The 53,990-nt window shown below is 62.7% G+C and carries 62 protein-coding genes (1 of these 62 running past the window's edge); 27 read left to right on the top strand and 35 right to left on the bottom strand.

Annotation, left to right across the window (positions count from 1 at the left end; translation table 11 throughout):
* The 7 genes from AUL31_RS16825 to AUL31_RS16795 all read left to right on the top strand — a co-directional run.
* On the top strand, positions 1-278 hold the 3' portion of the coding sequence (locus tag AUL31_RS16825) for a DUF736 domain-containing protein (RefSeq protein WP_012092633.1). 58 nt of this gene lie to the left of the window's left edge; only the last 278 of its 336 coding nucleotides appear in the window; its start codon lies beyond the left edge, outside the window; its stop codon occupies positions 276-278.
* Positions 279-280: 2 nt separating this feature from the next.
* Positions 281-1,045 (top strand): lytic transglycosylase domain-containing protein, encoded by a 765-nt coding sequence (locus tag AUL31_RS16820; RefSeq protein WP_012092634.1) that lies wholly within the window; start codon positions 281-283, stop codon positions 1,043-1,045.
* Between the two features lie 243 nt (positions 1,046-1,288).
* Complete coding sequence (locus tag AUL31_RS16815; RefSeq protein ID WP_037092212.1) at positions 1,289-3,028, top strand: relaxase/mobilization nuclease domain-containing protein; 1,740 nt, start codon at positions 1,289-1,291, stop codon at positions 3,026-3,028.
* A 24-nt stretch (positions 3,029-3,052) separates the two neighbouring features.
* Positions 3,053-5,038: a conjugal transfer protein TraG gene (locus AUL31_RS16810; RefSeq protein WP_012092636.1), complete on the top strand. Its 1,986-nt coding sequence runs from the start codon at positions 3,053-3,055 to the stop codon at positions 5,036-5,038.
* A 4-nt stretch (positions 5,039-5,042) separates the two neighbouring features.
* Positions 5,043-5,492, top strand: a complete 450-nt coding sequence (locus AUL31_RS16805) for a ribbon-helix-helix domain-containing protein (RefSeq protein ID WP_012092637.1) — start codon at positions 5,043-5,045, stop codon at positions 5,490-5,492.
* Positions 5,493-5,632: 140 nt separating this feature from the next.
* A complete protein-coding gene (locus AUL31_RS16800; protein ID WP_036749074.1) occupies positions 5,633-5,917 on the top strand; it encodes an EF-hand domain-containing protein in 285 nt (94 codons plus the stop codon).
* Positions 5,918-6,008: 91 nt separating this feature from the next.
* Entirely contained in the window at positions 6,009-6,485 is a 477-nt protein-coding gene (locus tag AUL31_RS16795) for a hypothetical protein (protein ID WP_147307258.1), read from the top strand.
* A 152-nt stretch (positions 6,486-6,637) separates the two neighbouring features.
* On the opposite strand, the gene AUL31_RS16790 is transcribed toward AUL31_RS16795, so the two are convergent.
* The 6 genes from AUL31_RS16790 to AUL31_RS16765 are packed head-to-tail and all read right to left on the bottom strand — an operon-like array spanning position 6,638 to position 11,024.
* The gene (locus AUL31_RS16790; RefSeq protein ID WP_049768451.1) at positions 6,638-7,834 is read right to left on the bottom strand and encodes an MFS transporter; all 1,197 of its coding nucleotides are present in this window, start codon (positions 7,832-7,834) and stop codon (positions 6,638-6,640) included.
* Between the two features lie 26 nt (positions 7,835-7,860).
* Positions 7,861-8,577, bottom strand: coding sequence for an arsenical resistance protein ArsH (arsH, locus tag AUL31_RS16785; protein ID WP_012092640.1), 717 nt, complete (start codon positions 8,575-8,577; stop codon positions 7,861-7,863).
* Positions 8,574-9,662: an ACR3 family arsenite efflux transporter gene (gene arsB / locus AUL31_RS16780; protein ID WP_012092641.1), complete on the bottom strand. Its 1,089-nt coding sequence runs from the start codon at positions 9,660-9,662 to the stop codon at positions 8,574-8,576. Before arsB ends, arsH begins: the two co-directional genes overlap by 4 nt.
* A gap of 27 nt (positions 9,663-9,689) precedes the next feature.
* Positions 9,690-10,115: an arsenate reductase (glutaredoxin) gene (gene arsC / locus AUL31_RS16775; protein ID WP_012092642.1), complete on the bottom strand. Its 426-nt coding sequence runs from the start codon at positions 10,113-10,115 to the stop codon at positions 9,690-9,692.
* A gap of 8 nt (positions 10,116-10,123) precedes the next feature.
* Complete coding sequence (locus AUL31_RS16770) at positions 10,124-10,660, bottom strand: arsenate reductase ArsC (RefSeq protein WP_034658503.1); 537 nt, start codon at positions 10,658-10,660, stop codon at positions 10,124-10,126.
* Positions 10,661-10,664: 4 nt separating this feature from the next.
* Entirely contained in the window at positions 10,665-11,024 is a 360-nt protein-coding gene (locus AUL31_RS16765) for an ArsR/SmtB family transcription factor (protein ID WP_012092644.1), read from the bottom strand.
* A 46-nt stretch (positions 11,025-11,070) separates the two neighbouring features.
* Between AUL31_RS16765 and AUL31_RS16760 the strand changes: the two genes are divergently transcribed.
* The gene (locus tag AUL31_RS16760) at positions 11,071-11,568 is read left to right on the top strand and encodes a DUF6428 family protein (RefSeq protein WP_012092645.1); all 498 of its coding nucleotides are present in this window, start codon (positions 11,071-11,073) and stop codon (positions 11,566-11,568) included.
* Between the two features lie 105 nt (positions 11,569-11,673).
* On the opposite strand, the gene lspA is transcribed toward AUL31_RS16760, so the two are convergent.
* The 6 genes from lspA to AUL31_RS16730 form a co-directional block, all read right to left on the bottom strand.
* Positions 11,674-12,138, bottom strand: coding sequence for a signal peptidase II (lspA, locus tag AUL31_RS16755; RefSeq protein WP_012092646.1), 465 nt, complete (start codon positions 12,136-12,138; stop codon positions 11,674-11,676).
* 25 nt (positions 12,139-12,163) lie between these two features.
* A complete protein-coding gene (locus AUL31_RS16750) occupies positions 12,164-12,907 on the bottom strand; it encodes a cytochrome c biogenesis CcdA family protein (protein ID WP_012092647.1) in 744 nt (247 codons plus the stop codon).
* Complete coding sequence (locus AUL31_RS16745) at positions 12,907-13,527, bottom strand: SCO family protein (protein WP_012092648.1); 621 nt, start codon at positions 13,525-13,527, stop codon at positions 12,907-12,909. Before AUL31_RS16745 ends, AUL31_RS16750 begins: the two co-directional genes overlap by 1 nt.
* Positions 13,524-14,027, bottom strand: a complete 504-nt coding sequence (locus tag AUL31_RS16740; RefSeq protein ID WP_028034400.1) for a copper chaperone PCu(A)C — start codon at positions 14,025-14,027, stop codon at positions 13,524-13,526. The genes AUL31_RS16745 and AUL31_RS16740 overlap by 4 nt, the downstream gene beginning before the upstream one ends.
* Positions 14,020-14,637 carry a cation transporter gene (locus AUL31_RS16735; protein WP_012092650.1) on the bottom strand — a complete coding sequence of 206 codons (618 nt, stop codon included), beginning with the start codon at positions 14,635-14,637 and terminating at the stop codon, positions 14,020-14,022. Before AUL31_RS16735 ends, AUL31_RS16740 begins: the two co-directional genes overlap by 8 nt.
* A 66-nt stretch (positions 14,638-14,703) precedes the next feature.
* The gene (locus AUL31_RS16730; RefSeq protein ID WP_028034401.1) at positions 14,704-16,836 is read right to left on the bottom strand and encodes a heavy metal translocating P-type ATPase; all 2,133 of its coding nucleotides are present in this window, start codon (positions 16,834-16,836) and stop codon (positions 14,704-14,706) included.
* A gap of 66 nt (positions 16,837-16,902) precedes the next feature.
* On the opposite strand from AUL31_RS16730, the gene AUL31_RS16725 reads away from it, so the two are divergent.
* Positions 16,903-17,319: a MerR family transcriptional regulator gene (locus AUL31_RS16725; RefSeq protein ID WP_012092652.1), complete on the top strand. Its 417-nt coding sequence runs from the start codon at positions 16,903-16,905 to the stop codon at positions 17,317-17,319.
* 7 nt (positions 17,320-17,326) lie between these two features.
* On the opposite strand, the gene AUL31_RS16720 is transcribed toward AUL31_RS16725, so the two are convergent.
* On the bottom strand, positions 17,327-18,262 hold the full coding sequence (locus tag AUL31_RS16720; RefSeq protein WP_012092653.1) for a bile acid:sodium symporter family protein: 936 nt from the start codon (positions 18,260-18,262) through the stop codon (positions 17,327-17,329).
* 8 nt (positions 18,263-18,270) lie between these two features.
* Positions 18,271-18,636 carry an ArsR/SmtB family transcription factor gene (locus tag AUL31_RS16715; RefSeq protein WP_012092654.1) on the bottom strand — a complete coding sequence of 122 codons (366 nt, stop codon included), beginning with the start codon at positions 18,634-18,636 and terminating at the stop codon, positions 18,271-18,273.
* Between the two features lie 428 nt (positions 18,637-19,064).
* On the opposite strand from AUL31_RS16715, the gene trbB reads away from it, so the two are divergent.
* Genes trbB through AUL31_RS16660 form a run of 11 tightly spaced genes read left to right on the top strand, consistent with a single transcriptional unit; the run spans position 19,065 to position 28,711 of the window.
* Positions 19,065-20,063 carry a P-type conjugative transfer ATPase TrbB gene (gene trbB, locus AUL31_RS16710; protein ID WP_012092655.1) on the top strand — a complete coding sequence of 333 codons (999 nt, stop codon included), beginning with the start codon at positions 19,065-19,067 and terminating at the stop codon, positions 20,061-20,063.
* Positions 20,060-20,389: a TrbC/VirB2 family type IV secretion system protein gene (locus AUL31_RS16705; protein ID WP_012092656.1), complete on the top strand. Its 330-nt coding sequence runs from the start codon at positions 20,060-20,062 to the stop codon at positions 20,387-20,389. Before trbB ends, AUL31_RS16705 begins: the two co-directional genes overlap by 4 nt.
* Positions 20,389-20,670 (top strand): VirB3 family type IV secretion system protein, encoded by a 282-nt coding sequence (locus AUL31_RS16700; protein ID WP_012092657.1) that lies wholly within the window; start codon positions 20,389-20,391, stop codon positions 20,668-20,670. The genes AUL31_RS16705 and AUL31_RS16700 overlap by 1 nt, the downstream gene beginning before the upstream one ends.
* A gap of 8 nt (positions 20,671-20,678) precedes the next feature.
* Positions 20,679-23,189, top strand: a complete 2,511-nt coding sequence (gene trbE, locus AUL31_RS16695; protein WP_012092658.1) for a conjugal transfer protein TrbE — start codon at positions 20,679-20,681, stop codon at positions 23,187-23,189.
* Positions 23,186-23,968 carry a P-type conjugative transfer protein TrbJ gene (gene trbJ / locus AUL31_RS16690; protein ID WP_012092659.1) on the top strand — a complete coding sequence of 261 codons (783 nt, stop codon included), beginning with the start codon at positions 23,186-23,188 and terminating at the stop codon, positions 23,966-23,968. The genes trbE and trbJ overlap by 4 nt, the downstream gene beginning before the upstream one ends.
* A 16-nt stretch (positions 23,969-23,984) precedes the next feature.
* Positions 23,985-24,272 carry a putative entry exclusion protein TrbK-alt gene (gene trbK-alt, locus AUL31_RS16685; protein WP_012092660.1) on the top strand — a complete coding sequence of 96 codons (288 nt, stop codon included), beginning with the start codon at positions 23,985-23,987 and terminating at the stop codon, positions 24,270-24,272.
* A gap of 3 nt (positions 24,273-24,275) precedes the next feature.
* Positions 24,276-25,634, top strand: a complete 1,359-nt coding sequence (gene trbL / locus AUL31_RS16680) for a P-type conjugative transfer protein TrbL (RefSeq protein WP_012092661.1) — start codon at positions 24,276-24,278, stop codon at positions 25,632-25,634.
* Entirely contained in the window at positions 25,631-26,320 is a 690-nt protein-coding gene (gene trbF, locus AUL31_RS16675) for a conjugal transfer protein TrbF (protein ID WP_012092662.1), read from the top strand. The genes trbL and trbF overlap by 4 nt, the downstream gene beginning before the upstream one ends.
* Positions 26,317-27,345 (top strand): P-type conjugative transfer protein TrbG, encoded by a 1,029-nt coding sequence (gene trbG, locus AUL31_RS16670; RefSeq protein ID WP_039194776.1) that lies wholly within the window; start codon positions 26,317-26,319, stop codon positions 27,343-27,345. Before trbF ends, trbG begins: the two co-directional genes overlap by 4 nt.
* On the top strand, positions 27,342-28,469 hold the full coding sequence (locus tag AUL31_RS16665; RefSeq protein ID WP_012092664.1) for a TraB/TrbI/VirB10 family type IV secretion system protein: 1,128 nt from the start codon (positions 27,342-27,344) through the stop codon (positions 28,467-28,469). The genes trbG and AUL31_RS16665 overlap by 4 nt, the downstream gene beginning before the upstream one ends.
* Before the next feature lie 2 nt (positions 28,470-28,471).
* On the top strand, positions 28,472-28,711 hold the full coding sequence (locus tag AUL31_RS16660) for a DUF2274 domain-containing protein (RefSeq protein WP_012092665.1): 240 nt from the start codon (positions 28,472-28,474) through the stop codon (positions 28,709-28,711).
* Here the strand turns inward: AUL31_RS16660 and AUL31_RS20085 are convergent.
* The 5 genes from AUL31_RS20085 to AUL31_RS16640 form a co-directional block, all read right to left on the bottom strand.
* On the bottom strand, positions 28,665-29,612 hold the full coding sequence (locus AUL31_RS20085) for a LysR family transcriptional regulator (protein ID WP_012092666.1): 948 nt from the start codon (positions 29,610-29,612) through the stop codon (positions 28,665-28,667). The two genes, AUL31_RS16660 and AUL31_RS20085, sit on opposite strands and share 47 nt — an antisense overlap.
* Positions 29,612-29,788, bottom strand: a complete 177-nt coding sequence (locus AUL31_RS20400; RefSeq protein WP_012092667.1) for a hypothetical protein — start codon at positions 29,786-29,788, stop codon at positions 29,612-29,614. Before AUL31_RS20400 ends, AUL31_RS20085 begins: the two co-directional genes overlap by 1 nt.
* Positions 29,789-30,001: 213 nt before the next feature.
* Positions 30,002-30,316, bottom strand: a complete 315-nt coding sequence (locus tag AUL31_RS16650; protein WP_012092668.1) for an ArsR/SmtB family transcription factor — start codon at positions 30,314-30,316, stop codon at positions 30,002-30,004.
* A complete protein-coding gene (locus AUL31_RS16645; RefSeq protein ID WP_034658511.1) occupies positions 30,313-31,359 on the bottom strand; it encodes a cation diffusion facilitator family transporter in 1,047 nt (348 codons plus the stop codon). The genes AUL31_RS16650 and AUL31_RS16645 overlap by 4 nt, the downstream gene beginning before the upstream one ends.
* A gap of 156 nt (positions 31,360-31,515) precedes the next feature.
* Positions 31,516-33,021, bottom strand: coding sequence for an MFS transporter (locus tag AUL31_RS16640; protein ID WP_012092670.1), 1,506 nt, complete (start codon positions 33,019-33,021; stop codon positions 31,516-31,518).
* Positions 33,022-33,490: 469 nt separating this feature from the next.
* Here AUL31_RS16640 and AUL31_RS16635 point away from each other — a divergent pair, with 469 nt between their 5' ends.
* A complete protein-coding gene (locus AUL31_RS16635) occupies positions 33,491-33,706 on the top strand; it encodes a heavy-metal-associated domain-containing protein (RefSeq protein ID WP_012092671.1) in 216 nt (71 codons plus the stop codon).
* An 81-nt stretch (positions 33,707-33,787) separates the two neighbouring features.
* Here the strand turns inward: AUL31_RS16635 and AUL31_RS20080 are convergent, their stop codons facing one another.
* The 8 genes from AUL31_RS20080 to AUL31_RS20075 all read right to left on the bottom strand — a co-directional run bounded on the left by AUL31_RS20080 (position 33,788) and on the right by AUL31_RS20075 (position 42,996).
* Complete coding sequence (locus tag AUL31_RS20080; RefSeq protein ID WP_231771508.1) at positions 33,788-34,276, bottom strand: YqaA family protein; 489 nt, start codon at positions 34,274-34,276, stop codon at positions 33,788-33,790.
* Positions 34,277-34,359: 83 nt separating this feature from the next.
* Positions 34,360-35,718, bottom strand: coding sequence for a CopM family metallochaperone (copM, locus tag AUL31_RS16630; protein ID WP_231771507.1), 1,359 nt, complete (start codon positions 35,716-35,718; stop codon positions 34,360-34,362).
* Between the two features lie 313 nt (positions 35,719-36,031).
* A complete protein-coding gene (locus AUL31_RS20395) occupies positions 36,032-36,442 on the bottom strand; it encodes a hypothetical protein (RefSeq protein ID WP_028034404.1) in 411 nt (136 codons plus the stop codon).
* A 178-nt stretch (positions 36,443-36,620) separates the two neighbouring features.
* Positions 36,621-37,109 (bottom strand): DUF411 domain-containing protein, encoded by a 489-nt coding sequence (locus AUL31_RS16625; RefSeq protein ID WP_012092675.1) that lies wholly within the window; start codon positions 37,107-37,109, stop codon positions 36,621-36,623.
* 300 nt (positions 37,110-37,409) lie between these two features.
* Positions 37,410-39,797 carry a heavy metal translocating P-type ATPase gene (locus tag AUL31_RS16620; RefSeq protein WP_012092676.1) on the bottom strand — a complete coding sequence of 796 codons (2,388 nt, stop codon included), beginning with the start codon at positions 39,795-39,797 and terminating at the stop codon, positions 37,410-37,412.
* Between the two features lie 105 nt (positions 39,798-39,902).
* Positions 39,903-40,874 (bottom strand): cation diffusion facilitator family transporter, encoded by a 972-nt coding sequence (locus tag AUL31_RS16615; protein WP_012092677.1) that lies wholly within the window; start codon positions 40,872-40,874, stop codon positions 39,903-39,905.
* A gap of 63 nt (positions 40,875-40,937) precedes the next feature.
* A complete protein-coding gene (locus tag AUL31_RS16610) occupies positions 40,938-42,446 on the bottom strand; it encodes a multicopper oxidase family protein (RefSeq protein ID WP_012092678.1) in 1,509 nt (502 codons plus the stop codon).
* A 73-nt stretch (positions 42,447-42,519) separates the two neighbouring features.
* On the bottom strand, positions 42,520-42,996 hold the full coding sequence (locus AUL31_RS20075; RefSeq protein ID WP_197057541.1) for a hypothetical protein: 477 nt from the start codon (positions 42,994-42,996) through the stop codon (positions 42,520-42,522).
* Between AUL31_RS20075 and AUL31_RS16605 the strand changes: the two genes are divergently transcribed.
* On the top strand, positions 42,995-43,456 hold the full coding sequence (locus AUL31_RS16605; protein ID WP_028034407.1) for a c-type cytochrome: 462 nt from the start codon (positions 42,995-42,997) through the stop codon (positions 43,454-43,456). The two genes, AUL31_RS20075 and AUL31_RS16605, sit on opposite strands and share 2 nt — an antisense overlap.
* 106 nt (positions 43,457-43,562) lie before the next feature.
* Here AUL31_RS16605 and AUL31_RS16600 read toward each other — a convergent pair whose 3' ends face one another.
* Genes AUL31_RS16600 through AUL31_RS16580 form a run of 5 tightly spaced genes read right to left on the bottom strand, consistent with a single transcriptional unit; the run spans position 43,563 to position 48,209 of the window.
* Positions 43,563-43,769, bottom strand: coding sequence for a hypothetical protein (locus AUL31_RS16600; RefSeq protein ID WP_028034408.1), 207 nt, complete (start codon positions 43,767-43,769; stop codon positions 43,563-43,565).
* A 2-nt stretch (positions 43,770-43,771) separates the two neighbouring features.
* Positions 43,772-44,287, bottom strand: a complete 516-nt coding sequence (gene cueR, locus AUL31_RS16595; RefSeq protein ID WP_012092680.1) for a Cu(I)-responsive transcriptional regulator — start codon at positions 44,285-44,287, stop codon at positions 43,772-43,774.
* Positions 44,288-44,307: 20 nt separating this feature from the next.
* A complete protein-coding gene (locus AUL31_RS16590) occupies positions 44,308-45,279 on the bottom strand; it encodes a 2Fe-2S iron-sulfur cluster-binding protein (RefSeq protein ID WP_409359981.1) in 972 nt (323 codons plus the stop codon).
* A gap of 55 nt (positions 45,280-45,334) precedes the next feature.
* Positions 45,335-45,598 carry a glutaredoxin family protein gene (locus tag AUL31_RS16585; RefSeq protein ID WP_012092682.1) on the bottom strand — a complete coding sequence of 88 codons (264 nt, stop codon included), beginning with the start codon at positions 45,596-45,598 and terminating at the stop codon, positions 45,335-45,337.
* 52 nt (positions 45,599-45,650) lie between these two features.
* On the bottom strand, positions 45,651-48,209 hold the full coding sequence (locus AUL31_RS16580) for a heavy metal translocating P-type ATPase (protein WP_028034409.1): 2,559 nt from the start codon (positions 48,207-48,209) through the stop codon (positions 45,651-45,653).
* 159 nt (positions 48,210-48,368) lie between these two features.
* Here AUL31_RS16580 and AUL31_RS16575 point away from each other — a divergent pair, with 159 nt between their 5' ends.
* The gene (locus AUL31_RS16575; RefSeq protein ID WP_012092684.1) at positions 48,369-48,563 is read left to right on the top strand and encodes a heavy-metal-associated domain-containing protein; all 195 of its coding nucleotides are present in this window, start codon (positions 48,369-48,371) and stop codon (positions 48,561-48,563) included.
* Positions 48,564-48,577: 14 nt separating this feature from the next.
* The gene (gene copM / locus AUL31_RS16570) at positions 48,578-48,982 is read left to right on the top strand and encodes a CopM family metallochaperone (RefSeq protein ID WP_012092685.1); all 405 of its coding nucleotides are present in this window, start codon (positions 48,578-48,580) and stop codon (positions 48,980-48,982) included.
* Between the two features lie 104 nt (positions 48,983-49,086).
* Here the strand turns inward: copM (AUL31_RS16570) and AUL31_RS16565 are convergent, their stop codons facing one another.
* Positions 49,087-49,263, bottom strand: a complete 177-nt coding sequence (locus AUL31_RS16565) for a hypothetical protein (protein WP_156122387.1) — start codon at positions 49,261-49,263, stop codon at positions 49,087-49,089.
* A 178-nt stretch (positions 49,264-49,441) separates the two neighbouring features.
* On the opposite strand from AUL31_RS16565, the gene AUL31_RS16560 reads away from it, so the two are divergent.
* The 3 genes from AUL31_RS16560 to AUL31_RS16550 are packed head-to-tail and all read left to right on the top strand — an operon-like array spanning position 49,442 to position 51,029.
* Positions 49,442-49,717: a metal-sensitive transcriptional regulator gene (locus AUL31_RS16560; protein ID WP_028034411.1), complete on the top strand. Its 276-nt coding sequence runs from the start codon at positions 49,442-49,444 to the stop codon at positions 49,715-49,717.
* Between the two features lie 18 nt (positions 49,718-49,735).
* Positions 49,736-50,503: a glutaredoxin family protein gene (locus AUL31_RS16555; RefSeq protein WP_012092687.1), complete on the top strand. Its 768-nt coding sequence runs from the start codon at positions 49,736-49,738 to the stop codon at positions 50,501-50,503.
* A gap of 22 nt (positions 50,504-50,525) precedes the next feature.
* Entirely contained in the window at positions 50,526-51,029 is a 504-nt protein-coding gene (locus tag AUL31_RS16550; RefSeq protein ID WP_012092688.1) for a DUF305 domain-containing protein, read from the top strand.
* 131 nt (positions 51,030-51,160) lie between these two features.
* On the opposite strand, the gene AUL31_RS16545 is transcribed toward AUL31_RS16550, so the two are convergent.
* Together AUL31_RS16545 and dsbD are read right to left on the bottom strand one after the other, a co-directional pair.
* A complete protein-coding gene (locus tag AUL31_RS16545) occupies positions 51,161-51,961 on the bottom strand; it encodes a TlpA disulfide reductase family protein (protein ID WP_012092689.1) in 801 nt (266 codons plus the stop codon).
* A 1-nt stretch (position 51,962) separates the two neighbouring features.
* The gene (gene dsbD, locus AUL31_RS16540; protein ID WP_012092690.1) at positions 51,963-53,813 is read right to left on the bottom strand and encodes a protein-disulfide reductase DsbD; all 1,851 of its coding nucleotides are present in this window, start codon (positions 53,811-53,813) and stop codon (positions 51,963-51,965) included.
* Positions 53,814-53,990 lie beyond the last annotated feature (177 nt).

The following is a 53,990-nucleotide window of genomic DNA, read 5'->3' as shown; positions in this document are numbered from 1 at the left end:
CGCTCTCGCTGGACGTCGAGCTGACCTTCACGCCGTCGGAAAATGCGGACGCCGACAAGGCGCCTGCCTATCGCATCCATCTCGGCGATGAGTATGGGCCGGAAGTCGGCGCAGGCTGGAAACATTCCGGCGAGCGCGCGGGACCGTTCGTCTCCGTGCTTCTCGACGATCCAGTTTTCCAGCAGCCGATCCGCGCCCGCCTGTTCCAGTCGGACGAAGACGGCCGCGACTGGGGCTTGCACTGGACCCGCCAAAAGAAGCGCGACGAGCAGGAGTGATCATGGTCACGTCCTGCATCCGTCCCGCCTCGGGGAGATGTGGCGCCCGCCGCCGCATCCTCCTCCTTCTTCTTTCCGGCCTGTTCGTCACAGCCATTGCCCCGCTGCCCGGCCTGGCGCAGATCGCCGTGATGGGTCGTGCCGTCGCCGTGCATCCGCACGGCGCCCATATCGAAGAGGCTTCGCAGCGGTTCGGCATCCCGGCGGCATGGATCATCGCCGTGATGCAGGTCGAAAGCGCGGGCAATATGCACGCCATATCGTCTGCCGGCGCGATGGGGCTGATGCAGGTCATGCCCTCGACTTGGGCGGAGCTGCGCATCCGCCATGCTCTCGGCCGCGACCCCTTCGAGCCGCGCGACAACATCCTCGCGGGCACCGCCTACCTACGCGAGATGTGGGATCGCTACGGCAATGTTGCCGCGATGCTCGCGGCCTACAATGCCGGTCCCGGTCGCTACGATGAATACCGCGCGACGGCTCGTCCGCTGCCTGCCGAGACGCGCGCCTATGTCGCTGCTTTGACGCCGATCCTGCTCGGCGAGCGGCCTTCCGGCAGCGGCTCGACGGTCGCTCCGCCGCCCGACTGGCGCGAGGCGGCGCTCTTCGTCGCGCGTGAAATCGGCGCTTCCGCTGCCGATCCCGCGTCCCCCGACCGCACGCCGGACGATGCCCCTTCGCTCGTCCCGGCGGCACCGGACGCACTCACCGCCTTGCAGTCGGAGGGGCTGTTCGTCGCCCGCGATGCCGGTGGGGACCGGCCATGAGCAGCGGCACCGCAATTCGCATCCCATCGGGCGCTGGCGTGTCATGGAGGGCGCAGAGGGTGGCGGCAGGCACCACGACCGAAAGATGGCGAGATAAAAGGCCGCACGGTGCGGCTGTGGCGGGCGGTTGTTTTTGTTCAGGTTTCCGGCGCGTCCCGCACCGTGCGGCGCTGGCGCGCACCGTGCGCTGCGCGCTCCTCTTCCTGATTTTCCTTGATGATTTGCACCGTGCGGGGGCGCCCCATGTCCGATGACAACGAGTTCCGCATCCGTCCGGGCCGTATCCGCTCGACCCGCGCGCAACAGGCGAGGCCCTTTGTCGCCCAGGCGCTCGCCGCCGCCCAGAAAGCCGGCGGACGCGTCTCGCGCTCCGGCAAGATCACCTCGGGCAACCGCTCACGCTTCGGGCGCGGTCAGCGCGCCAGCATCCAGGCCAACCGGCTTCTCACCGGACGCTCGCGCATCGCCGTCATCAAGACCCGCGTGGTTCGCCAAACGGCACGCTCGGCTCCGCTCGGCGCACACCTTAATTATCTGCGCCGCGATGGCGTGACCCGCGACGGGGAAAAGGCGCGGATGTTCGGCCCGGAAAGGGACGACATGGATGTCGGCGCTTTCGCGGAAAAGTGCCAGGACGACAGGCATCATTTCCGCTTCATCGTCTCGCCCGAAGACGCGGTGGACATGGCCAATCTGAAGGATCACGCCCGCGAGCTGATGGGGCAGATGGAGAAGGATCTCGGCACGCGCCTCGATTGGGTCGCCGTCGATCACTGGAACACCGACAATCCCCATATCCATATCATCCTGCGCGGCCGCACCGACGATGGCCAGGACCTGGTGATTTCCCGCGACTACATCAAGGAGGGCATGCGCGCCCGTGCGCAGGATCTGGTCACGCAGGAACTCGGGCCCCGCACCGATCTGGAGATCCACCGCAATCTGGAGCGGCAGGTCGAGGCGGAACGCTGGACGCAGCTCGACCGGCAGCTTGTGCGCGACGCCGGCAAGTCCGGCATCATCGACCTTGCCCCGCTTCCCGACCGCCAGCCGGACGAGTTTCATACTCTGAAGGTGGGGCGGCTGCGAACCCTTGAAATCCGCGGGCTTGCCGAAGAGATCGGCCTCTCGCAATGGTTCATCAAGCCCGAAGCCGAAGCGGTCCTGCGTGAACTGGGCGAGCGCGGCGACATCATCAAGCGCATGCACCGTGCCCTGACCGAACGCGGCATCGAACGCGGCTCGGCCAGCTATGTCCTCGCCGGCGAAAGCCTTGACGTTCCCGTCATCGGCCGCCTGGTCGAGCGCGGCCTCGACGACGAGTTGAAGGGCACCGCTTATGCCGTGGTCGACGGCACCGACGGGCGGACCCATCACATCAAGCTGCCGCATCTCGACGCCGCCGGCGACAGTCCGCCCGGTTCCATCGTCGAGTTGCGATCCTGGGAGGACCCGCAGGGGCAGCGCCGCGTCGCGCTCGCCGTCCGCGCCGATCTCGATCTTGGTGCGCAAGTCGGCGCCTCGGGCGCGACCTGGCTCGACCGGCAGGCCATCGCCCGCGATCCGATCGCGCTGTCGGACAGCGGTTTCGGCGCTGAGGTCCGTCAGGCTCTGGACGAACGCGCTGAACATCTGATCGGCGAGGGCTTTGCCGAGCGGCAGGGCGGTCGCGTCGTCTTCGCGCGCCGGCTGCTCAGCACCTTGCGCCAACGCGAACTCGACAACCTCGGCGAGAAGCTCGCAACCGAGACCGGCATGTCCTTCGAGCGCGCAGCCAGCGGCGAATATGTCGCCGGCTCCTATCGCCAGCGTTTCGCGCTCGCCTCCGGCCGCTTCGCCATGATCGACGACGGCCTCGGCTTCCAGCTCGTGCCCTGGTCGCCCTCTCTCGAAAAACAGATCGGCCGTCACGTCTCCGGCGTAGCCCGCGATGATGGCGGCGTAGATTGGGACTTCGGGCGCAAGCGCTCCCTCGGCCTTTAGCCTCAACCAGAAAGGACCATCGCAATGTCCGCGACCAAGATCCTCTGGGGACAGATCACCATCGTCTTCCTCATCATCCTCGCCACCACCTGGGGCGCGACCCAGTATGTCGCCTCGAGCCTCGGTTATCAGGCGCAACTCGGGCCGCCCTGGTTCGTGATGTTCGGCGTGCCGATCTATTATCCGCCCGCGATCTTCTGGTGGTGGTATTTCTACGAAGCCTATGCGCCGCCGATCTTCGCCAAGGGCGGGATCATCGCGGCATCGGGCGGCTTCATCGCCATTGCCGTCGCCATCGGCATGTCGGTCTGGCGGGCGCGCGAGGCGAAAAACGTCGCCACCTATGGCTCGGCGCGATGGGCCGGGAAAGGAGAGATCAAGGCGGCGGGCCTGCTCGATCCCGATGGTGTTGTTCTCGGCCGTTACGAGAAGGACTATCTACGCCATGACGGGCCGGAGCATGTCCTGTGCTTTGCCCCGACACGTTCGGGCAAAGGCGTCGGCCTCGTCGTCCCGTCGCTGCTGACCTGGCCGGGGTCGGCCATCGTCCACGACATCAAGGGTGAGAACTGGCAGCTCACCTCCGGCTTCCGCTCGCAGCACGGCCGCGTGCTGCTCTTCGACCCGACCAACCCGAAATCCTCGGCCTACAATCCGCTGCTGGAAGTGCGCCGCGGCGAGTGGGAGGTGCGCGACGTCCAGAACATCGCCGACATCCTCGTCGATCCGGAAGGCAGTCTCGACAAGCGCAACCATTGGGAAAAGACCAGCCATTCGCTGCTGGTGGGCGCCATCCTGCATGTGCTTTACGCCGAACCCGACAAGACCCTGGCAGGTGTGGCCAAATTCCTGTCCGATCCGAAGCGCCCGGTGGATTCCACGTTGCGCGCCATGATGAAGACCGCGCATCTGGGCGAAGCGGGGCCGCACCCGGTCGTTGCCAGCGCCGCGCGCGAGCTGCGCAACAAGTCCGAGAACGAGCGCAGCGGCGTGTTGTCGACGGCGATGTCGTTTCTCGGCCTGTATCGCGATCCGGTCGTGGCCGAAGTCACACGCCGCTCCGACTGGCGCATCAGCGATATTGTGGGAGGCGATCAGCCGGTCACGCTTTACCTCGTCGTGCCGCCCTCCGACATCAACCGCACCAAGCCGCTGATGCGATTGCTGCTCAATCAGATCGGCCGTCGCCTGACCGAAGACCTGCAGGCGAACGCCGGGCGGCATCGGCTCCTTCTGATGCTGGACGAGTTTCCGGCGCTGGGCAGGCTCGATTTCTTCGAGACCGCGCTGGCTTTCATGGCCGGCTACGGTCTGAAATCATTCCTGATCGCGCAGTCGCTGAACCAGATCGAGAAAGCCTACGGGCCGAACAACTCGATCCTCGACAACTGCCATGTCCGCGTCAGCTTCGCCACCAACGACGAGCGCACGGCGAAACGGGTGTCGGATGCGCTCGGCACCGCCACCGAGATGAAGGCGATGAAGAACTATGCCGGCCATCGCCTGTCGCCCTGGCTCGGGCACCTTATGGTCTCGCGCTCGGAAACCGCGCGCCAGTTGCTGACGCCGGGCGAGATCATGCAGCTTCCCCCACATGAGGAGATCGTCATGGTGGCGGGCATCCCCCCGATCCGGGCGACGAAGGCGCGCTATTACGAGGACGCCCGGTTTCGCGAGCGCGTTCTGTCACCGCCTGAATTGAAAGGTCCCGAAGAAACGCGGCCCGACGACTGGACCAAGCTTCCGATCCCGGCGCGACCGGAAGGCGCCACGGATCACGGCGACCAGAGAACCAATGACGAAGATCCGACCGAATCCGAACGCCGATTGCAGCCTGAACTCAGCCGCGTAAAGCCCGTGGAGAAGAAAAAGCCCCTCGAGAACGAATTCGAGATCGCGCCGCCCGATGAAGTTGAGGAAGAGGCCATGCAAAATCGGCGCATGATCCGCCAGGTGCAGGGCATTGCCCGGCAGGTTGCCATGGACCCGAACGACGGCATGGAGCTGTAGCGCCATGGCCAATCTCCGGAAGAAGAAAAAACTCACCGTCTATCTGGACCCCGATGTCGAAAAAGCCCTGACCGAGTTTGCCGCGCGGCGGGACCGGTCGCAGTCGATGATCGGCGAGGCGGCCATCGCCTCATTCCTGTCTCCCGACGATGCCGAACGCCGAGAGGCGATAATCGCCAAGCGCCTCGATCGACTCGATCGCCGCATGGACCGGCTTGAACGAGACGTCGGCATCGCCGTCGAAAGCCTGGCGGTCTTCATCCGCTTCTGGGTCAACACCACACCGGCCTTGCCTGAGCCGGCGGCAAAGGCCGCGAAGGCCAAATCAGCGGAGCGATACGAGGCGTTCATCACCGCGCTCGGTCGCCGCCTCGCACAGGGACCGAAGCTGCGGCAGGAGGTGTCGGAGGATGTGACGGATCAGAGAGTTGAATTTGGCCGCCTTAGTCGTTGACACGAGTTCCCGCTCCCGGTTGGCTGAGCAGTAACAAGGATCCGCCGGAAGCGGCCTTCGCGACTGTCGCGGTCTTTGGGATTTTCGCGAATTATCCTAAGGTGATGGCTGTATATTCACTCGACTTTGGAGGAACAGCCTTGAGACTTGCCATTGCCAGCCTGTTCGCCATCGGTCTCGCCGTCCCTGCCTTCGCCCAGACGGAACCGCCCGCAGATTTTGACGAAGCCGCATGGCAGGCCGAATGGGACGCGGGCGACACGGATGGCGACGGCAAGCTGAGCCGGGAAGAGGCGAAAGCCGGGAATCCGAACATGACCGATGAAGTCTTCGACCAGATCGACACCGATGGCGACGGTTTCATCAGCCCCGCGGAAGACAAGGCCGCGCTCTTCGAAGCACGCGGCAAAACCACAAATGAATAGGGTATGGGCGGGGGCTTTTGGCGCAACGGTGTTTGTCGCGGCAGCATCCGTGGCAGGCGCGGAGGCGCCCACGTCCGCCAGACCGGCCGGGTTGCCTGAGAACTATGTTCCTGAAATCCCCTCGCATGAGATGGAGCCGGACACCGGCCCGCTTTCGGCCGCCCTACAGGAGCGTTTCCGCGACCGTATCGCCGGTATCTTCATCGAGCGCGAGCCCGATTTCCATGTCGTCGTCAGGCTAACGGGAGACCGGGATGCGGGCACGCTTCAGTACCAATTGGGCGAAGATCGGGTGCGTGTCGAAGTCCTGACAGGCGCATCCCATACCGTCGATCAACTGGTCGCCGCGTTGGATGACCGCCAGATGATTACGCGCGTTCTTCCCGATGGCTACGGCGGATATGTCGATGAGCGCACCGGATATGTGGTTCTTACGGTTCTCCCCGGAACAGAGCTTGCCGGTGGCAGCGAAGCATCCCTTTCGGCTGCTTTGGGCGTGCCGATCCGCATCATCGAAGGGGAACCCGCTACAATCGGTCCAGCACCACAGCAGCGGGAAGAGCGGTAATCCATTGCGGCCCGGATTCCGGGCCGCGACGTGTCGCAAAAATCAGTCGCACAATTTTGACTTTCGCACGCGACATTTGCGACAGAAATTCCCCTGAAAATTCAACGTTGGCCTGACCTGCTACAAAAATCAGGGATCTTCGTGACGGCTTCTCAAAACTTATCGTTGCTTCCCGCTTCTCCTTTGATCGGCCCCCATAACAGCGCGACGAGGGCGAGATTGGCGATGGCGAGAGCTGCCAGCGCCACAAGAGTTTGATCGGTGCCCCCGACCGAAAGCAGGATCGCACCCACGGTTGGGCCGGCAGCTTGGGCGACGAGACTGGGCCGGGCAAGCCGCCCCATGATCGGCGCATAGCGGGAAGGTCCGAACAGGGCGAGCGGGAGCGCACCCTTGGCGATCGAGAAGATGCCATTGCCGGCCCCGTAGAGGATGAGCGACAGGCCGATGATGAGAAAACCTGCCGCGAGCATCGTCACCCCTGCCGCGCTCAGGACGGAGGCGGCCGCGAGTGTCCAGAAGGGATGATGCCTCCCCCCGCTCGCCATTTCGCCAATTCGGCCGGCGACTTGGGCCGGGCCTATCAGCGCGCCGAGGGCTACAGCTTCGCCCAGCGACAGCCCGCGTTGCTGCAACAGGGTCAGCAGATGCACCGATATGATGGTGACGCCCAATCCGGCCAGCACCACGATCGCCATCATGATCAGATAGGCCCGGCGCTCATGGTCGCGCAGCTTGATCGCAGGAGCTTGGTCTTTGCCACCGATCGGCCTGGGCTTGCCGTTGCTCGGAAGGACCAGCAGCACGAGCGGCAGGCAGATCGCGAGATGAATGCCGGCATAGGCCATGCAGGCCCCGCGCCATCCCAGATGCTCCAGAAACAAGGCCGAGAGCGGCCAGCAGACCGTGCTTGCGAAGCCGCCCCACAAGGTCAGTGTAGTGATGGCGGATCGCGCGGAACGGCCATAATAGCCCCCGAGCGTGGCAAATGCCGCATCATAAAGGCCGGCCCCCATGCCGATACCGAGCACGATCCATCCGGCGACGAATACCCATAGGGACGGCGCAGCCGCAAGGATGACGAGGCCGGCAGCGAACAGCAGGCAAGCCAGAGCAAGGATGGGACGCCCGCCGTGCTGGCCAATGGCGTCACCCACGCGCGGGGAAACGACGCCGGCCGCGAGCAGGCCAATGGAGAGAGCGCCGACGATCCATGAAAGCGGCCAACCCGTATCGGCCGCGATCGGGGCGGCGAGAACGGCGAGCAGGTAATAGGAGCTGCCCCATGCAAATATCTGTACGATGCCGAGCGCGGAGATGACGGGCCACCTTCTCGCGTCGGGAGACAGGCCCGTTTGAGCCGGCAGGTTTGTCGTCACCGGACGCGCTTGAGCGCCATACGCTCTTCCAGCTTTTGGGCGGTTTCCTTGCGCTCGCTGTAGCGGTCGGTGAGGTAAGGAGCGACGTCGCGGGTCAGAAGCGTGAACTTCACCAGTTCCTCCATCACATCGACCACCCGGTCGTAATAGGATGAAGGCTTCATTCGACCCGCTTCGTCGAACTCCTGATATGCCTTGGCGACCGAGGACTGGTTGGGGATGGTGATCATCCGCATCCAGCGGCCGAGGACGCGAAGTTGGTTGACGGCGTTGAAACTCTGCGAGCCGCCAGAGACTTGCATCACGGCCAATGTGCGGCCCTGGGTGGGGCGAACTGCGCCAACCGCGAGCGGTATCCAGTCGATTTGCGCCTTGAGGACTCCGCTCATGGCACCGTGACGTTCGGGGCTGGTCCAGACCTGCCCTTCGGACCATTCCGAAAGTTTCCGAAGCTCCTGCACCTTCGGATGATCAACGGGCGCACCATCAGGCAGCGGCAGGCCGTGCGGATCGAACACACGGGTTTCCGCGCCGAAGTGGTTGAGGAGCCGTTCGGCTTCGAGCGTGAGCAGCTTGCTATAGGAGCGTTCACGCAACGAGCCGTAGAGCAGGAGAATGCGCGGCGGATGAGCAGAGGGCGTCGTTCGTAGGCGTTCAGCCGATGGGCTGTCGAGCACCGCGCGGACCACATTAGGAAGGTCGGAAACCGTCATGGCTTGGCCTCGGCCGGAACGGCAACGGGCGTCCCTTTCTCGGGAAACCACTTCGCGCCGAGCCTGAGCGCGACATGAACGAGCAGGATCAGTGCGGGCACTTCCACGAGCGGGCCGATGACGGCGGCGAAGGCCACCGGCGATGCGAGACCGAATGCCGCGATGGCGACCGCGATGGCCAACTCGAAATTATTGCCGGCAGCGGTGAAGGCGATGGCCGTGGTGCGCGGATAATCCGCCTCGATCAGCCGGCCCATCGCGAAGCTGATGAGGAACTGGATGACGAAATAAAGCGCCAGGGGAATGGCTATGCGCAGGACATCGAGAGGCAGCGACACCACGTCCGCGCCCTTGAGGCTGAACATGGCGACAATGGTGAACAGCAGCGCGGCTAGCGTTATGGGGCTGATGCGCGGCAGAAATTCGTGCTCATACCAGCCCGCGCCTTTGCGAGCGATGAGGATGCGGCGCGTCAGGAACCCGGCGAGGAAGGGAATGCCGAGATAGATCAGCACCGCTTCGGTAATGGTCCAGAAGCTCACGTCTATGACGCTGCCCTCAAGGCCGAAGAGGGGTGGCAAGACGGAAAGGAAAAACCACGCATAGGTGGAGAAGAACAGAATCTGGAATATCGAGTTGAAGGCAACCAGACCGGCGACATATTGATTGTCGCCGCGCGCGAGTTGGTTCCAGACCAGCACCATAGCGATGCAGCGGGCGAGTCCGATCAGGATCAGTCCTGTCATGTATTCCGGGTGGTCGCGCAGGAAGATCACGGCCAGCGCGAACATCAGCGTCGGGCCGATGATCCAGTTTTGTACCAGCGAAAGGATCAGCACTCGCTTGTCGGAAAAGACCCGGTGCAGTTCTTCGTAGCGCACCTTGGCGAGCGGCGGATACATCATCAGGATCAGGCCGATGGCGATCGGTATGTTGGTGGTGCCGACCGACATGGCGTTGAGAGCTTCCGGCAAGCCGGTGAATATCGTGCCCAGCACGACGCCGAGTGCCATCGCGGCGAAAATCCACACCGTCAGATAGCGGTCGAGGAAACCAAGGCGGGAAGCTGGCTTGAGGGAAGCCATCAGTATTCTCCAATCGCAGGCTGAAAGTCAGGCGGAAGCAACGCGCCGTCCATGTTCGTCAATGATCCGCTCGCCATCCTCTTTGACGAACTCGCCCCGTTGTGGGGGCAGCAGATCAAGAACGGCTTCGGACGGTCGGCAGAGCTTGACCCCTTGGGGGGTGACGACGAGGGGGCGATTGATGAGGATCGGGTGCGCCATCATGGCGTCGAGCAATGCGTCATCGCTCAATTCTGGATCGCCAAGGCCGAGGTCGGCATAGGGCGTTCCTTTCTCCCGCAAGATCGAGCGGGCCGTCAGGCTGGCGCGCTCGATGAGTTGCGCGAGCAGCGCCCGTGAGGGCGGGGTTTTCAGATATTCGATGATATGCGGCTCGACGCCGGAATTGCGGATCAGGCCGAGCGTATTGCGCGAGGTGCCGCAATCGGGATTGTGGTAGACAATGACATCCATGGATTGCCTCACGCCGCGCCAGAGCGGGGCGAGGCTGCCCCTTCGGATTGACCGATTTCGTTGAGCTTCATATTGAGCGACGATTTATCGAGGCTGGCGACGGGCAAGGCCACGAAGACCGAAATCCGGGTTTTCATGTAGCGAAACGCCGTGACAAAAGCCGCCATGCGCTGAATCTCGGTGCCCTCGACGGTGGCGGGGTCTTCGATACCCCAATGCGCGGTCATCGGCTGGCCCGGCCAGACCGGACAGGCTTCGCCGGCCGCGTTGTCGCAGACGGTGAACACGAAATCCATCACCGGCGCGTCGGGGCCGGAGAATTCTTCCCATCCTTTCGATCGGAAGCCTTCAGCCGGGTAGTCGTAGCTTTCGAGTACCTTCAGGGCGAGCGGGTTCACTTCGCCTTTGGGCTGGCTTCCAGCCGAATAGGCCCGGAAGCGACCCGCACCATCCTTGTTCAAGATGCTTTCGGCAAGGATCGAGCGGGCGGAATTTCCGGTGCAAAGAAACAGCACGTTGAAGATTCTATCGGAGTGATTGGCCATAGGCTCAGGCATGGGTGACGCCTTTCGTCGGTTTGCAGCAGGACAGCGCGGCGACTGCCGGGTTGCACACGTCCGGGTGGCCTTGGCAGCAATCGCGCATGAGAAATTCGAGCAGGCCGGACAGCGCCGGATAGGAGGCGCTGTAGATGATCGAGCGCCCGTCGCGCCGCGACTCGATGAGGTCGGCTTGTTCAAGGTGGCTCAGGTGGAAGGACATGCGCGACGACGATGCGCCGTCCATCGCTTCCCCGATCGCGCCGGCCGGCATCCCTTCCGGGCCGGCCGTCACCAGCAGGCGCACGATGCGCAGCCGGGTTTCCTGCGAGAGCGCCGCGAAGGCAGAGAGGGCTTGCTTTTCGTTCATGTATGCCTCAACATCTCAAGAGTAGTTGAATCATGGATACACGGACATGAACGCTTACGCCAGCCCCTTAATCACAGAATTTCCTGATGTTGCCTCGCTCGGGGCGATCCTCGATATTTTGGAGGGCCATGCCGACAAGGTTCTTGTGCTCGCCTATGGCGACGGGCAGCAGGTGCAGGCCGGCTATCACATCACGGAGGTCAAGGCCGGTTCCTTCGTCACGCTCGATTGCGGCGGCAATCCCGATGCGTGGCGGGAGACGGTCTTGCAGGTCGAGGATATTCCCCCGACCGAAGGCAGCATGCCGATGACCGTCGCCAAGTTCCGGTCAATCTTGGGAAAGGTCGGCAGCAGGGTCCAGCTTGACACGGACGCGCGGTTGACATGGGAGGTGAGCCGGCCCGGTGAGCCGATGCAGGTCTATGACGGGGCCGGAATCGAGATCGAGAAAGACCGGACGATTGTGCGTCTCAGCCCGCGCCCCGCAATCTGCAAGCCGAGGCATCGCGCGCAGCAGACGAGAGCGTCTGCCTGCTGCGGCTAAGCCCGCCCGAGCCATTGCCATGTCGCACTACTTCTAAAGCCCGCTACGTTGCAGGTTCCGGGAATTTTGCGGCGATAGTTTCGGATAGCTGGCGAGGACTTCTGTTCATGCAGCCTTTGTTTTGCCTCGTGCCAGAACGCTCTCCACCAGCAAAAGCCCGACCCCACAGACAATCGCCACGTCGGCAAGGTTGAAGGCGGGCCAATGATAGCTGCCAATGTAAAAATCCAGGAAATCCGCCACCGCACCCTGCCGCAGCCGGTCGAGCAGATTGCCGAGCGCCCCCCCAACCACGAGCCCGAGGGCGGATGCCGTCAGGCGGCTGTCGCTTCGATGGATCCAGACAAGGAGGCCAGCGACTATAGCGAGCGTGAACGCCATCAGGAGCCAAGCCGGCGCCTGGCCGAACAATCCGAAGCTCACGCCGGTATTGAAGCCGAGCACGAGATTAAAGAAGCCGGTGACGGGGATGACCTGAGGCGGGTTCATAACATGGTTCAGGACCCACCACTTCGTCGCCTGATCAAGGAAAAATCCGCCAAGGGCGATGGGAAGGCCGAGCCTGAGCATGTCCAAATGTCCTTTAAACTCCGGCTTAGCCGATCCGGCCGAGGGCCGGGAAAGTCTGGAGCAGCCATATCGCAAAGCTGGTTAGATGGCCGGTGATCATGGCGATGCCCATCACCACCATCACCCCACCAGCGACGATTTTGAGCACCCGGCCAGTACGGCGCATCGACATCATCCGCGCCATGAACCCGCGCATGAACAAAGCGGCCAAGATGAAAGGGAGGCCAAGGCCGAGCGAGTAGACGGCGAGCAGCGTCGTTCCGCTTGCGACCGTGGCGTTGGCGGCGGACAGGGTCAGAATCGCGCCCAGCACTGGTCCGATGCAGGGAGTCCAGCCGAACGCGAAAGCGAGACCGAGGAGATAAGCCGCGCCGGCGCTTCCGCTGCCCGGATTGGCATGGAACCGCGCTTCACGATTGAGCCAGGGCATTGGTACGAGGCCTGTCGTGAACAGACCGAAGAGGACGACGATTACGCCTCCGATCAGGTTCGCTTCGAAAAGATACATGCGCAGGAGCCGGCTCAACACGGTTGCGCTGGCCCCAAGGAGGACGAACACGGTCGTAAAGCCGAGCACGAAGCAGAGGCTGAGGCCGAGAGTTCGGCTTGCCGCCTTGAATTCGGCATCGGCCGCAGTGCCATCCGGGCTAATCGTGCGGCCTGCGACGTAGGAGATATAGCCCGGCACCAGCGGAAGGACGCAGGGCGACAGGAAGGATACGACACCTGCGGCGAAAGCCGTCGCTATTCCGATACTGGAGAACTCCATCAGCCAATCTCGCCCGCCAGGCGGCGGAGCTTCTGCAATCGAATCTCACGCGGCTCGTGCATGTCGAGCGTGCCGACGAATTGGCTCTCGGCATCCATCAGGTAAACGCCGGCGGTATGATCCATTGTGTATTCGCCCCCTTCCAGAGGCACTTTTCGCGCATAGGCCGCAAAGGCCTTCACCACAGCGTCCGTTTCCTGTCGATTTCCCCGCAGTGCGAGGATGCGGTTATCAAAGGCTGTCATGTACTGAGCCAGCAATTCTTGTGTGTCCCGTTCGGGATCGACGGTGAAGAACAGGACGTTGAACTGGTCGGCCACCGGCCCGAGCTCGTTCATGAGATCGCTCAGTTCATAGAGCGTCGTCGGGCACACATCGGGACAATGGGTGAAGCCGAAGAAGGCGAGATAAGGCTTTCCGGCCAGCGCAGCATTGTCGATCGTTTCGCCTCGATGGGATGTGAGCTGGAACGGGCCGCCGATGGCTGCCGTGCCTGTCGAGGACGCGACCGCCACGGTTTGCTGTTGCCAAGGCTTGGATACGGACAGGCCGATGAAAAGCCCGCCGACAGCGGCGACGGCAACCCATGCAACAAGGCGGAAAAGTTTGACGCCGCTCATTGGACAGCCTCTCCGTGTCCGTCATGTTCGTTCGCAGATTCCGGACGAGCGCCCATGTTCTGCACAACGAACTCAACGTCGATCGCACCGGCCTGCTCGAACACAAGAGTCGCGGCAAACCGCTCCCCATCCTTCAAAGGGCGCGATGGCTTCAAGAACATGATGTGCATACCGCCAGGTTGAAGCTCGACGGTCTCGCCAGCTCCAATTTCGATGCCATTTTGCACAGGCCTCATGCTGGCAACCCCATCGCTCACGGTCGACTCATGGATTTCCACCCGGTCTGACAGAGGTGATGAGATTGAAACCAGGCGATCGGCCATATCGCCATCGTTTGTCAGCGTCAGATAGCCGCCGGCTACCGGCGTGACCGGCGGAGTCGCGCGTGACCACGGGTGATTGATGGTGATCGAACCAGCTTGGAAGTCGTGACCCACAGCAGGAGAGATCGACACTGCAAGGGCAAGGAAGGCGGCGGATAGGGCTCGCAAACTAGTCATGTTCCTTTTCTCCTTTTCCAGCTTCGCCGGCCTTCTCAAGGATTTCGAAGCCGCTTCTGACAACGACTACAACCACACCCAAGCCAATGATCAGATCCGGATAAGGCGAATTGAAAAGAATTACTGCAAGACCAGAAACAGCGATCGCCGAGTTCACGAGCATATCGTTTGTCGTGAATATCCATGAGGCTTGCAGATGCACGCCACTTTCCCGATGTGATTTCAGGAACCACATGCAGATCATATTCGTAAGCGCGCTCGCGATTGCCACGGCGATCATGACCGGCCCGATCGGATCGGAGCCAGTGAAGAAGCGTCGGCCAACCTCAAACAGAAGCAAACCGGCGAATACTATCAGGAGCATACCCGACAGCCGCGCAACGCGAACCTTCGCCGCCAAACCGCGACCTACGACGAAAAGGCTGATGGCGTAGACACCGGCATCGCCAAGATTATCGAGTGCAGAGCCCATCAATCCTGTTGACTGAGCCCACCAACCTAATCCTCCCACAATGGCTGCCTGGGCAGTATTAATCGCAAGTACCCATGCGAGCGCCCATTGTTCGCTCTTCTCGGATGAATTGGCACTGCCCTGGGACTGATTACTCATAAATTATACCTCGGCTTTCTTGGCGAGAAGTGGAAGCCGCGACCTGCATGTGCGCACTGTTCAAGCTCATTTGTCGCGGGTGCCGCGCCAGGTCAGCAGGCGCAGCGCATTGGCCGTAACGAGGACAGTAGCGCCCGTATCGGCGAGGATGGCCATCCAGAGCGTGGTAATGCCGAATAGAGTCGTCACGAGGAAGACAGCCTTCAGACCAAGCGCTATTGCGATGTTCTGCCAGATATTGCCGAGCGTCGCCTGCGACAATCCGATGAGATCAGCGATACCCGTCACCCGGTTTCTGAGCAGCGCGGCATCAGCGGTTTCCAGCGCGACGTCGGTGCCCGCACCCATGGCAACGCCAACGGAGGCAGCAGCGAGCGCCGGAGCGTCGTTGATACCGTCTCCCACCATGGCAATCGGTCCATCAGCCCTGAGGCGGCCGATCTCGGCGAGCTTGGCGTCGGGCAGAAGTTCGGCGCTCGCCTCAAGGCCGAGATGAGCCGCAATGGCGTCGGCCGTGCGCTTGTTGTCGCCGGTCAGCATCAGAGGGCGCACGCCGCGATCTGTCAGCCGCTTCACACCTTCGATAGCGTCGTCGCGCGGCTCGTCGCGCAAGGCGATCAATCCCTCGATGGTCTTGCCCTTGATGAGCACGACGACCGTCTTGCCCTGGCTCTCCAGCCCGGTGATCGTGTCAACGATGCTCTCTTCGAGGCCCGTTTGTTCGGCGGCGTGACGGGGAGACCCGACCGAAGCGAAGCCGTCCTTCAACCGCGCTGTGACCGCTTTGCCGGGTGTGGCAACGCCGCCCCCGAAGGTGGCGGGCAGTTCGAGCCCCCGCACCTTTGCCGCCTCCACGATTGCAATCCCGAGAGGATGGCTGGTGCTGCGCTCGACGGCCGCCGCGATGGCAAGGACGGAGTTCTCATCACCATTGATCGGCACAATGTCCGTCACCTGGGGGTGGCCACGCGTCAGCGTTCCCGTCTTGTCGAAGGCAACGGTTACGACCTTGCCAAGTGTTTCCAGCGTCGCGCCGCCCTTGATCAACAGTCCCTGACGCGCACCGGCGGCAAGACCCGAAGCAATAGCCGCCGGTGTGGAAATCACGAGCGCGCAGGGACAAGCAATCAGCAACGTCGCGAGACCCCGATACACCCATGTCATCCAGTCACCGCCGAAGGCGAGCGGCGGCACGACAACGATCAGAGCCGCGACGACCATCGCGCCCGGCGTGTACCAGCGGCTGAAACGGTCGATCATACGCGCCGTCGGGGCCTTTGATTCCTGGGCTTCCTCGACCATGTGGATGATACGGGCGATGGTGTTGTCGGCCGCGACATGGCTAATCGACACCCGCAACTCGCCATTTGCATTGATGCTGCCGGCATAGACGTTTGCGCCGGCTTCTTTCAGCACGGGCACGGATTCGCCTGTCACCGGGGCCTCATCGACCTCAGAAACGCCGTCAATCACCGTGCCGTCAGACGGCACACGGTCACCAGGCCGAACAACGACAACATCACCGACGGCCAGATCTTCTGCGGCGACCTTCTCAACAACACCATCACGCTCGCGGAACGCGGCCCGAGGCACGAGATCGATCAGTGCTTCAATGCCAGCGCGCGCACGGCCGGCCGCCACGGTTTCAAGCAATTCGCCCACTGCGAACAGAAAGATCACGACAGCAGCTTCTTCGGCCTCGCCGATGGCGACCGCGCCGAGTGCCGCGACCGTCATCAGCGTCTCGATGGTGAAGGGGGAGCCGGACATCGCGCCGGCGACCGCCCGCCTCGCGAACGGGATGATGCTGATCAATGCAGCGCCCGAGTATAGCCATTGCTCCGATTCGGGCAGGACACGCGCGAGGGCGAAGGCAAGGATGAACAACGCGCCGGTAAGGAGCACAAGCCGACCCTTGCTGCCTTTCCACCACGCCTCCGTGCTGCGTTTCCGAGGTGGGCTCGCCTTTGCCTCGGTCTGCTCGATCACTGGTGTGTAGCCGAGCGCTCGGATCTTTTGCTCAATGGTGCCGAGAGCCGTACGGTCCTCATCCAGTTGCAATGCGAGCGTCTCGTTGGCGTAGCTGACATGAATGTCGCTAACGCCCGGCAGGCGTTGCATCACCGTTTCAATTTTCAACGCGCAGGAGGCGCAGTCCATGCCTTCTACACGCAGTCTGTAAGGGCTCGCTGCCGCCATGATGTCACCTCGACTTTCCCGATGTGACATTGTAGATAGACCCTGTAGTAACTATAGGGTCAAGAGATGAACGACAGAATTCTGATGATCGGCCAATTGGCTAGACGAACGGGGACCAAGGTCGAGACGATCCGGTTCTACGAGAAGAACGGTCTCCTGCCCGCACCCTCGCGTACCGATGGCAACTACCGTGCATATGAGCCGGGCCACCTCAACCGCCTCAGCTTCATCAGGCGTGCGCGCGAGCTTGGTTTCTCGCTCGATCAGATCAGGGAGTTTCTCAAGCTGGCCGACGATCGTTCGCAGTCCTGCGCGGCGATTGATGCGATTGCAAAGGAGCACCGGAAGGAAGTCGAGCGAAAAATCGAAGACCTAACTGCGCTCAAGTCGGAACTGGACAGGATGATAGACCAGTGTGGATGCGGGCTGGTCGCAGATTGTAGGATAATAGAGAGCCTGTCTCCGCTGCCAGCCAGAACCTAATGACTGCTCACCGCAGCGCCGGGCCTCTCGATGCCAAAATCTTTGCGGCGATCGGTGACGTAATCATCTGGATCACAGCGAAGAAGGCGGCAGGCACGGCGATTTCCGAGGGCAACCCGGACGCCGCTACGAACGCCGCCGCAATGGAGAACTCCTTTTTGCTCACCGTGAACAGGTAGGCGATCAGCTCTTGCCGGTCGGCCACAAAGACTTTTGCGATGGACCCGACCGCATAGCCGATCAGGTTCAGCGTGAGCGCGGCCAGCGCGATTAGGAGGGCGAACCAGCCATAGCCGAGGATTGTTTCGGCGTTTGGACCCACGACCGCCAGAAGCAGGAGCAGGTAGAGCACCGAACCAAGAGAGGGATAGAGGCCATCGTGTCGGCCGACCGCTTCCGGGTATCGCGTGCGTAGGTAGACCCCGATCACGGTCGGCAGCACCACGATCAGCACTAATTCCATGATGATCGCCCCGATGGGAACTTGCAGCTCGATTCCGGTGAGAAGCAGGAACAGGATCGGCACGATGAAGGGCGAAAGCACTGTGTTGACCGCATTGAGGACCGCCGCGAGGGCGACATTGCCGCGTGCGAGCAGGACCAGCAACGGAGCGGAAACGTCAGTCGGCAGAGTGCCGACAAGGGTTTGACCGGCGGCCAGCGGCCCAGAGCCGAAGAACAGCCGCCCGGTGAGCCATCCGGCGAGCGACATGGGACCATAGACGAGGCCAAGCGCCCAAAGCTGCCGGCTCGGCTTCCGGAAAACCAGCTTCACGGCGTGAGCGTCGAATGTCAGGCTGATGACCAGCATCAGCAATGCCAGAAGCGGGCTTATGCCGCTTTCAAGGACCATGCCGAGCGAAGGGACGAGCAGGCCAAGCGCGGCCGTTACAACGGCCAGCAGCAGGAGATTGTTTTCAACAAAGGCGAGGGCTTTCTGCATCGGCAGTCCTATTCGCAGCGGATCGTACCGGTTGGGCGGCCCTCGCATTTCGCGAACAGGGCAATCGCTTGATCGCAATATTTGCAGTGACCTTGGCAGCAGTCGTGCATGAGGAAGGCGACGAGATCGGAGAGCGCCGGCCAGTTGGCGCTGTAGATGATCGACTTGCCATCTCGCCGCCCCTGCACGAGTCCGGCACGCTCCAGTTCCTTGAGATGGAAGGAGACGCGCGACGGCGGCGCATCATCGAGCGCGCCGGCGATGGCACCAGCGGCCATGCCGTCAGCCCCCGCGACGACCAACATGCGGATTATCCGCAAGCGGTCCTTGTGAGAGAGCGCGGCGAAGCCCGCGAGCGCGTCGTTTTCGTCCATATCATTTCAACGTTTCATGTTTTGTTGAAATTATTGCTTATAGATGGAGCGCGCGCGCCTCAATCTCGCGCAATTCCTGAAACCCGCAATAGATCGGCTGCACCCGGAAAGTCGCGGCTATTCGTTTCACAAGACTTTATCGCAAGTGCTAAGCCACTTGCGACATGATTTCCGAGAGCGGACCACCTGGGGCGAACGTCGGCTCGGTCCCGGCGAGGCGGCCTGACGCCACGGGCCGGTCGAATCAGTCGAGAGCATGCCGGTGTGCCTGCAGATCATCCGACTGGTCAGGCACACCGCCGTTCTCCTGTAATTTTATCCCACACTACTACGACGACCGAAACTTGTTGAAACGACCTGTTTTGTGTCTCTTTTAGTGATCCCCATCCGGGGATCGTCTCTCGCCTCCCCGGTGGAACGGGGACGAGATGCCAGGCATCAACCACAAACAGGCAAATGTGGACCGCGGCGCGCGCATGCTCCGGACAGCGCTCGGGCCTGCCATCTCAACCCTGCTGCAAGACCCGTCTGTCGTCGAGGTCATGCTGAACCCGGACGGACGCATCTGGGTGGACCGGCTGTCCGAAGGGTTGGCCGATACGGGCGAAATACTGTCCGCCGCTGACGGTGAGCGCATCGTGCGGCTGGTCGCCCACCATGTCGGCGTCGAAGTCCATGCGCGCAGCCCGCGCGTCTCGGCCGAACTGCCCGAAACCGGCGAGCGCTTCGAGGGGTTGCTGCCGCCGGTCGTGTCCGCACCCGCCTTCGCCATCCGCAAGCCCGCGGTCGCAGTATTCACGCTAGACGACTATGTGGCCGCCGGCATCATGTCCGCCGATCAGGCGGAAACGCTCCGCGCGGCCGTCGCGTCCCGCGCCAACATCCTTGTCGCAGGCGGCACGTCCACCGGTAAAACGACGCTGACCAATGCGCTGCTCGCCGAGGTGGCGAAGACGCAGGATCGGGTCGTCATCATCGAGGACACCCGCGAACTGCAATGCGCAGCGTCGAATCTCGTGGCGATGCGCACCAAGGATGGTGTCGCCACCTTGTCGGAACTGGTGCGGTCTTCGCTGCGCCTGCGTCCGGACCGCATTCCGATCGGTGAGGTGCGCGGCGCCGAGGCGCTCGATCTCCTCAAAGCCTGGGGCACCGGCCATCCGGGCGGCATCGGCACCATCCATGCTGGTTCCGGCATCGGCGCCCTGCGCCGCCTCGAACAACTCATCCAGGAAGCCGTCGTCACTGTGCCGCGCGCGATGATCGCGGAGACCATCGACCTCGTGGCCGTCCTCGCTGGCCGCGGCTCCGCGCGCCGGCTGGCCGAACTTGCCTGCGTCGAAGGGCTCGGCCCCGACGGCGATTACCGGATTTCCCTCGCTTTTCCCGACACCTCAATCCCTCACGTTCCAGGAGAACCTGCATGATCCGTTGCGCCGTTCGTATCCGTCATCATCTGGCGACCGCCGCCGCCTTCACCTGGGCGAGCCTGATGACTGCCCCCGCCCAAGCGTCTGGCTCCTCCATGCCCTGGGAAGCGCCGCTGCAATCCATCCTTGAATCCGTCGAAGGCCCGGTGGCCAAGATCGTGGCAGTGATCATCATCATCGTCACCGGCCTGACGCTCGCATTCGGCGATACCGGCGGCGGCTTCCGTCGCCTCATCCAGATCGTCTTCGGTATCTCCATCGCCTTCGCGGCGTCCAGCTTCTTCCTCTCGTTCTTCAGCTTCGGCGGCGGAGCGCTGGTCTGATGGCGGTGAGTTTCGAGGCGCTCGACGCGGTTCCGGGATTCAGTGTGCCGGTTCACCGCGCCCTGACCGAACCGATCCTGCTTGGCGGAGCGCCACGCTCCGTCGCGATCCTCAATGGCACGCTGGCCGGAGCCGTGGGCCTCGGCCTCCAGCTCTGGCTGGCCGGCATCCTGATCTGGGCCGTCGGTCACATCGCCGCCGTCTGGGCCGCCAAGCGCGATCCGCTCTTCGTCGAGGTCGCGCGCCGCCACCTCCGCATCCCCGGTCATCTTTCGGTGTGAGGAAGCCCATGATGAATCTCGCCGAATACCGCCGTACCGCATCCCGCCTCGCCGATTACCTTCCCTGGGTAGCGCTGGTCGGCTTCGGCGTTGTCCTCAACAAGGACGGCTCGTTCCAGCGCACCGCGAAGTTTCGCGGTCCCGATCTGGATTCCGCCGTCGCGGCCGAGCTGGTCGCGGTCGCTGGCCGCCTTAACAATGCCTTCCGTCGCCTCGGCTCCGGCTGGGCGATCTTCGTCGAAGCACAGCGGTCGGAAGCCGCCACCTATCCGGCGAGCCGCTTCCCCGATCCCGCATCGGCGCTGGTCGATGCCGAGCGCAAGGCCGATTTCGAGGAGAAAGGCAGCCATTTCGTCTCTGGCTATTTCCTGACCTTCCTCTGGCTTCCGCCCGCCGAGGATGCCGCCCGCTCCGAGTCCTGGCTTTACGAGGGCCGCGAAACGTCGAGCGTGAACCCTTGGGAACTGGTGCGCGGCTTTGCCGACCGCACCGACCGCGTGCTGGCGCTGCTCGACGGTTTTATGCCGGAATGCCGCTGGCTCGATGACGCCGGGACGCTGACTTACCTGCATTCGACGATTTCGATCAACCGGCATCGCGTCCGCGTGCCCGAAACCCCGACCTATCTCGATGCGCTGCTGGCCGATCAGCCGCTGACCGGCGGGCTGGAGCCGCGCCTGGGCAATCAGCATCTCCGGGTGCTGACGATCACCGGCTTTCCGGCAACCACCACCCCCGGCCTGCTCGACGAAATGAACCGGTTGGCCTTTCCCTATCGCTGGTCGACCCGCGCCATCCTCATGGACAAGACCGATGCGACCCGGCTGCTGACGAAGATCAGGCGCCAGTGGTTCGCCAAGCGCAAGTCGATTGCCGCCATCCTGAAAGAGGTGATGACCAACGAGCAATCCGCGCTCGTCGACACCGACGCCGCCAACAAGGCGGCCGATGCCGACATGGCCCTGCAGGAACTTGGCGCCGACATGGCGGGCATGGCCTATGTCACGGCGACCGTCACCGTTTGGGACGAGGACGCCCGCCGCGCCGACGAAAAGCTGCGGCTGGTCGAGAAGATCATCCAGTCCCGCGATTTCAGCGTCATGGTCGAAACGGTCAACGCCGTCGACGCCTGGCTCGGCAGCTTGCCCGGACATGCCTATGCGAATGTCCGGCAACCGCCGGTCTCGACGCTCAACCTTGCCCACATGGTCCCTTCGTCCGCCGTGTGGGCGGGACCGGAACGGGACGATCACTTCGGCGCGCCCCCGCTGCTGTATGGCAGGACCGAAGGATCGACCCCGTTCCGGTTTTCCCTCCATGTCGGCGATGTCGGCCATACGCTTGTCGTCGGGCCGACGGGTGCCGGCAAATCGGTGCTGCTGGCGCTAATGGCCTTGCAGTTCCGGCGCTACGCGCGCTCACAGGTCTTTGCCTTCGATTTCGGCGGCTCGATCCGGGCCTGCGCCCTCGCGATGCAAGGTGACTGGCACGATCTTGGTGGCGAGCTGACCGACGCTTCCGAAACATCCGTCTCGCTGCAACCTCTGGCGCGCATTCACGAGACGGCCGAACGCGCCTGGGCCGCCGACTGGATCGTGGCGATCCTGACGCGCGAGAACATCCAGATCACCCCGGAGGTGAAGGAGCACATCTGGACGGCCCTGACCTCGCTCGCCTCCGCCCCGGTCGGGGAACGCACCATCACCGGCCTCGCCGTGCTGCTCCAGTCGAATGATCTGAAACAGGCGCTCCGCGCCTATTGCGTCGGTGGTCCCTATGGCCGGCTGCTCGATGCGGAGACCGAACATCTTGGTTCAGCAGACGTGCAGGCATTCGAAATCGAGGGCCTTGTCGGGACCGGCGCGGCGCCCGCGGTCCTCTCTTATCTCTTCCACCGCATCGGCGACCGGCTAGACGGGTGGCCCACGCTGCTGATCATCGACGAGGGCTGGCTGGCGCTCGACGACGAAGGCTTCGCGGACCAACTCAGGGAATGGCTCAAAACCCTGCGAAAGAAGAACGCCAGCGTCATCTTCGCCACGCAGTCACTGTCCGACATCGACAATTCAGCCATCGCGCCGGCGATCATCGAAAGCTGCCCAACGCGGCTGTTGCTGCCCAACGAGCGCGCCATCGAACCCCAGATCACCGCGATCTATCGCCGTTTCGGCCTCAATGACAGGCAGATCGAGATCCTCGCACGGGCCACGCCCAAGCGGGACTACTACTGCCAGTCGCGGCGCGGCAACCGCCTGTTTGACCTCGGATTGTCGGAAGTCGGGCTGGCGCTTTGCGCCGCATCGGCCAAATCCGATCAGGCCCTGATCAGCGAAATCCTCACCGAGCATGGCCGCGACGGGTTCCTCGCCGCCTGGCTCAAGGCGCGTGGCGTCGAATGGGCCGCAGAACTGATCCCGGACCTCAGCAATCTCGCGACCGAAAGCGAGGATCTGCCGTCCGTCATTTTCGATGAGGACGCGTTCGAGCTCACCCTGGAAGAAGAGGAAAGTACCCCATGACGCGCACAAAGACCCGGATTTCCCGCATGGCCAGCGCTTCGGCGCTCGCCCTTTCGCTTGCCGCGCCGCTGGCGCTCGCGCCGGACTTCATCACCCCGGCCCATGCCTTCTTCGGCGGGTTCGGCCGGATCGTCTATGATCCGACCAACCACGCGGAGAATCTGCTGACCGCCGCCCGTACGCTGGAGCAGATCAACAACCAGATCACCTCGCTTCAGAACGAGGCGCAGATGCTGATCAACCAGGCCCGCAATCTCGCGAGCCTGCCTCACAGCTCGCTTCAGGCGCTTCAGCAGAACGTCCAGCGGACCCAGCAGCTTCTCGGGCAGGCCCAGAACATTGCGTTCGACGTTCAGAACATCGATCAGATGTTCCAGCAGGACTACGGCAAGCTGTCTTTGACCGCGACCGACACCCAGATGATCGCCGATGCGCGCTCGCGCTGGGAAAACACCGTCGGCGGCCTGCAGGACGCCATGCGCGTCCAGGCCGGCGTCGTCGGCAATATCGACAGCAATCGCACGCAAATGTCGGAGCTTGTCGGCCAAAGCCAGGGGGCGACCGGCGCGCTTCAGGCGACCCAGGCTGGCAACCAGCTTCTCGCCCTCCAGTCGCAGCAGCTTTCGGACCTGATCGCTGTCATCTCGGCCAATGGCCGGGCGAATGCCTTGACCGAGGCCGAACGCGCCACGGCAGCCGAACAGGGACGCATTCAGCGCGAGCGTTTCCTGACGCCGGGGTCAGGCTATCAGCCCGGCAACGCGCGAATGTTCAACTGAGGAAAGGAGGCGGAGTATGGAGGGGAAGGTGCTGGCCCGGATCGCGGCCATTGTGTTCGTGGCCGTGGCCATCACGGCGGCGATCATCGAGATGTCGCGTGAGGAAGGCCCCGCGCCAGCACCTTCCGTCCCAGCGCTTCAGCCCGCCACCGATCCGCTGCGTCTGGAACAGCGGCGTTGCCAGGCATTGGGCGAGGCGGCGGCCAATGATGCCGACTGCCTCCGAACCTGGGCCGAGACCCGCGATCGCTTCCTCGGCAAGACACCCGCGCCAGCGACCCCCGCACAGAACGGGAGACCGTGAGCCATGGGCGGAACGGGGGTCATCGATAATTTTCTCGGCATCTTCACCAGCTATATCGACTCCGGCTTCGGCCTGCTCGGCGGCGAGGTGGCGTTTATCGCCACGACGCTGATCGTCATCGACGTGACGCTCGCCGCACTGTTCTGGGCCTGGGGCGCCGACGGCGACATCATTGCGCGGTTGGTGAAAAAGACGCTGTTCGTCGGCGTCTTCGCCTATCTCATCAGCAACTGGAACAATCTCGCACGGATCGTCTTCGAGAGCTTCGCCGGGCTCGGGCTCATGGCGTCCGGCACTGGCTTCTCGGTTGCCGATCTGCTGCGCCCCGGCCGCGTTGCCCAAACCGGGCTGGACGCCGGTCGCCCGCTGCTGGAATCTATTTCGGACCTGATGGGCTGGATCGCCTTCTTCGAGAACTTCATCCAGATCGCGTGCCTGTTGTTCGCCTGGGCGCTGGTGGTGCTGGCCTTTTTCATCCTGGCAATCCAGCTTTTCGTCACGCTGATCGAGTTCAAGCTGACCACGCTGGCCGGCTTCGTGCTGATTCCATTCGGCCTGTTCGGCAAGACCGCCTTCATGGCCGAGCGGGTGCTGGGCAATGTGATCTCCAGCGGTATCAAGGTGCTGGTCCTCGCCGTCATCATCGGCATCGGCTCCACGCTCTTCGGCCAGTTTACCGCAGGCTTCGGCGGTGCGACCCCGACAATCGACGACGCCATGGCGATCGTGCTGGCAGCCCTTTCCCTTCTCGGCCTCGGCATCTTCGGCCCCGGCATCGCCACCGGCCTCGTCTCCGGAGGCCCGCAACTCAGTGCCGGCGCCGCCGTCGGGACTGGCCTTGCGGTTGGCGGCGCTGCGATCGCAGCCGGTGGCGCGACCATGCTCGCGGCGCGGGGTGGCGCAGCCGCACTCTCGGGCGGGGCAGCACTTGCCCGCGGCGGTGCCTCGGCCGCCGGTGCGGCTTCGTCCGCCTATACCCTCGGCTCCTTGGGCGGGTCCGGCACGGCCGGGGTCGCCTCCGGCCTTGGCGGTGTGGCGCGCGCCGGAGCCTCCGCCGCCGTTTCACCACTCAAGCGCGCCGCCTCCCGCGCCAGCGACAGCCTGAAATCCAGCTATTCCGATGGTGCGAAAGCCGGATTCGCGGCATCCGGCGGCACGTCGACCATGGGCACCGTCGGCAGAGATTCGTCGCCTGCGCCGTCAACCCCCTCAACCCCTGATGGGCCGCCGGCCTGGGCGCAGCAGATGCGGCGTGGCCGGGCCATGAGCCACGGCGTCACGGCTGCTGCTCATGCTGTCCGATCCGGCGACAGCCACGGCGGCGGCTCCTCCGTCAGCCTTTCCGAAAGTGACCGCACATGAACATCTTCAAACGACCGACGACCCATTACGGCAAGGTGCCGGAACCCGAGACTCCCTATCAAAAAGCCGCACAGGTCTGGGACGAACGCATCGGCTCGGCCCGCGTGCAGGCGAAGAACTGGCGCTATATGGCGTTCGGCTGTCTGATCCTCTCGGCCGGCTTTGCCGCCGCGCTCGTCTGGCAATCGGCGCGTGGAACCGTCGTGCCCTGGGTGGTGCAGGTGGACAATCTCGGTCAGGCGCAGGCTGTCGCGCCCGCGAACGCCGATTATCGCCCGACCGATCCGCAGATCGCCTTCCATCTCGGCCGCTTCATCGAGCAGGTCCGCGCGATCCCGGCGGACGCGATCATCGTCCGGCAGAACTGGCTTCGGGCTTACGAGTTCACCACCGACCGGGGCGCGGCGGCCTTGAACGATTATGCGCGGGCCAACGATCCCTTCACCAAGGTCGGCCGCCAGCAGATCGCCGTCGAGGTGTCGAGCGTCATCCGGGCTTCGCCGGACAGTTTCCGCGTCGCCTGGACCGAACGCCATTTCGAGAACGGCCAGCTTTCCACGACCGAGCGATGGACCGCGATCCTGACTGTCGTGATCCAGCCCCCGCGCGATGCCGAACGATTACGCGCCAATCCGCTGGGAATCTACATCAACGCAATTTCATGGTCGCGGGAGATGAGCCAATGACCCGCACGACTTTCCGTAGAGCCGGTTTTCCGGTTTTCCGTAAACCCGCTTTCGCGGCTTTGCTGCTTTCCGCGACCATGTTGGCCGGCTGCGCGACCAACCGGACGCCGCAATTCAACTATGACGCCGACGTGCCGCCGCTGCCCACCGTGCAGACGGTCGCCACCGACGACCGGCCCCGGCCGCTTCACACGCCGCCGGCCTGGACGGTCGCGCGGGGCGGACCTGCTGCCAGCACTCCGGACGGCCGTGTCGAAAACGCCAATGCCGCCGCCCGTGTCGAACCTCGCCGTGAGGGCTATTACAACGCCATCCAGATTTATCCGTGGAGCGAAGGCGCGCTCTATCAGGTCTATGCGGCCCCCGGCCAGATCACAAATATCGCGCTGGCGCCGGGCGAAAGCCTGACCGGCGCGGGACCTATTGCGGCCGGGGATACGACACGATGGATCATTGGCGACACCGAATCCGGTTCGGGCGCGAACCGCCGCGTCCACATCCTCGTGAAGCCGACACGCCCGGACATTTCCACCAACCTTGTCGTGACCACCGACCGGCGCACCTACATGATCGAGCTGCGCGCGCGGGAATCGCTCTACATGCCTTCCGTCGCATGGGCCTATCCCGCGGCGCCGGCGGGAAGCCGTGCCACCACGCCCGCCGCGCCCATCATCCCCGCCGAGGCGGCGCGGAACTATCGCTACGGATTGCAGGTGCGGGGCGACAGCCCGCCATGGCGGCCGCTCTCCGTCTTCGACGATGGCCGCCGCGTCTATGTCATTTTCTCGCGCGGCATCGTGCAGGGCGAAATGCCGCCTTTGTTCGTCATCGGGTCGGACGGAGAAACGCAGATCGTCAACAGCCGTGTCCACCAGAATGTCCTGATCGTGGACCGCCTGTTCGGTGCGGCCGAACTGCGCCTTGGCAGCGGCGATCGGCAGCAAGTGGTCAGGATCGTCCGCATCAACCCGACGCAGGCCGCAGCAGAACCAGCCAGCACGACCACGGGAGGATCGTCGTCATGAGCGATACCGATACCGCCGCCCCCATGCGCCTGCGCGCCGAGCCGCCTCGTGTCACCCGCCTGTCCCGAAAGTTGCTGGCAAGCGTTGGCGCGGTCGCGCTTCTCGGCATCGCCGGAACCTTGATCTATGCGCTCCAGACCCGCGATGCGGGGCCGGGTGGCGGCGAACTCTATTCGACCGAAAACCGACCCACGGCTGACGGCCTCGCCGGTCTGCCGCGCGACTATACCGGCCCCGTCCTGGGACCGGCATTGCCGGGCGACCTTGGCCGTCCGATCCTCGACGCGCAGAACCGGGGGCAGCCAGTCGCGCCTCCGGCAATCACCACACCAGCCGTCGATCCCGAAGAGGAGCGCCGCCGCGCCGAGGAAGAGGCCGCGCGCTTGAGCAACGTGTTCTTCCAGTCCGGGTCGCGTTCTGGCGGGACAGCGGGAACGGCCATGCCAGGAATAGCCGGGATAGGCTTGCAGCCGGACGGCACAGGGCAGAACAGGCACGCGGCTTTCCTCAATAGCCCGGTCGACCGACAGACGGTTGCGCCAGATCGCGTCACGCCGCCGGCATCGCCCTACATCCTTCAGGCTGGAGCCGTCATTCCGGCCGCACTCATCACCGGAATCCGCTCCGATCTGCCGGGCCAGATCACCGCGCAGGTCACCGAAAACGTCTATGACAGCCCGACCGGCTCGCTGCTTCTGATCCCGCAGGGAACGCGCATCATCGGCCAATATGATGACGGCGTGACCTTCGGCCAGCGCCGCGTCCTGCTGGTGTGGAATCGCCTGATCCTGCCGGGCGGCCGCTCCATCGTTCTGGAGCGCCTGCCGGGCGCGGACGCTTCCGGTTACGCCGGGCTTGAGGATGGCGTCGATTATCACTGGTGGGATCTGATGAAAGCGGCAGGGCTTTCCACACTGCTCGCGGTCGGTACAGAGCTGGCGACCAGCGACGAGGACCGGTTGATCCGCGCCATTCGCGACGGCGCACAGGATACCGTCAATCAGGCCGGGCAGCAGATCGTCCAGCGCCAATTGCAGGTCGCGCCGACGCTCACCATCCGGCCCGGCTTTCCGGTCAGGATTATTGTGACCCGCGACCTGGTATTCGAGCCCGCAGGAGGTTGAGCATGACAAAACTGAAACTCGGTCCCATCGTCGAGGACAAGCCCGTCAAGGTTACGGTAGAGCTGCCGGGGCCGCTTCATCGCGATCTTGCGACCTATGCCGAGGTGCTGGCCCGCGAGACCGGCCAACCCGCCGCTGATCCTGTCAGGCTGATCGTGCCAATGTTGGAGCGCTTTATCGCCACTGACAGGGGGTTCACGAAAGCACGGCGCTCCGTCCTGTCTCCGAAGTCGCAGGTCTGACGGCCATTGCTTTCGCCAGACTGAGAAAGCGACGGAAGGCGGGATTGTCGTTGCTCGCCGACCAGACGGCCGAAAAGGGCAGAACCTCGCCGAGGATCGGTCGGTAAACCACACCCGGAAATTGTGCGACGGTGATGGCTTCGCTCACCAAAGTCAGCCCTCGGCCGAGGGCGACAAGCGGCACCAGATTATCCCGACCGACATATTGCACCTGGATCTCGGGATGCCTGCCGAGATCCGCCAGCCGCCGCACCAGATGATCGTAAATTTCCTGTCCCGGAGCAGTCTCGCTGACGATAAAGGACTCGTCGGCCAGATCGCGCCATACGACTTCCTCCCTGTTGGCTAAGGCATGATGGTCAGGCAAGACCACGAACACACGCTCCGACCACAAGAGGACGCGTTCGCAATCCGGCCAGTCTCGTGTTCCAGTGATGAAGGCGACGTCGAGATTGAGTTGCCGGATCGCTGCGACATGCTCTGCGGGGTTCCCGTCAGCCACTTCGATTCTCACCGCGCTATGTCGCCTGCCGTAAACTTCCAGCAACTCCGCCAAAAAGCCGGAAGCGATCGAGGAATAAATACCGATCCGGACACGTCCCTTTTCAGAACGACCTGCGGAGGCAACCTCTCGAGCGCCTTCTCCAACAGTCCTGATGACCCTGCGGGCGTGTACGAGGAATCGCTGGCCGGCATAGGTTTGCGATACGCCCCATGTATGCCGGTGAAACAAGGAGGCGCCAATCTCGTCTTCCAGCTTGGCAATGGACCGACTGATTGCAGCTTGCGACCGTCCAACCGCAGCTCCTGCTTTGCGAAAGCTGCCATGCTCGACCACAGCCACGAAATAGCGGAGATGGCGAAGCTCGACTTTATCCGAACACTTGACCCCTTTCCGCATTATGCGGCCACCTTGCTTCTGGTCGCCAACATCAATGTCTGGAGAAAGCCCAAACGAATCCGTATGTCGGCACCATCATCGAGGTCCGCGGCATCATCTGCATAAACGTACCCTTCCGCGATCAGCGAGCCGAATAATTTGTCGACGGACGAACGGTTCTTCGCTTGGTCCTTCATTTCTGCCGCCTTGCATTGACGAAACGGGTATCAAGCAAGATCGTGCAGCCTCCAACCATTGGAAGGTCAAGACCGAAATTGCTTAAGTCCCGGTCTTAACCGCAGCGTGAAGATTGCCGTGTCGGCGATAAGTGCTGCTGCCTGCTTCAACGAACGCATTAGCGGCCCGCTCTTCAGCGGTACAGGCATCACATCGCCAAGAAGCCTTGTTTGTCAGTCATCAAAGTGCTCCTCGTCGATGTGGGTTGCCATGTCGATCAGCATGTCGCTCACGTGACTGTCTGCCACTTCGTAGAAAACCTGCTTTGACCGACGCTCCCCCCTGACGAGCCGTGCACCTCTGAGCAGGCGTAAATGGTGGCTAACCAGTGTCTGCGACAGTCCCAGGCTCTCAACAATGTCGCCGACGGACTTTGGACCCGGCAGGCAAAAGAGCAGAATTCTCAGCCGTGTAGGATCGCCCAGCAGGCGAAAAGTCTCTGCCAGTACGGTTACGTCGTTCTGCGACAGGGACGGGGCTTGCTTCAACGTTCATGCTCCTGCTTGCTGTGGACATGCTCAGGCCCATGGTTGTGGTGATGCCCATCATGGTCGTGTCGATCCCCATGCGCGTGCCCCGTCAAGGCAGAGGCTTGCGACAGGCTGCACGCGTCCGCATCGTCATTCCAGTCGATGGCGATGGTCGGATGTTCGATCTTAAACTGTGACTTCAACTCACGCTCGACCGCGCGCATCACCGAGCGAGCATCGACATCGGCTTTCGGCCGCACATGTAGGGTGGCCAAGGTCCGCCCGGACGTGATCGACCAGACATGGATGTGGCTCACCGACGCCACGCCAGCGATGTTCTCGACAAGATGGCGTTCGATCTTCTCGGGCGTCGCGTTATCTGGCGCACCTTCAAGCAGGATATGTATCGACTTGCCGAGGAGATTCCACGCGGCGCGCAGGATCAGCAGGGAGACAAACACCGAGAGGATAGGATCGATCAGCGTCCAACCCGTGTACATGATCACGATGGCGGCTGAAACCGCTGCCACAGAGCCGAGGAGGTCGCCCAACACATGAAGGATGGCACCCTTGATGTTCACGTGCTCGGTATCTCCGCGCGTCAGAATCCAGAACACGAGAATATTGATGAGGAGCCCCGCAATGGCGACGCCAAGCATCGGACCCGCGAGGATAACATGCGGTTCCTGAAAGCGCTGCCAGGCTTCATAGACAATCCAGACGACGATCGCGAATAGCGTGATTGCGTTGATAAAACCGGCAAGGACCTCGAAACGCAGATAGCCAAAGGTCCGCTTGGAGTCTGCCGCCCGCCGTCCGAACCGAAAGGCGGCATAAGCTAGCGCCAGCGCAGCCGCGTCGCTCAGCATATGTCCAGCGTCGGCGAGCAGCGCCAGCGATCCTGAGATCAGACCGCCGATCACCTCCACGATCATGAACGTGAGGATCAGGAAGAACGAGAGAAGGACCTTGCGCTCATTATCGCTCGTGACGGTCGGCGCATGGGAGTGATCATGGGAATGGTCATCATGAGAATGACCATGGCTGTGTGAATGGGACATTTCAGGGCTCATGCGGTTGACATACAACACATGAATATGTGTTCATATGTTGTATGTCAACCGCTCCGCTTGCAATTCGTCCAAGCAGGCGTCTGCGCAAGGCCTACGGCGGGTAGCGCGCCACGGAACCGCGCCGTAGGCTTAATGACTATCCTGTCAATGGACAGCGATCGTGCCGGTAGAAACCTGTCCCCTCTTAGCGTTGACCAGAACCGCGGCAATGACTGCGGCAATCACGAGGGCAGCTCCAGCTCCCGCAAGCGCAAGACCATAACCGTGGATCAGCGCATCGCTGGCCGATCTCACTAGCCCGGCGTCACCCGTCTCCCGCCCGCGATAGAGGGCGGCGAGTGCACCCGGCAACCTGCCAGCCGTGGCAGAGACTGCGATGGTCGAAAGGACGGCCAGCCCCAAGGCGACGCCGATCTGTTGCGAGGCGTTGAAGAGCGCCGATGCGATGCCCGTCTCCTGTGTCTGCACGCCTTTGACGGCGGTCAGCGCCAGTGCAATCACGGCCCCCACGAAACCGAAAGCGGTGAGGAAGGCCGCGGGCATGAAGTGCCACATATAGTTGAGTTCCTGTCCGATATTGGCGAGCCAGAACAAGGCAGCGCCGCCTATTAGTGCGGCGGGCGCTGCCACCTCGCGCGGCGCAAACCGCGTGACAAGCTTGGAACTGACAATGGCCCCAACGATAATACCCGCACCGAATGGCAGGAACGCCAGCGCGGTCATGATCGGGCTGTAGCCGAGGATGTGCTGCAAATAGAGCGTCAGCAGATAGATCATCCCCATCGGACCGAAGCCCAGCAGCAGCATGGCGAGGTAGGAACCCGCCCGGTTGCGCTCCTTGAACAGACGTGGCGGCAGAAGCGGGTCTTTGCTGCGCGACTGCAAGATCAGGAACAGCGGCAGCAGGATCGCGGCGGTAGCGAACGAGGCGAGCGTGATGCTGTCCGTCCAGCCATGTTCGCCGCCACGGGTGATCCCATAGACGAGCGCGGCCATGCCCACAATGCTGGTGAGCGCGCCGGTGAAGTCCGGGCGGCCTTTGTGCAGTTCCGCCTCGACAAGCGTTCTTGACCCCGCCAGCACAGCCAGGCCGATGGGAATGTTGATGAAGAAGGCCCAGCGCCAGCCCAGCAGCCCCGTCAGCAGCCCGCCGAGGATCAGCCCGGCGATGATACCAAGGCCGGACATTGCTCCGTAAACGGCCATCGCTCCGTTGCGCGCCTTGCCTTCGGGGAAGGTCGTCGCGATCAAGGCAAGAGCATTGGGGGCCGTCAGCGCCGCACCCACGCCCTGTAGACCGCGTGACGCGATTATGCTCATGCTGTCCTGGGCAAGCCCGACGAACAGGGAAGCAATGGTGAAGATCGCCATGCCCGCCTGCAGCATGCGCCGCCGGCCATAGATATCGCCCAACCTGCCGCCGAACAGCAGCAGTCCACCAAAGGCGAGAACGTAGGCGTTGATCACCCAAGGCAGGCTCGCAGCCGACATTCCGAGTTCGTTCTGGAGTGTCGGCAGGGCGATGTTCGCGATGGTATCGTCAAGCACCACCATGAGCTGAGCCGTCGCAATGACGGCCAGCGGCAATGTCGTGCTTGCAGGTGACGAAGCCACCGGAGGCTTCGGCGTTTGGGGGGAGAGCGTAGACATCCGGAGTTCCTGTTATTTTTCATGGGGCGTTCAGATGTCGCAGACCCCTAATCCTTCCAACGGCTGGAAGGTCAAGAACAAATTGCTTCCCAAATCCGCTGAAACTTGATCTATAAGCCGATGAGCTGCACATCGCCCACATTTTGCATGCGAGAAGCGCCGATCAGGCAATGGCGATCAGTGGTCTAGCTGGCCATGACATGACCAGATTCGTCGTTCACGGACGGGCCGAGCGGCCTGGCGCGGCAGGAACGGGCGGCGGTCAGACGGTCCTAGCAGCAAATTCGCCGGAACAAGGTTCGTCTTGACATGCTTCCTTCCTGATCCATTGCACCCCAGATGGGGCTTCCAACAATGGGAAGGTCAAGGCCGCCTTGGCCGCGATATCATTTTTCCTCGTTGACCCTTGACCTTGCCAACGTGGCAAGGACCAGATTTGTCCGTGAACGCCCAACAGAGGAGAGTTCGCATGTTCCGATTCACTGCTCCCGACATGACTTGCGGCGGCTGCGCGCGCCGGGTCAACAACGCGCTTCTGAGCGTCGATCCGGCGGCTGATGTCACCACCAATCCACCCACCCGCGAAGTGACGGTCACCACGAAGGTGGACGAGCAGGTACTCCCCGCCGCCTTAACCGAGGCAGGCTATCCGGCCGAACGCAAGGACCAGTCGGCGGCCGCGTGAGGCTTCTGGGCGCGGTGGCGGCTCGGCTGCGCCCCTTCGTCTCCGCCATTCTCAACAGCTCGACTCGACGTGCAAGTACACTCAAGAACCGCTCCACCAGAGAAATGCGCCGGCGACAAAGAGATAGCGTGCCGCTTTGCCGATCGACACGAATATGAGAAAACGAGAAAGGTCAACTCGCAGTGCTCCTGCCACAACTGTCAGCGGATCGCCGATAATCGGCAGCCAGGACAAGAGTAGAGACCACACGCCATAACGTCCGTACCAATCTGATGCACGGCTAAATGACCTGTCGTCAATCGGAAACCAGCGATGGTCTCGAAACCCTGAGAGGAACCTGCCCAGCGCCCAGTTCACCAAGGAGCCGAGCACATTTCCTGCCGTTGCGACGCCCACTAGGGTGACGAGGTTGGCCTGTCCCATTGTTAGAAGAGTCAGGAGCGCTGCCTCGGACGACCCTGGTAGGAGGGTCGCCGACGTGAACGCGCTTACGAAAAGGGCGGCATATGCGACAAGATCAGTTCCGATGTCTGCAACCAATGCCGTGCTGCCTCGAAGTTCGTCATGCACGCCGGCTCTGCTCATCGACGCCAATAGCTATTCTCAATTCTCAAGTCTGGCGCCAGAGCTGTTTCGCTCCGGCGCCGCGCTGCTTACTGGTTCGATCCGGCGTAGACTATGCCGTTCGGGCGATCGCCGACCGGCACGGTCTTGAGCACTTCCTGGCTCGCCACGTCGATGATCGAAACGCTGTCATCGGCAATGTTCGTTACGAACACGAATGCCCCGTCAGCCGATGCCGAGACGCCGTGGGCGCCGCTCCCGGTGGTGATCGTCTCGATCACGTTTCCGGACTCAATCTCGATCACGGAGACCGTGTCGTTCGGTTCCGCCTCGGTGCCCTGATTGGCCACATAGACGTAGGCTCCATCCGGGGTGGCGAACATCTGGATCGGGTTCGGCCCGACGTCGATCCTGTTCGTCACCTCGCGGGATGCGGTGTCGATGACGGCCACCCGGTTCTCGTCTCGAAGAGAGACGTAGACCTGATCGCCCGAGGGCGTGAACCCGACCTGAACAGGCGCTGCGCCCACCGGAATGCGCGCAACCTCGGTCAGCTCCTGCGTGTCGATGACGGAGACCGAGCCGTCCTCGACATTGGCCACATAGAGCTCGCTCTCATCCGGGTTGAGGCGCAGCCCGTGCGGATAGGCTCCGGTCGTGATGTGCTCGATCACCGAAGCCGCTGCGAGATCAACGACCGCAATCTCGTTCCCGCCGGACAGCGAAACATAGGCGCGGCCGCTACGATCGGCGACGACATGCGCCGGATGCGCACCGACTTCTACAGTGCCGACGGGTTGTGACAGCTGCTGCGGATCGAGCACCACCAGAAGCCCGTTGCCGGCATCGGCATGTCCCTGGTCATCCGATCCGTGAGCGTGATCGGAGGCAGCGCTCCCGACGGCGAGCAACAGCCTCCCGTCCGGTGTCCGATCGACATTGTGCGGTGAGACTCCGATCTGCACCGTCTCGACCGAACCCGTGCCGAGTTCGATGGCGCTGATCGAATTGTCGCCCTCGTTGGCGGAGTACACGGTTCCGCCTGTCTCGACCAAGCCGGCAGGCTGCTGGCCGGCATTCCTGTCCAGCCACGCCTGCATTTCGGCGATCTCACGTTCCTGTGCTTCAATGATCTGAGACGCCCACTCTCTTGTCTGCGGGTCATCTCCGTATCGCTGCACGATCTTCGCCATGTCGACCGCACCCTGATGGTGCGGGATCATGCCCCGGATGAAAGCGACGTCCGGGTCCTCGGCCATGACGCCCTCCATCATCGGACCGTGCATCTCCTCCATCGCATCGACATAGGCCTTGGTGAAGTCGGCGACATCGGCGTCGGCTGGAGCCGACTCTCCGCCTTGGGGAGCGGCCATCCCACCGTGCATCATGCCGCCCTGCATCATCTGCTGCATGGCGTCCATGCACGCTTGGGGCATGGTCTCCATCATGGCCCGGCATTCCTTCGGCATGTCCTGCATCGAAGGCATCTGTCCTGAAGGGGACATGGAGGCAGGGGCCCGTTCCTCCTGGGCCTGCGGCGTCTGAGGGTGATGGGCGTCATGCTCTGCCTGCTGCGCCAGAGCAGCGCCGGAGACTCCCATCAAGAGACTGGCAGAAAGGGCAACTATTGTTCGGTACGTCATGGTTCATCCTTTGGCACCGGAGAGCCGCGTCTAATTTCTGGACGCGCGCCTACCGTGGCTTCGTCTGACTGTTTGCTGCTTGAGTGCCGAGAAGAACACCTCCCGGCCGATGCGTTCACTACGCAGGGGCGGTCAGACGCGGTGGTGTCAGGAGGACTGAAGGATTTCGGCCCAGATCGCTGGCCTGGAAACCGAGCAATGGCTCGCCGTCCGAGGATGGCATCACAGGCGGCGCCTCGGGTAGCAGGGCAACAATGGTGCAGAGCTGGCCGCAATCGCGGTCCGGCGCCGTTTCAGTGTGACAGCATCGTTCGTCCGCAGCCTTGCTTCGGTCGTCGGAGTAATTCGAATGGGCCTCATGCTGTGCACCCGCAACGGTCTGATCCTGATACGAGCCGTGTGTGCCCGGGCTGGCATGCGCCGCTGCCAGGAAAACAAAAGCGCTGAACGCAAGCAGCAGCAGGCCTGTCAGGAACTGGCGGAGCCAGTCGCCTTTCGATCCGAAAGCCGCAGTCGAGCTCCTGCTCATGGCTTGGCTTCTTTGTCGAGGTCGGGATGGAGAGTTGCCACGCACCAGATGACATCCTTGCGGCCGTCAGTATCCGAGCCCAGGCAACCAGAGCTCCTGACAAAGGCAGGGTCTGCCCCGCAGGCCCGGTTCTGGATCGGACTGATGGCGACCGGATGGATCATGAGCACCGTTCCACTCAGATCTCCCGCGCGCCGCGGAAACGCCCGAAGGTTTTCTGGACGGAAGGGCCGAACAGGAACACCTCGTATGGCTCGGGGACCACGCCGGGAAAGTCCATGCCGGGGGAGCCGGCGGGCATTCCGGGAACCGCAAGCCCTGTCGCGAGCGGGCGCGCGGCCAGGAGGCGGCGAAGCGCGGCGGCCGGCACATGTCCTTCGATGACATAGCCGTCCACTTCGGCCGTATGGCAGGAGTACAACGCCGCCGGGACGCCGAGCCGCTGCTTGAGGCTTTCGACCTCGCTCGATTCCACGACGCTCACCGGGAAGCCGGCCGCCTCGATATGCTCGACCCATGCGCCGCAGCACCCGCAATTCGTATCCTTGGTGACGGTCACCAGAGGCAGTCCTGCCGAGCGAACCGTTCCCGCCGTTGAGAGCAGGAGGGGGAACGCGGTGGCGCTGGCGAGGAAGGAGCGCCTGCTGATCATATGGATGGTTTGCATCTCAGTTCCTCCATCTGGGCCGCAACTTCGTCAAAGCTGGATCACCGGAAAAATACGTATTTGATCAAAGCGGCGGCGGTAAGGAGCACGAGCACCAGAAGAACGATGCCCCACATCATCCCGCCCGACATCATGACATTGCATCATGGCCTGTTCTGCCCTTCCGTCGCAAAGATACTCATAGCGGCCCCCTTCGCCGCAGACTTTGACTTAGCGCAAGGATGGGACGGTATCCGGGCTGTTGGCGCCACCATCGTCACCAATTTTTCCAGATGGAGGACCTTCGCCCACGTCAGCCTCCTACAATCTCGTGACCCGCAGCCGGGAGGCGTTCGCGATGACGCTCACCGACGACAGCGCCATGGCGGCGGCCGCGATGATCGGCGACAGCAGGATGTCGAAGAACGGGTAGAGCACCCCGGCCGCCACCGGCACGCCGAGCGCGTTGTAAATGAAGGCGAAGAATAGGTTCTGGCGGATGTTGCGCATGACAGCCTCCGAGAGCCGGCGCGCGCGGACGATGCCCGTGAGATCGCCCTTGAGCAATGTGACGCCTGCGCTTTCCATTGCCACATCGGTACCGGTGCCCATGGCGATGCCCACATCGGCCGCCGCCAGCGCCGGTGCGTCGTTCACGCCGTCGCCTGCCATCGCCACCACCTCGCCTGCCGCCTTGTGACGCTGCACGACCGCGCTTTTCTGGTCGGGCAGGACCTCGGCCTCGACCTCGTCGATGCCGAGCCGGCGGGCGACCGCCTTGGCCGTGGTCCAGTTATCACCCGTAAGCATGACAACGCGGATTCCCTGCGCCTTCAGCGCGGCAAGCGCCTCGGGCGTCGAGGGCTTGACCGGATCGGCGATGGCGAAGATGGCAGCGATGCGGTTGTCCACTCCCATGAAGATCGCGGTTGCCCCGTCCTCGCGCAGCCGGTCGGCCTCATCCGCCAGTGGGGCGACATCAACGCCTTGCTCGGCTAGGAACTTGGCATTTCCAAGGGGAATGCGCTTGCCTTCGACCGTGCCGTAGGCGCCTTTGCCGGTCGGCGAGTCGAAATCCGCGACCGGTGCGGTCACGATCCCCCGCTCCTCGGCAGCGCGAACGATGGCCAGCGCCAGCGGATGCTCGCTGGCCCGCTCCACGCTGGCGGCAAGCCGCAAAGCCTCGTCCTCGGTGAACCCCGGCGCCGGCACGATTGCGGTGACGGCGGGTCGTCCCTCGGTCAGCGTACCGGTCTTGTCGACTATGATGGTATCGACCTTCTCCATATGCTCCAGCGCCTCGGCGTTCTTGATCAGCACGCCCGCCTGTGCGCCACGCCCGACGCCGACCATGATCGACATCGGCGTTGCCAGCCCGAGCGCACAGGGACAGGCGATGATCAGCACGGAAACCGCCGCGATCAGACCGAAGGAGAAGCGCGGCTCCGGACCCCAGATCGACCAGGTTATGAAGGCAAGGATTGCGACCACGATCACCGCCGGCACGAACCAGCCCGACACCTGATCGGCGAGGCGCTGGATCGGCGCGCGACTACGCTGCGCCTCGGCGACGAGCTGGACGATCTGCGACAGCATGGTGTCGCGGCCGACCTTCTTCGCCTCGATCACCAGCGCGCCGGACTGGTTCATGGTGCCGCCGATGGCGGTGGCGCCGACCTCCTTGGTGACCGGCATCGACTCGCCAGTCACCATCGATTCATCGACGGCGCTGCGTCCTTCCAGAACTTCGCCATCGACCGGCACCTTCTCGCCGGGACGCACCCGCAGGCGGTCGCCGACCCGAACGGTGTCGAGTTGAACCTCCTCCTCGGTGCCGTCGTCACGAATGATCCGGGCGGTCTTGGGGGCGAGGTCGAGCAGCGCCCGGATCGCGCCGCTGGTGCTCTCGCGCGCCCGCAATTCCAACACCTGCCCGAGCAGCACGAGCACAGTGATGACCGCGGCCGCCTCGAAATAGACCGCGACCGAGCCGTCATGCTGGCGGAATGCATCTGGGAAGATGCCCGGCGCCAGCGTGGCGACGACGCTGTATATCCACGCCGTTCCCGTGCCCATGGCGATCAGTGTAAACATGTTGAGGCTGCGGTTGACGAGCGACTGCCAGCCACGCTGGAAGAACGGCCAGCCCGCCCAGAGAACGACCGGCGTTGCGAGGATCAGTTGCAGCCAGTTCGAGACCTGCTGCCCGATGGCATGAGTCAGCCCGAACAGATGCCCGCCCATCTCGAGAATGAACACCGGGATCGCCAGAACGAGGCCGATCCAGAAGCGGCGTGTCATGTCGATCAGTTCGACATTGGGCTCGGCCTCAAGGCTGACCAGTACCGGCTCCAGCGCCATGCCGCAGATCGGGCATGATCCGGGGCCGTCCTGCCGGATCTCAGGATGCATCGGGCAGGTATAGACCGTCCCCTCGAGAATCGGTACTACCTCCGCCGCCGCCGGATCGAGATAGCTTTCGGGCTCGGCCAGGAACTTCGCGCGGCACCCGGCCGAGCAGAAATAATAGGGCCGGCCCGCATGCTCGGCCTTGTGCTGGGCCGTGTGGGGATCGACAATCATGCCGCAGACCGGGTCCTTGACCTTGTGCGTGTCGTCCTGCGCGACGGCCCCGTGATCATGCGCATGACCTTGGGCGGAATGAGCGTGACTCTGATTCTGGTGATCGTGTTCGGTCTTGCTGGCCATTTTCACGCCTCCTCGGCGTCTTATCCTAAGCTTGCTCTTCGCCTATTCTGCGCCTTCCAACCGTTGGAAGGTCAAGAGGTGATCGGAATCCGGGGTTCCTGCCAATCAGTGATTGTCGTGGATCTTTCCGATGCTGGTCCGTTCTTGCCCCGTCTGAGACTGCATGATGTCAATCTCGGCCGCAGAGTCCTCGCCGTCGAGGCAGTATTCCTCGATCTGCAACGTCGAGAAGTAGATGTTGAAACGCTCGCGCAGGAGATTGCTTGCTTGTCGCAGCACCCGTTCGCCTTCCTGAAAGTCCCCAACGCAGACGTGGCTTGAGAATACATTGCGCCCGGATGTCAGACTCCAGGCATGGACGTGGTGCACGTCGGTAACCCCCTCTAGCTGCCGTATGGCCTCGATGGCGGCCTCCAAGTCGAGGTCTTCGGGCGTGCCTTGCAGCAGGATGTGCAATGCCTCGCGCATAATACCCCAGGAAGCCCAGAGCAGCAGCAGTCCGAAGGCCATGCCAAGCAGCGGATCGATGGCCACAAAGCCCGTGAATCGGATCACCAGCGCCGAGACGATGATGAGGAAGCTGCCGACGAAGGTCTGCAGGATGTGCCAATACGCACCCCGCATATTCAGGTTGTCCTTCTGGCGCTCGTACATGAGCCAGAGCGCGACAAGCTCGGTGGCGATGCCGCCCGCTGCGGCGATCAACATCGGCGTCGTGGCCAGTTCGATGGGCTCCATGAGGCGCATCGCGCCCATCCACAGCACGTAGAGAGCCATGGCGACGAGGAAGAGGCCGTTGAAGAGGGCCCCCAGGATCTCCGCCCGAATGTAGCCGAAGGTGCGCGAGGGGCTGGATTTTCGCTCACCCAGACGCATGGCGACCAGCGCAATGAGCACGCCGCCCACGGCCGAGAAGGTGTGGAAGGCATCCGACATGACGGCGACTGAGCCCGTCCAGATGCCGATCCCGAGTTCCACGATGAAGTAAAGGCCGGTAAGCCAGCCCGAAATGACGAGCGCTTTGCGATCACCACTCGCCGGCATGTGGCCGGCATGACCGCCGTGAGACATTGACATAGGGTTCACCTCCTTGTTGCACAGGAGGACGCCGGTGCCGGCGTCCTCCTGCCAGCACGCTGCCTATGCGCTGACCGCGAATTCGGTCATCATGCCTGTTTCAAGATGCGGCATGTGATGGCAATGCAGCATCCAGCGCGCGGCTTCTCCGGCATCGAGTGCCACGTCGACCATCGACATCGGCGGCACATACACCGTGTCCCGCTGCGCGCCCGTGACCGCACGTCCATTCAGCCCGACGACCTGGAACACATGGCCGTGGAGATGCATCGGGTGACCCATCATCGACATATTGTGGAAGGACAGCACGATCCGTTCGCCGCGCCTCGCGGTAACCGGGCGATGCTGGCCCCAGACGGCACCGTTGATCGTCCACACATAGGGCTGCATCGAGCCGCCCAGCATCACCATGTGGCTGCGGTCCACCGGCCGCTCCGGCAAGGATTCGGAAGCGATCAGGCGCGTCTCCTGCGCAAGGTCGGTGTCAAAGGCCGGTGCTTCGGTCTCTGCCAAAGCATCAATGTGCCGTATCTCGGCGCCCGGAGTGGCAAGGATCAGACCGGTGCGCTCCCGCGCGCCTTCTCGCAGCGCGAGGATCGGCCAGGCACCGCCCTCCGAAGGCAGGTCGATCTCAAGGTCGAGCCGTTGGCCCATGGCCAGACCGAACCTCGTGCCGGAGAGCGGCTGAACGGCATGGCCATCAACCGCGACGAGCCGGGCCTGCGCTTCGCCGGTGTCGAGCCAGAACACCGTCGCCGCAGCGGCGTTGATGACCCGCAGGCGGATACGCCCGCCGCGCTCGACCTGCACCACTTCCGGGTCCGAGAGCGTACGATCATTGGCAAGATAGGCGTCCCAGTCGTAGTCGTTGAGGTCCATCGTCATGCCGTCCATGGTCCCCATTCCCATCATGCCGCCCTTGGCGCCGTGATCCATGCCAGTCATCGGCATGTTTCCCATCGCGCCGTGGTTCATACCTGACATTCCGCCCGTGCCTGTGCCTGTGCCGCTTCCGTGATTGCCCGTGGCACCATGGCCGGACTTGATCTCCGCCATCACCTCTTCGGGTGCCTTGAATGAGAAATCATGCAGAAACAGTACCACCTCCTGCCGGTCAGCGGCGACATCCTCGGCGCTGCGCACGATCAGGGGCGCGGCCAGAAGGCGCATCTCGTGCAGCGGAACATGCGCGTGCATCCAATAGGTGCCGGGCAGCGGTGCGAAGTCATAGGCGCGAGTCTCGCCGGGGGCGAGCATCGGCAAGGGCATGTCGGGCACGCCATCCTGCGCATTGGGCGGGATCTGGCCGTGCCAGTGGATCAGTGTGGCGGTGTCGAGTTCGTTCGTTAGATCCACCCGGAACGGCATGCCGGGATCGAGTGTCAGGCCCTGTCCGGATGGCCCGGCAAGGCCCCAGACAGTGGCGGCGCGTCCGTCGATGTCGAGCGTGCGGCTGGCGGCGCGAAGCGATAGCGGCGTGGCGTCCTGCGCTGCCGCCATCCGGGGCACCTGAGCGTAGGCCAGCATGGCCGCGCCAGCGGCGAGAAAGCCGCGTCGTGAAAGGGTATTCATGGTCGTCTCCTCGGGACCGCAGTCCCGTTCCTCAAAGCTGTCGGAAGGCCGCGGGCCGAATGCCCGGGCGCGATCAGAGGAGACGGATCTTCGGAGGGCGTTCGTTCAGTCCGAGCGCCCGACCGGGAATGCTGGCATCAGGCGGCAGAACATAGGCGGTTGACGTGTATTGGTTTCCAGAACCACCGCTCGGTGATACGAGAAAGATTGAAAAACCTGCACAAACCAGTTCACAGGTTCCCGCATCCATGTCTGCCGATCCGCAGTGTTTGCTGGTGCATGCAGGCTCAATGCCGGCTGCAGAGTTTGTAATCTCGCCCACATGCACAGCCTGTTCCGGCGGTATGCTCATTCGTGCCGCGTGCGCGGAGAATGCCATCGTCATGACGGCGACGCCGATTATGGCAAGCATGGAGACAACGCGCGCAAACATACTGGAACGATAGGTACTACTCACCGGAATGTCTATTGCAAATGGTGTCGCACCACTGGCAAATCCTCCTTGCCATCTCGTGCGTTGCAATTCCTCGTTACTGAACATGCGTGCCATGCGAAAGAAGCTCCTAAATACATTCTGGGCAGGGTCGCTCCTCGCAGGTGCGATCGTGGCGACATTGGCTGGGTGGCATTACGCCCGTTCCGAATCCATCGCTGCGGCATCAGCGGAGGTCGTCGAGCAGGGCCGACAAGTCTATGCGGATCAATGCGCGTCTTGCCACGGTGCGAATCTCGAAGGGCAGCCGGACTGGCGCTCGCCGCCTCCCTCCGGTCGGCTGCCCGCACCGCCGCACGACGAGAGCGGCCACACCTGGCACCATGCCGATGAGATGCTGTTCCGCATCGTCAAGGAGGGTACAGCGGCCATCGTCGGAGGGAGCTATGAGAGCGACATGCCTGGTTTTGCCGATGCCCTGAGCGACGGCGAGATCCGGGCTGTCCTCGCTTTTATTAAGAGTACTTGGCCGGAACGAGAGCGCGGATATCAGGAGGAGGTCTCCCGCCGCCGCTGAGTTTCGGAGTCCCGCCTACGCGGGCAGTTGTTGACCTGCGAAGTCGGCATTGACCCGTCCCGTTTCCGGCTCATCCATCCTTGGGCCTCATTGAACGGATGATGTCCTAGTGATGCCGCTGACATTTTTTCGGAGGCACAGGAAGTTCTCCGATAGCCAGATAAGCTTGAGACAACGGCTTGTGCGAAGCTGCGACGCCGAGCCCTCGCGCATCAATCAGTTCAAGAGCCTGCAATAGCTTCTCGGCAACTTCCATGTCGCCGTCCGAACATGCCCGTTTGAACAGGTGCAGGATTTCGCCGGCAAGCGTCATGGCTATTGCTCCCTGGCACCGTGACCGCTTCTTTCCGCCTTCGCCGACACGACGGGCCTCGTGTGCTCGAACCTGTTCCCTGTCGCGCCGGAACGATCGCGGGTGTGTGTGGGGCTGGTCTCAGGGTCATCAGTCGTCGCCAACTCATCGATGATCGGGCAGTCCGGCCGGGCATTGCCCCGGCAGTTCTCGGCAAGGTGCTTGAGCGTCATGCTCATCTCCCTGAGTTCACGCGCCTTCCGTTCAAGTTCTTCGACATGCTCGAGCGCCACGCGCTTGACGTCCGCGCTCGCCCGGTCTCGGTCTCGCCAGAGCGCAAGCAGTTCCGTCATTTTCTCGACCGAGAAACCGAGATCGCGCGCACGCCTGATAAAACGCAACGTATGCACGTCCTTATCGGAGTAATCCCGGTATCCGCTATCCGTCCGCGACGCTTCCGCGATCAATCCGATCGATTCGTAGTAGCGGATCATCTTCGCCGAGACGCCTGATGCCGCCGCTGCTTTACCGATGTTCATCGCTGGTTCCTTTCTTCGACTTATGTAGGCGCTTCTTCGGGCGTAAAAAACACGTCCGCATGTATGTCCTCGCCGCGCAAGCCCAGTTCGCGAAGCATGATGCCGGAAGCATCGATCATGGCAGGCGGTCCGGCCATATATGCCTTCCAGCCATTGAGGTCCTGCACGTCACTCACGATCGCATCCGTTACCAGGCCGGTTCGGAAGTGATCGGATCGGCTCACCTCCGAAAGCACGGGCATGAAGGTGAGGTTGTCGTAGGTGCTCGCCAGAAGACTGAAATGATCGACGAGATAGAGATCACGTTCCGTCCGTGCCCCGAAATAGAGATGGATCGGCTGCCGCAGGCCGCTTGCCAGCGCCGTTTCGACAATCGACTTGATCGGCGCCAGTCCCGATCCGCCGGCGACCGCCAGAATTGGACCCGTATGCTGTTCGCGCAGAAACGAACTGCCGAGCGGCCCGCGAACCGAAACCTCGTCGCCGACCTTGAGTGACCTGGCGACGTGTTCGCTCGTCGCTCCACCGGGCACATGCCTGATGTGGAATTCGAGATGGTCTCGACCCGGCTGGTTCGCCATCGAATAGTCGCGCGCCGGAACGCCATCGAACGTCACCTGCGCATACTGGCCCGCCTTGAACGCGACGGCCTCTCCCGTTTCGACCTCCAGCCTGATTTGCCGGATGTCGTGGGTTGCGTCATCGATCGCGACAACCCGCGTGCGATAGGTGCGGACGGGAAGATCAAGCTGTTCTTCCTCCTCATCGAGCCATGCGACCGTGCAATCCGTGAGCGGCTGCGCGCGGCATGCAAGGATCAGTCCCTGAGACCGCTCATCGTCCGTCAGGGCAAAGCGCGTGTGCGGCAGAAGATCGACCTCGCCGCTGACCAGTCGGGACTTGCACGAGCCGCAGCGGCCCGAACGGCATCCATGAGGATATGCGATCCCTTCTTCTAGCGCTCTCTCCAGAATGGTTCGGCCATCCGGCACGTCGATGATGCGCCCGCCTGCCGAATTTCGATTTGTCTTCCCATGACAATCTCCCTCAGGCGGCGCCCGATGACAGGGCTTCCGCCAGACGAGGTTTCTGGTCAGCAAAGGTGCCATAGAAGACCTGTTCGTTGACAATCGTGATCGGGGCAACGCGCACGCCGGTCCGCGCTTTCGCCTCTTCGGCGATCTGCGGATCTGACAGGTCACGCTCTTCGAATGGGACACCCTGGTCAGCAAGCCATCGCTTGACGGCATGGCAATCGGGGCAGGTTGGCGTGGTATACAGCACCACTGACGGAGTTCCCGTATTGGTCATCGCTTCATTCCTTTACATGTGGCGAGCCTGCCGAAGCAGGCTCGCCTGTTTCTCATTCCGCAGGCGCAAGTTCAGGCTGACGGGGCCGGACTGCGCCGCTTTCCGCCTGCGCGGGCGCGCGGAAGGTCTTGAGCCTCAGCGCGTTGCCGAGGACGAAGACGCTCGACAGGGCCATCGCGCCGGCGGCAAAGACCGGCGACAGCAGGATGCCGTAGGCCGGATAGAGCAGACCGGCGGCAACGGGGATCAGAGCCGTGTTGTAGGCAAAGGCCCAGAACAGGTTCTGCCGGATGTTGCCGATCGTCGCCTTGGACAGTGCGATCGCGTTCGGCACGCCTTGCAGGCTGCCCGACATCAGCACCACGTCGGCTGCCTCGATGGCAATGTCCGTACCCGTGCCGATGGCAAGGCCCACATCCGCTTCGGCCAGCGCCGGAGCGTCGTTGATGCCATCGCCGACGAAAGCGACCTTGCCATGCTGGGCTTTGAGGCGGCGTACAGCGTCGACCTTGCCGTCCGGCAGCACTTCCGCCACCACCTCGTCGATCCCCAGCCGAGCCGCGATGGCTTTTGCCGTGCGGGCATTGTCGCCGGTGATCATCGCGACCTTGAGGCCGAGATCGTGCAGCGCCTTGATCGCTGCGGGCGTCGTCTCCTTGATCGGATCGGCCACGGCGATAATCGCCGCGAGCTTGCCGTCGATGGCGGCATAGAGCGGTGACTTGCCCTCATTGCCGAGACGTTCGGCAATCTTGGCGAAGGCAGCTACGTCGTGGCCGAGGTCTGCCATGTAGCGGTCAGCGCCAATCTCGACTTGGCTGCCGCCGACCATGGCCTTGACGCCGAAACCCGTCACCGACTCGAAGTCCGACACGGCCGGCAGCGGGATGTCCTCCCCGGCGGCCGCATCCACGATCGCACGGGCGATCGGATGCTCCGACTTCGCTTCGACGGCCGCAACCAAACCGAGGACATTTGCCCGGTTGAATCCGATGGCCAGTTCCAGATCGGTGAGCGCAGGCTTGCCTTCGGTCAGTGTGCCCGTCTTGTCGACGGCGACGACCCTGGCGTCCTTGAGCAGCTGCAACGCTTCGCCCTTGCGGAAGAGCACGCCCAGTTCCGCACCGCGGCCCGTGCCCACCATGATCGAGGTCGGCGTCGCCAGACCCATGGCGCAGGGGCAGGCGATGATCAGGACGGCGACGGCATTGACCAGAGCGAAGGTCAGCGCGGGCGACGGGCCGAACCACATCCATGCGGCGAAGGTGAGGATCGCTACCGCAAACACCGCCGGCACAAAATACATCGTGACCTTGTCGACCAGCGCCTGGATCGGTAGCTTTGAGCCTTGCGCTTCCTCGACCATGCGGATGATCTGCGACAGCACCGTGTTGCCGCCGACCGCCGTCGCACGGATGGCAAAGGCGCCCTTCTGGTTCACCGTTCCGGCCACGACCTCGCTGCCATTCGTTTTGGACACCGGGATCGGTTCGCCCGTGATCATCGATTCGTCGACATAGCTCTGGCCTTCGATGACCTCGCCATCCACCGGGATGCGATCGCCGGGACGAACCTCGACGATGTCTCCCGACAGCACGGCGTCGATCGGCAGTTCGATCGTCTTGCCGTCCCTGCGCACGCGCGCCATCTTGGCCTGAAGGCCGACGAGACGCTTGATCGCCTCGGAGGTGCGTCCCTTGGCACGAGCCTCCAGCAAACGGCCGAGCAGGATCAGCGTCACGATGACGGCGGCAGCCTCGAAATAGACGTTCACCGTTCCGGCAGGCAGGAAACCGGGCGCGAAGGTCGCGACCAGCGAATAGCCATAGGCGGCGAGCGTGCCGACCGCGACCAGCGAGTTCATGTCGGGGGCGAGCCGCCACAGGGCGGGCAGCCCCTTGTCGTAAAAGCGGATACCCGGAACGAACAGGACGATGGTCGTCAACACGAACTGGATATACCAGTTCGTCTGCATGCCGATGGTTGAAGCGATCAGGTCATGCATGCCCGGAATGACGTGTGAGCCCATCTCCAGGATGAAGACAGGCACCGTCAGCACCGCCGCGATGGTGAAATCGCGGGTCAGTTCACGACGTTCCGCTTCCTTCTTTTCGGTACGATCATCCGTCTCGCCCTGGCTGGTTCCTGCCGCCGTGGCGATCACCCTGGCGTCGTATCCCGCGCCCTCGATGGCAGCCACCAAAGCCGCCGCATCGGCGCTGCCCTGGATCGTGGCCTTCTCGGTCGCGAGGTTGACGACGGCATTAGTGACGCCGGGTACGGCCTTGAGCGCCTTTTCGACGCGTCCCACGCAGGATGCGCAGGTCATGCCCTCGATCGCCACTTCAAGCGAGGCTGCCGTCGGCGCGGAGAAGCTTGCCGCAACCTCATAGCCTACATCCTCCACGGCCTTGACGAGAGTGGCAGGATCGACCGCAGCGTTCGTGGTGATGCTCGCCTTTTCGGTCGCCAGATTGACGACCGCATCGGCGACGCCAGGCACGGCCTTGAGGGCTCTTTCGACACGACCTACGCAGGATGCACAGGTCATCCCCTCAATGGGGAGTGATATCGTTCCAGACAGGTCTGTTGCTCGAACGGGGGCATTCATAGCCGCCTCCTTTTTTGTCCCGAAATTCCAGTTCGGACAGAAGATGGGATTTCCAACCATGGGAAGGTCAAGAGGACAAACAGAGAAAAATCGCCATTGACCTTCCCATGGTTGGAAGCCCCACATTTGGCAACGTGAGACCAAACAAGGAGAATTCTCATGGAACTCAGAATCGAGAACATGACCTGCGGTGGCTGCGCAAAATCCGTCACCAAGGCGATCCAGTCAGTCGACCCCACCGCCAGGGTGGAGACGAATCCGGAGGCGCGGGCGGTCAAGGTTGAGACGACTGCTAGTGCGGGGGCTATTCAGCAGGTTCTCGAAGAAGCCGGCTATCCTGCAACTGTAAACTGACCAGGAGCTGTGTCATGAACAAGCTCACCCCGATCTTCATTGCCGGCGCGTTCGTCATTGCTGGCGGACTCGCCTACGCACAGTCTCAGATGGACGAGCAAGGCCAAGGAGCGACCATGAATCACGGCGAACATGCCGGACACGGCGCCACCGCGCCTTCGGATAACCCTGTCATTCGCGCCTACCAGCAAGTCAACGACAAGATGCATGCCGATATGGCGATCGAGTTTACGGGCGATGCGGATGAGGATTTCATGCGCGGCATGATCCCCCATCACCAGGGCGCCATCGACATGGCTCGTGTCGTTCTCGAACACGGATCAGACCCCGAGGTGCGAGCACTTGCTGAGGAGGTCATCTCCGCCCAGGAGGCGGAAATCGCGCAGATGCAGGAATGGCTGGCCAAGCGCAGCCAATGAGACGGTGAAGGGCGGATCAATTCCGCCCTTTTCCTTTGCCGGTCATCAGCACGAGGACGGTTGCCACCGCGAAGGCGACAAGCGCCCCATCGGTGCGCCTTCGGTCAAGGCAAACGGCTCGCGTGGACGCTGAACCACGTCTGGAACCCTGTTTCGAAAATGGTGATGCGTCCGCGGGCCTCGACCAGGGATAACAGCGTATCGGCCAGATCCCTGACCGCAAGCAACCCGACCCGAAGCTCTCCAACTGCGGCGATCAGATTCTCGGCTCTGATCTTCATGTCCATCTCCTTCGTTTGGCCCTCCAAGATGAGGGTTCCAACCATTGGAAGGTCAACCCCACTGATGATCGCGACAATGGTGCAAAGCAGACAGAAAGCGCCGGCGAGATTTTTTGATCGGAGGGAACCAAGATGGCTCTCGAACCTTAAATATACCCATACGGGGTATTTTACGGCCATGTGCCAGAAGGACAACAAAGCCCTCCGCGCGAGGCTCAAGCGAATCGAAGGACAGGTGCGAGGGGTCAGCCAGATGGTGGCCGATGACCGTTACTGCATCGATATCCTGCATCAGATCCACGCCATCAAGGCGGCGCTGGCCAAGGTCGAGACCGAAATCCTCAAGACCCACGCCGCTTGCTGTGTCGAGGAAGCGATAGCGGCAGGTGATGCGGACGCGCAACGCCGCAAATTCAGCGAGTTGGTCGAGGTGTTCGCAAAAGCAAAACTCTGAAATCGAAGGACTGACGACATGGCCACTTCCACCGCAAAACGCGCCGACCTGCACAGGATGGTGACCCACGAACATACCTGTCCCTACGGTCTCAAATCGCTCGACCTCCTGAAACGGCAGGGCTACGAGGTCAACGATCATGAGCTGACGTCGCGCGCCGAGATCGATGCTTTCAAGAAAACGCACGGCGTCGACACCACACCGCAGACCTTTATCGGCGGCAATCGCATCGGCGGCTACGACGATCTTCTCGCCTTCTTCGGCAAGGAGGTAAAGGACAAGGACGCCACCACCTATACGCCGGTGATCGCGTTGTTCGCGATGGCTGCGTTGATGGCGCTAGCGACGAGTTGGGCCGCGTTCGGTACCCTTGCGACCGTTGCGGCGGCAGAATGGTTCATTGCCATCGCCATGTGTCTGCTCGCCCTGCAGAAGCTCAAGGACGTGGAAAGCTTCGCTACCATGTTCCTCAACTACGATCTGTTCGCCCAGCGCTGGGTGCGCTACTCCTACGTCTATCCGTTCGCCGAAGCGCTGGCGGGCATCCTGATGATGGCCGGCGCGCTGATGTGGCTGTCGATCCCCGTTGCCCTCTTCATCGGCACTGTCGGAGCCGTATCGGTCTTCAAGGCGGTCTATATCGACAAGCGCGAACTCAAATGCGCCTGCGTTGGCGGTGACAGCAACGTTCCGCTCGGCTTCGTCTCGCTGACGGAGAACCTGATGATGGTCGGAATGGCGATCTGGATGCTACTCAAGCCCATGGGCATCGGTCTCGGACATTAAGCGAAAACCAAGGAGCCACGAGATGACCCAATCGTCCCATAATGGCAAGCACGAACACGCCGATCACGGCGAAGGACGTCCCTACCTGATGTTCTGGATCAACATGGCGCTCGGCCTGATCGTCATGTACGTCGTCATGTTCTCGATGATCGACGGATTTCAAGATTTCCGAAACAATCTCAACATGTTCTACATGGCCGTGACCATGTGGGCGCCGATGGGCATCTTCATGCTGGCAACGATGCCCGGCATGTTTCCGCGAAAAGGGCTCAATATCACCCTCTACGCCGTCTTCCTCGTCTTGACGATCGCCTCATTCGCAGCCACACGAAGCCAAACCCTGATCGGTGACGGGCAGTTCATCGATTCGATGATCCCGCACCACTCGGGCGCGATCCTCATGTGCCGGGAAGCAGACCTGCGCGATGCTGAATTGCTGACGCTTTGCGAAGAAATCATCGCAGCCCAGCGCAGCGAGATCGAGCAGATGGAGACAATTAAGGCTCGTCTCGATCAAAGGCCCTAAGACCTGTTGCCTTGCCCAATAGCGTCCGAGAATGGCAGGCTCAATGAGGATTGCATGACAAAACATCATGAGGATGGTCGCAGCTTCGTCACGGTCGTCAGCAAAAGCCAGCCGTGCCGGACCTGCGGCGGCTATTCGAGACCTTGAATGCCGCTCACGAGGGCTTCTCTTGAGATCTCGCCCATGTGTACCGATTGCAGCGTCCCGTCGCTCTTGAGGAACAACGTAGCCGGCAGGCCCGGTACCTCGTAATGACGACCGAACTCACCGAGTCCGTCGAGCACCACATGCTCAAGCTCAAGATTCTCGGCTGTGAGGTAGCGCTGAATGATCTCCTGGCCTTCACCTTGGTTGACGAAGACAAGTTCGGCAGCGTCCGTATTTGCGGCAACGTCCGCCATCATCGGCATTTCACGGCGGCAGGGCGGGCACCACGTCGCCCACAGGTTGATGACCACAGGTTGACCTTCGAGTTCACTTGGATTGAACCGTTCTCCGGCCAGCGTGCGGTAGATGTCTCCGGTCGGCAGCGGTGTCGCCGGCACGCCGGCGCTGAGCTGCAGTACGAAGAACGCGACATAGGCCGCAGCGGCGCTCGGCAGGGCCGTCCACAATGTGAGCCGCAATTCGCGCCGGAAGCGAAAGAACGTGTAGGCGAACGCCAGCGCAATGCCGGCTTCGATCATGAAGCCGCCCTGCCACATGTAGAATACGCGCAGCGGCTCGGCGAGGAAACTGCTCGCGTGCTGGATGACGTGCCCGACGCGCGCGCCGACCACGAAAGCGACGGTCGCGCCCCAGGCCCAGGACGAAAAGCGCTGATCGACCTTGCGGGCGAGGATCTCGCTCAGCAGGAGAAAGGCGGCGATGGCGAGGATCGCGGCGAAGCGGTCGGGTGCGAAGACGAAAGGCCCGATGGCGACTGCGTTCATCTCACTGCCTCGCCTGAGAGACCGATGTCAGCAACGTATCGGTTGTCACATCGCCGATGAGGCGGGAGCCGTTTGCCTCCGAGGCATTTCGGTTGAAGAAGATCATGGTCGGTGGGCCGACCACAGCAAGATCGCGCATCAGACCCTGACTGGCCTCATCCAGTCCGGTCAGATCCACCTTGACACGCTGGAAGTCGTTCAGTGCGGCAACGATTTCCGTGCTCGAAAAGACGTCGCGTTCGATCGTCTTGCAGATGACGCACCAGTCGGCCGTGAAATAGACCAATGTCGGACGTCCGTTGGCAGAGGCAATCGCTTGCTCGACCTGCGGCGTCGAGTTTGCCTCGATGAATGTCATCTCGGACTGGGCGATCTGCTGGCCCGAACCGGTCATGACGAAGTGGGCGAGCGGACGTAGCGGGTCGGTCCCGCCCGACGCCGCCCCGATCGCCAGGATGACGCCGCCGAGGGAAACCCCAAGTCCGGCGGCTTTGCGGAAACGTGGCCAGGCACCCGCATCGGCCAGGAGCCGATCAGCGACGCCGATGAAGACCGCAACAATCAAGAGGAGGCCCGCCCAAAGCGCCAGCGTCACTTGCGGCGGCAGGATTCGGGAGACCATCCAGATCGCCGCGCCGAGAAAGACGAAGCCGAACGCGTATTTGACCTGCACCATCCACGCCCCCGCACGCGGCAGAGCGCGGCTCCCCATCGTGCCAAAGGCGATCAGCGGAATGCCTTGGCCGAGCCCGAGGGCAAACAGCGCACTCGCGCCGATCCAGGCATCGCCCGTATGTGCGATATAGAGAAGTGCCGCGGCGAGCGGCGCGGTGACGCAGGGACCGACGATCAGCGCGGAAAGGAAGCCCATTCCGGCGGCTCCGCCCACCGAGCCGCGCGTGCCGGCCTGTACCCCTGCCATCCGGCTGACCCAGGTGGTCGGCAGTTGCAGTTCGAACAGGCCGAACATCGCCGTCGCCAGCACGACGAACAGCGCTGCGACGGCGCCAATGGCGTAGGGCGATTGCAGCACCATCTGGAGGTTTTGGCCGGACCACGCGGCAACCACGCCAAGCAGGCCAAACGCTGCGGCCATTGCCAGCACATAGGCCAAAGACAGGATGAAGCCGCGCCGGGCCGTCAATGCCTCGCCCTCGCGCGCCAGGGTCGCGCTCAGGATCGGATACATGGGCAGCACGCAGGGCGTGAAGGCGAGCAACAGCCCGAAGGCGAGGAAACTCACGATCACCCAGATCGCACCGCCGCTGGCGAGAAGCGAGCCGACCATGCCGCCGTCCTGCGTGTCCTCAGCCAGGCTGAAGCCGCCGTTTCCCGTCCCTCCGGCAGGGGCGGCCGGAGTTGGACCTATGCCAAAGCCGACAACGGGTTCGGAAACCTGAAGGTTTGCCGTGTTGACCGTCAGGGTCAGCGGCGGATAGCAGATCGAATCCTTCTTGCAGCCCTGATAGGTGACTGCGACCTGCCCGGGCGCTTCAGTGCCGAGACGTGCCACCGCTTCAAGATAATAGACCTCCGAAGGACCGAAGTTGGCATCCTCTGTCTCCACGACGCCCGGTCCAGTCGACAGCGGGATCGGCTCGCCGGTCGCGGCATCCTTCGCTTCCAGATGATCGCGATAGAGGTAATAGCCTTCCTCGATTTCCCACCGGAGTTGGATCTGCTGATCCGCATTCCGCTCAACCGAGAAACGGAAGGCTTCCTCGGCTTGCAGGAGATCCTCCTGTTGCGCCGCGGCGGGCAGCGACAGGAAGACGAAGAACAGGCCAGCAAGGAGGCGGAGTATGGGCATTGAGGACATGAAATTACTCGGATGATCGCGATCGGGATGCATCAAGACGCTTCGCGAGCGTCTGCGACAACCTGGCGGAAGCCGTCCTCGTCGAGGGCGGAGGCGACGAGAAACCGACCGATCAGAAACACGGGCGTGCCACGCAGACCGAGCCCCTCGGCCTGCGCGTTATTGCGCTGAAGCAAGGCGGTGATCTCGGCGTCGCGGCGGTTGGCTTCG

Origin of the sequence: Aureimonas altamirensis, from assembly GCF_001463885.1 — a bacterium.
Lineage (GTDB): Bacteria > Pseudomonadota > Alphaproteobacteria > Rhizobiales > Rhizobiaceae > Aureimonas > Aureimonas altamirensis.
The sequence above is the reverse complement of the archived record's forward strand: the minus strand, read 5'-3'. Positions and strand labels throughout refer to the sequence as shown.

Excerpts from the sequence above, each read along its gene's own strand:
- AUL31_RS16820 (WP_012092634.1), top strand. The coding sequence starts at position 281 with ATGGTCACGTCCTGCATCCGTCCCGCCTCGGGGAGATGTGGCGCCCGC.
- AUL31_RS16815 (WP_037092212.1), top strand. The coding sequence starts at position 1,289 with ATGTCCGATGACAACGAGTTCCGCATCCGTCCGGGCCGTATCCGCTCG.
- AUL31_RS16810 (WP_012092636.1), top strand. The coding sequence starts at position 3,053 with ATGTCCGCGACCAAGATCCTCTGGGGACAGATCACCATCGTCTTCCTC.
- AUL31_RS16805 (WP_012092637.1), top strand. The coding sequence starts at position 5,043 with ATGGCCAATCTCCGGAAGAAGAAAAAACTCACCGTCTATCTGGACCCC.
- arsH (WP_012092640.1), bottom strand. The coding sequence starts at position 8,577 with ATGACGGTTTCCGACCTTCCTAATGTGGTCCGCGCGGTGCTCGACAGC.
- arsB (WP_012092641.1), bottom strand. The coding sequence starts at position 9,662 with ATGGCTTCCCTCAAGCCAGCTTCCCGCCTTGGTTTCCTCGACCGCTAT.
- arsC (WP_012092642.1), bottom strand. The coding sequence starts at position 10,115 with ATGGATGTCATTGTCTACCACAATCCCGATTGCGGCACCTCGCGCAAT.
- AUL31_RS16770 (WP_034658503.1), bottom strand. The coding sequence starts at position 10,660 with ATGGCCAATCACTCCGATAGAATCTTCAACGTGCTGTTTCTTTGCACC.
- AUL31_RS16765 (WP_012092644.1), bottom strand. The coding sequence starts at position 11,024 with ATGAACGAAAAGCAAGCCCTCTCTGCCTTCGCGGCGCTCTCGCAGGAA.
- AUL31_RS16760 (WP_012092645.1), top strand. The coding sequence starts at position 11,071 with ATGAACGCTTACGCCAGCCCCTTAATCACAGAATTTCCTGATGTTGCC.
- lspA (WP_012092646.1), bottom strand. The coding sequence starts at position 12,138 with ATGCTCAGGCTCGGCCTTCCCATCGCCCTTGGCGGATTTTTCCTTGAT.
- AUL31_RS16750 (WP_012092647.1), bottom strand. The coding sequence starts at position 12,907 with ATGGAGTTCTCCAGTATCGGAATAGCGACGGCTTTCGCCGCAGGTGTC.
- AUL31_RS16745 (WP_012092648.1), bottom strand. The coding sequence starts at position 13,527 with ATGAGCGGCGTCAAACTTTTCCGCCTTGTTGCATGGGTTGCCGTCGCC.
- AUL31_RS16740 (WP_028034400.1), bottom strand. The coding sequence starts at position 14,027 with ATGACTAGTTTGCGAGCCCTATCCGCCGCCTTCCTTGCCCTTGCAGTG.
- AUL31_RS16735 (WP_012092650.1), bottom strand. The coding sequence starts at position 14,637 with ATGAGTAATCAGTCCCAGGGCAGTGCCAATTCATCCGAGAAGAGCGAA.
- AUL31_RS16730 (WP_028034401.1), bottom strand. The coding sequence starts at position 16,836 with ATGGCGGCAGCGAGCCCTTACAGACTGCGTGTAGAAGGCATGGACTGC.
- AUL31_RS16725 (WP_012092652.1), top strand. The coding sequence starts at position 16,903 with ATGAACGACAGAATTCTGATGATCGGCCAATTGGCTAGACGAACGGGG.
- AUL31_RS16720 (WP_012092653.1), bottom strand. The coding sequence starts at position 18,262 with ATGCAGAAAGCCCTCGCCTTTGTTGAAAACAATCTCCTGCTGCTGGCC.
- AUL31_RS16715 (WP_012092654.1), bottom strand. The coding sequence starts at position 18,636 with ATGGACGAAAACGACGCGCTCGCGGGCTTCGCCGCGCTCTCTCACAAG.
- trbB (WP_012092655.1), top strand. The coding sequence starts at position 19,065 with ATGCCAGGCATCAACCACAAACAGGCAAATGTGGACCGCGGCGCGCGC.
- AUL31_RS16705 (WP_012092656.1), top strand. The coding sequence starts at position 20,060 with ATGATCCGTTGCGCCGTTCGTATCCGTCATCATCTGGCGACCGCCGCC.
- AUL31_RS16700 (WP_012092657.1), top strand. The coding sequence starts at position 20,389 with ATGGCGGTGAGTTTCGAGGCGCTCGACGCGGTTCCGGGATTCAGTGTG.
- trbE (WP_012092658.1), top strand. The coding sequence starts at position 20,679 with ATGATGAATCTCGCCGAATACCGCCGTACCGCATCCCGCCTCGCCGAT.
- trbJ (WP_012092659.1), top strand. The coding sequence starts at position 23,186 with ATGACGCGCACAAAGACCCGGATTTCCCGCATGGCCAGCGCTTCGGCG.
- trbK-alt (WP_012092660.1), top strand. The coding sequence starts at position 23,985 with ATGGAGGGGAAGGTGCTGGCCCGGATCGCGGCCATTGTGTTCGTGGCC.
- trbL (WP_012092661.1), top strand. The coding sequence starts at position 24,276 with ATGGGCGGAACGGGGGTCATCGATAATTTTCTCGGCATCTTCACCAGC.
- trbF (WP_012092662.1), top strand. The coding sequence starts at position 25,631 with ATGAACATCTTCAAACGACCGACGACCCATTACGGCAAGGTGCCGGAA.
- trbG (WP_039194776.1), top strand. The coding sequence starts at position 26,317 with ATGACCCGCACGACTTTCCGTAGAGCCGGTTTTCCGGTTTTCCGTAAA.
- AUL31_RS16665 (WP_012092664.1), top strand. The coding sequence starts at position 27,342 with ATGAGCGATACCGATACCGCCGCCCCCATGCGCCTGCGCGCCGAGCCG.
- AUL31_RS16660 (WP_012092665.1), top strand. The coding sequence starts at position 28,472 with ATGACAAAACTGAAACTCGGTCCCATCGTCGAGGACAAGCCCGTCAAG.
- AUL31_RS20085 (WP_012092666.1), bottom strand. The coding sequence starts at position 29,612 with ATGCGGAAAGGGGTCAAGTGTTCGGATAAAGTCGAGCTTCGCCATCTC.
- AUL31_RS20400 (WP_012092667.1), bottom strand. The coding sequence starts at position 29,788 with ATGAAGGACCAAGCGAAGAACCGTTCGTCCGTCGACAAATTATTCGGC.
- AUL31_RS16645 (WP_034658511.1), bottom strand. The coding sequence starts at position 31,359 with ATGTCCCATTCACACAGCCATGGTCATTCTCATGATGACCATTCCCAT.
- AUL31_RS16640 (WP_012092670.1), bottom strand. The coding sequence starts at position 33,021 with ATGTCTACGCTCTCCCCCCAAACGCCGAAGCCTCCGGTGGCTTCGTCA.
- AUL31_RS16635 (WP_012092671.1), top strand. The coding sequence starts at position 33,491 with ATGTTCCGATTCACTGCTCCCGACATGACTTGCGGCGGCTGCGCGCGC.
- copM (WP_231771507.1), bottom strand. The coding sequence starts at position 35,718 with ATGATGGAGACCATGCCCCAAGCGTGCATGGACGCCATGCAGCAGATG.
- AUL31_RS20395 (WP_028034404.1), bottom strand. The coding sequence starts at position 36,442 with ATGAGCAGGAGCTCGACTGCGGCTTTCGGATCGAAAGGCGACTGGCTC.
- AUL31_RS16625 (WP_012092675.1), bottom strand. The coding sequence starts at position 37,109 with ATGCAAACCATCCATATGATCAGCAGGCGCTCCTTCCTCGCCAGCGCC.
- AUL31_RS16620 (WP_012092676.1), bottom strand. The coding sequence starts at position 39,797 with ATGGCCAGCAAGACCGAACACGATCACCAGAATCAGAGTCACGCTCAT.
- AUL31_RS16615 (WP_012092677.1), bottom strand. The coding sequence starts at position 40,874 with ATGTCAATGTCTCACGGCGGTCATGCCGGCCACATGCCGGCGAGTGGT.
- AUL31_RS16610 (WP_012092678.1), bottom strand. The coding sequence starts at position 42,446 with ATGAATACCCTTTCACGACGCGGCTTTCTCGCCGCTGGCGCGGCCATG.
- AUL31_RS16605 (WP_028034407.1), top strand. The coding sequence starts at position 42,995 with ATGCGAAAGAAGCTCCTAAATACATTCTGGGCAGGGTCGCTCCTCGCA.
- AUL31_RS20075 (WP_197057541.1), bottom strand. The coding sequence starts at position 42,996 with ATGGCACGCATGTTCAGTAACGAGGAATTGCAACGCACGAGATGGCAA.
- AUL31_RS16600 (WP_028034408.1), bottom strand. The coding sequence starts at position 43,769 with ATGACGCTTGCCGGCGAAATCCTGCACCTGTTCAAACGGGCATGTTCG.
- cueR (WP_012092680.1), bottom strand. The coding sequence starts at position 44,287 with ATGAACATCGGTAAAGCAGCGGCGGCATCAGGCGTCTCGGCGAAGATG.
- AUL31_RS16585 (WP_012092682.1), bottom strand. The coding sequence starts at position 45,598 with ATGACCAATACGGGAACTCCGTCAGTGGTGCTGTATACCACGCCAACC.
- AUL31_RS16580 (WP_028034409.1), bottom strand. The coding sequence starts at position 48,209 with ATGAATGCCCCCGTTCGAGCAACAGACCTGTCTGGAACGATATCACTC.
- AUL31_RS16575 (WP_012092684.1), top strand. The coding sequence starts at position 48,369 with ATGGAACTCAGAATCGAGAACATGACCTGCGGTGGCTGCGCAAAATCC.
- copM (WP_012092685.1), top strand. The coding sequence starts at position 48,578 with ATGAACAAGCTCACCCCGATCTTCATTGCCGGCGCGTTCGTCATTGCT.
- AUL31_RS16565 (WP_156122387.1), bottom strand. The coding sequence starts at position 49,263 with ATGAAGATCAGAGCCGAGAATCTGATCGCCGCAGTTGGAGAGCTTCGG.
- AUL31_RS16560 (WP_028034411.1), top strand. The coding sequence starts at position 49,442 with ATGTGCCAGAAGGACAACAAAGCCCTCCGCGCGAGGCTCAAGCGAATC.
- AUL31_RS16555 (WP_012092687.1), top strand. The coding sequence starts at position 49,736 with ATGGCCACTTCCACCGCAAAACGCGCCGACCTGCACAGGATGGTGACC.
- AUL31_RS16550 (WP_012092688.1), top strand. The coding sequence starts at position 50,526 with ATGACCCAATCGTCCCATAATGGCAAGCACGAACACGCCGATCACGGC.
- AUL31_RS16545 (WP_012092689.1), bottom strand. The coding sequence starts at position 51,961 with ATGAACGCAGTCGCCATCGGGCCTTTCGTCTTCGCACCCGACCGCTTC.
- dsbD (WP_012092690.1), bottom strand. The coding sequence starts at position 53,813 with ATGCATCCCGATCGCGATCATCCGAGTAATTTCATGTCCTCAATGCCC.